The organism is Solibacillus faecavium (assembly GCF_014836905.1).
Taxonomy (GTDB): Bacteria; Bacillota; Bacilli; order Bacillales_A; family Planococcaceae; genus Solibacillus; species Solibacillus faecavium.
The window spans coordinates 461,371-519,041 of record NZ_JACSPZ010000001.1; the positions used below are offsets into that span (position 1 = coordinate 461,371).

The 57,671-nt window shown below is 36.9% G+C and carries 61 protein-coding genes (2 of these 61 only partly in view); 20 read left to right on the forward strand and 41 right to left on the reverse strand.

Features of this window, described 5'->3' with window-relative positions; genetic code table 11:
• The 5 genes from ctaG to coxB form a co-directional block, all read right to left on the reverse strand.
• Nucleotides 1-796, reverse strand: partial view of a cytochrome c oxidase assembly factor CtaG gene (ctaG, locus tag H9635_RS02330; RefSeq protein ID WP_191698527.1) — the 5' portion only. It extends 119 nt beyond the left edge of the window; only the first 796 of its 915 coding nucleotides appear in the window; its start codon is at nucleotides 794-796; the stop codon falls past the left edge of the window.
• A 171-nt stretch (nucleotides 797-967) separates the two neighbouring features.
• Nucleotides 968-1,318, reverse strand: coding sequence for a cytochrome C oxidase subunit IV family protein (locus tag H9635_RS02335; RefSeq protein WP_191698528.1), 351 nt, complete (start codon nucleotides 1,316-1,318; stop codon nucleotides 968-970).
• A gap of 1 nt (nucleotide 1,319) precedes the next feature.
• Complete coding sequence (locus H9635_RS02340) at nucleotides 1,320-1,946, reverse strand: cytochrome (ubi)quinol oxidase subunit III (RefSeq protein WP_191698529.1); 627 nt, start codon at nucleotides 1,944-1,946, stop codon at nucleotides 1,320-1,322.
• Entirely contained in the window at nucleotides 1,946-3,886 is a 1,941-nt protein-coding gene (locus H9635_RS02345; protein ID WP_191698530.1) for a cytochrome c oxidase subunit I, read from the reverse strand. The genes H9635_RS02340 and H9635_RS02345 overlap by 1 nt, the downstream gene beginning before the upstream one ends.
• A 41-nt stretch (nucleotides 3,887-3,927) precedes the next feature.
• Nucleotides 3,928-4,998, reverse strand: a complete 1,071-nt coding sequence (gene coxB, locus H9635_RS02350) for a cytochrome c oxidase subunit II (protein WP_191698531.1) — start codon at nucleotides 4,996-4,998, stop codon at nucleotides 3,928-3,930.
• Between the two features lie 692 nt (nucleotides 4,999-5,690).
• On the opposite strand from coxB, the gene H9635_RS02355 reads away from it, so the two are divergent.
• On the forward strand, nucleotides 5,691-6,602 hold the full coding sequence (locus H9635_RS02355; protein ID WP_191698532.1) for a COX15/CtaA family protein: 912 nt from the start codon (nucleotides 5,691-5,693) through the stop codon (nucleotides 6,600-6,602).
• 77 nt (nucleotides 6,603-6,679) lie between these two features.
• On the opposite strand, the gene pyc is transcribed toward H9635_RS02355, so the two are convergent.
• From pyc to H9635_RS02370, 3 genes are read right to left on the reverse strand one after another with little or no spacing between them, the layout of a single operon-like run.
• The gene (pyc, locus tag H9635_RS02360; protein WP_191698533.1) at nucleotides 6,680-10,114 is read right to left on the reverse strand and encodes a pyruvate carboxylase; all 3,435 of its coding nucleotides are present in this window, start codon (nucleotides 10,112-10,114) and stop codon (nucleotides 6,680-6,682) included.
• 17 nt (nucleotides 10,115-10,131) lie between these two features.
• Nucleotides 10,132-11,304, reverse strand: coding sequence for an FtsW/RodA/SpoVE family cell cycle protein (locus H9635_RS02365; protein ID WP_191698534.1), 1,173 nt, complete (start codon nucleotides 11,302-11,304; stop codon nucleotides 10,132-10,134).
• Nucleotides 11,305-11,364: 60 nt separating this feature from the next.
• Nucleotides 11,365-11,646 carry a YlaN family protein gene (locus tag H9635_RS02370; RefSeq protein ID WP_191698535.1) on the reverse strand — a complete coding sequence of 94 codons (282 nt, stop codon included), beginning with the start codon at nucleotides 11,644-11,646 and terminating at the stop codon, nucleotides 11,365-11,367.
• A gap of 171 nt (nucleotides 11,647-11,817) precedes the next feature.
• Here H9635_RS02370 and H9635_RS02375 point away from each other — a divergent pair, with 171 nt between their 5' ends.
• Both H9635_RS02375 and H9635_RS02380 read left to right on the forward strand, forming a co-directional pair.
• Complete coding sequence (locus H9635_RS02375; RefSeq protein ID WP_191698536.1) at nucleotides 11,818-12,318, forward strand: peptidyl-prolyl cis-trans isomerase; 501 nt, start codon at nucleotides 11,818-11,820, stop codon at nucleotides 12,316-12,318.
• 12 nt (nucleotides 12,319-12,330) lie between these two features.
• On the forward strand, nucleotides 12,331-12,534 hold the full coding sequence (locus H9635_RS02380; RefSeq protein ID WP_191698537.1) for a YlaI family protein: 204 nt from the start codon (nucleotides 12,331-12,333) through the stop codon (nucleotides 12,532-12,534).
• A 72-nt stretch (nucleotides 12,535-12,606) separates the two neighbouring features.
• On the opposite strand, the gene H9635_RS02385 is transcribed toward H9635_RS02380, so the two are convergent.
• The 3 genes from H9635_RS02385 to typA all read right to left on the reverse strand — a co-directional run bounded on the left by H9635_RS02385 (nucleotide 12,607) and on the right by typA (nucleotide 15,633).
• A complete protein-coding gene (locus H9635_RS02385) occupies nucleotides 12,607-13,245 on the reverse strand; it encodes a fucose permease (RefSeq protein WP_191698538.1) in 639 nt (212 codons plus the stop codon).
• A gap of 124 nt (nucleotides 13,246-13,369) precedes the next feature.
• On the reverse strand, nucleotides 13,370-13,756 hold the full coding sequence (locus H9635_RS02390) for a YlaH-like family protein (RefSeq protein WP_404828818.1): 387 nt from the start codon (nucleotides 13,754-13,756) through the stop codon (nucleotides 13,370-13,372).
• A gap of 26 nt (nucleotides 13,757-13,782) precedes the next feature.
• A complete protein-coding gene (typA, locus tag H9635_RS02395; protein ID WP_008403451.1) occupies nucleotides 13,783-15,633 on the reverse strand; it encodes a translational GTPase TypA in 1,851 nt (616 codons plus the stop codon).
• A gap of 129 nt (nucleotides 15,634-15,762) precedes the next feature.
• Here typA and H9635_RS02400 point away from each other — a divergent pair, with 129 nt between their 5' ends.
• Nucleotides 15,763-15,978 carry a DUF5325 family protein gene (locus tag H9635_RS02400; protein ID WP_191698540.1) on the forward strand — a complete coding sequence of 72 codons (216 nt, stop codon included), beginning with the start codon at nucleotides 15,763-15,765 and terminating at the stop codon, nucleotides 15,976-15,978.
• Between the two features lie 37 nt (nucleotides 15,979-16,015).
• On the opposite strand, the gene H9635_RS02405 is transcribed toward H9635_RS02400, so the two are convergent.
• Together H9635_RS02405 and H9635_RS02410 are read right to left on the reverse strand one after the other, a co-directional pair.
• The gene (locus H9635_RS02405; protein WP_191698541.1) at nucleotides 16,016-16,810 is read right to left on the reverse strand and encodes an inositol monophosphatase family protein; all 795 of its coding nucleotides are present in this window, start codon (nucleotides 16,808-16,810) and stop codon (nucleotides 16,016-16,018) included.
• Nucleotides 16,811-16,948: 138 nt separating this feature from the next.
• Nucleotides 16,949-17,146 (reverse strand): hypothetical protein, encoded by a 198-nt coding sequence (locus tag H9635_RS02410; protein WP_191698542.1) that lies wholly within the window; start codon nucleotides 17,144-17,146, stop codon nucleotides 16,949-16,951.
• Between the two features lie 192 nt (nucleotides 17,147-17,338).
• Here H9635_RS02410 and H9635_RS02415 point away from each other — a divergent pair, with 192 nt between their 5' ends.
• Complete coding sequence (locus tag H9635_RS02415; protein ID WP_191698543.1) at nucleotides 17,339-17,968, forward strand: YktB family protein; 630 nt, start codon at nucleotides 17,339-17,341, stop codon at nucleotides 17,966-17,968.
• A 163-nt stretch (nucleotides 17,969-18,131) separates the two neighbouring features.
• On the opposite strand, the gene H9635_RS02420 is transcribed toward H9635_RS02415, so the two are convergent.
• Nucleotides 18,132-18,404, reverse strand: coding sequence for a UPF0223 family protein (locus tag H9635_RS02420; protein WP_191698544.1), 273 nt, complete (start codon nucleotides 18,402-18,404; stop codon nucleotides 18,132-18,134).
• 20 nt (nucleotides 18,405-18,424) lie between these two features.
• Nucleotides 18,425-19,387 carry an NAD(P)H-dependent flavin oxidoreductase gene (locus H9635_RS02425; RefSeq protein ID WP_191698545.1) on the reverse strand — a complete coding sequence of 321 codons (963 nt, stop codon included), beginning with the start codon at nucleotides 19,385-19,387 and terminating at the stop codon, nucleotides 18,425-18,427.
• 124 nt (nucleotides 19,388-19,511) lie between these two features.
• Here H9635_RS02425 and H9635_RS02430 point away from each other — a divergent pair, with 124 nt between their 5' ends.
• Nucleotides 19,512-20,981, forward strand: coding sequence for an aminotransferase class I/II-fold pyridoxal phosphate-dependent enzyme (locus tag H9635_RS02430; RefSeq protein WP_191698546.1), 1,470 nt, complete (start codon nucleotides 19,512-19,514; stop codon nucleotides 20,979-20,981).
• A gap of 34 nt (nucleotides 20,982-21,015) precedes the next feature.
• On the opposite strand, the gene H9635_RS02435 is transcribed toward H9635_RS02430, so the two are convergent.
• From H9635_RS02435 to pdhA, 6 genes are all read right to left on the reverse strand, one after another.
• A complete protein-coding gene (locus H9635_RS02435) occupies nucleotides 21,016-21,708 on the reverse strand; it encodes an LrgB family protein (protein ID WP_191698547.1) in 693 nt (230 codons plus the stop codon).
• Complete coding sequence (locus H9635_RS02440) at nucleotides 21,668-22,081, reverse strand: CidA/LrgA family protein (protein ID WP_191698548.1); 414 nt, start codon at nucleotides 22,079-22,081, stop codon at nucleotides 21,668-21,670. Before H9635_RS02440 ends, H9635_RS02435 begins: the two co-directional genes overlap by 41 nt.
• 169 nt (nucleotides 22,082-22,250) lie before the next feature.
• Nucleotides 22,251-23,663 (reverse strand): dihydrolipoyl dehydrogenase, encoded by a 1,413-nt coding sequence (gene lpdA / locus H9635_RS02445; protein WP_191698549.1) that lies wholly within the window; start codon nucleotides 23,661-23,663, stop codon nucleotides 22,251-22,253.
• Nucleotides 23,664-23,667: 4 nt separating this feature from the next.
• The gene (locus tag H9635_RS02450) at nucleotides 23,668-25,056 is read right to left on the reverse strand and encodes a dihydrolipoamide acetyltransferase family protein (protein WP_191698550.1); all 1,389 of its coding nucleotides are present in this window, start codon (nucleotides 25,054-25,056) and stop codon (nucleotides 23,668-23,670) included.
• 19 nt (nucleotides 25,057-25,075) lie between these two features.
• Nucleotides 25,076-26,053, reverse strand: a complete 978-nt coding sequence (locus tag H9635_RS02455) for an alpha-ketoacid dehydrogenase subunit beta (protein ID WP_191698551.1) — start codon at nucleotides 26,051-26,053, stop codon at nucleotides 25,076-25,078.
• A gap of 3 nt (nucleotides 26,054-26,056) precedes the next feature.
• Entirely contained in the window at nucleotides 26,057-27,172 is a 1,116-nt protein-coding gene (gene pdhA / locus H9635_RS02460; RefSeq protein ID WP_191698552.1) for a pyruvate dehydrogenase (acetyl-transferring) E1 component subunit alpha, read from the reverse strand.
• Between the two features lie 362 nt (nucleotides 27,173-27,534).
• Here pdhA and def point away from each other — a divergent pair, with 362 nt between their 5' ends.
• The gene (gene def / locus H9635_RS02465; protein ID WP_191698553.1) at nucleotides 27,535-28,092 is read left to right on the forward strand and encodes a peptide deformylase; all 558 of its coding nucleotides are present in this window, start codon (nucleotides 27,535-27,537) and stop codon (nucleotides 28,090-28,092) included.
• 157 nt (nucleotides 28,093-28,249) lie between these two features.
• On the opposite strand, the gene H9635_RS02470 is transcribed toward def, so the two are convergent.
• Nucleotides 28,250-29,020 carry a Cof-type HAD-IIB family hydrolase gene (locus H9635_RS02470; protein WP_191698554.1) on the reverse strand — a complete coding sequence of 257 codons (771 nt, stop codon included), beginning with the start codon at nucleotides 29,018-29,020 and terminating at the stop codon, nucleotides 28,250-28,252.
• Between the two features lie 337 nt (nucleotides 29,021-29,357).
• On the opposite strand from H9635_RS02470, the gene H9635_RS02475 reads away from it, so the two are divergent.
• Nucleotides 29,358-29,567 (forward strand): DNA-dependent RNA polymerase subunit epsilon, encoded by a 210-nt coding sequence (locus H9635_RS02475; RefSeq protein ID WP_191698555.1) that lies wholly within the window; start codon nucleotides 29,358-29,360, stop codon nucleotides 29,565-29,567.
• Between the two features lie 5 nt (nucleotides 29,568-29,572).
• Nucleotides 29,573-31,240: a ribonuclease J1 gene (gene rnjA, locus H9635_RS02480; RefSeq protein WP_191698556.1), complete on the forward strand. Its 1,668-nt coding sequence runs from the start codon at nucleotides 29,573-29,575 to the stop codon at nucleotides 31,238-31,240.
• A 97-nt stretch (nucleotides 31,241-31,337) separates the two neighbouring features.
• Here rnjA and H9635_RS02485 read toward each other — a convergent pair whose 3' ends face one another.
• The gene (locus H9635_RS02485) at nucleotides 31,338-32,000 is read right to left on the reverse strand and encodes a potassium channel family protein (protein WP_191698557.1); all 663 of its coding nucleotides are present in this window, start codon (nucleotides 31,998-32,000) and stop codon (nucleotides 31,338-31,340) included.
• A gap of 60 nt (nucleotides 32,001-32,060) precedes the next feature.
• Nucleotides 32,061-32,576, reverse strand: a complete 516-nt coding sequence (locus tag H9635_RS02490; protein WP_191698558.1) for a TlpA family protein disulfide reductase — start codon at nucleotides 32,574-32,576, stop codon at nucleotides 32,061-32,063.
• 142 nt (nucleotides 32,577-32,718) lie between these two features.
• Here H9635_RS02490 and H9635_RS02495 point away from each other — a divergent pair, with 142 nt between their 5' ends.
• From H9635_RS02495 to H9635_RS02515, 5 genes are read left to right on the forward strand one after another with little or no spacing between them, the layout of a single operon-like run.
• Nucleotides 32,719-33,261 (forward strand): helix-turn-helix domain-containing protein, encoded by a 543-nt coding sequence (locus H9635_RS02495; protein ID WP_191698559.1) that lies wholly within the window; start codon nucleotides 32,719-32,721, stop codon nucleotides 33,259-33,261.
• A gap of 17 nt (nucleotides 33,262-33,278) precedes the next feature.
• Nucleotides 33,279-34,379, forward strand: coding sequence for an ABC transporter ATP-binding protein (locus tag H9635_RS02500; protein WP_191698560.1), 1,101 nt, complete (start codon nucleotides 33,279-33,281; stop codon nucleotides 34,377-34,379).
• Nucleotides 34,372-35,175: an ABC transporter permease gene (locus H9635_RS02505; RefSeq protein WP_191698561.1), complete on the forward strand. Its 804-nt coding sequence runs from the start codon at nucleotides 34,372-34,374 to the stop codon at nucleotides 35,173-35,175. The genes H9635_RS02500 and H9635_RS02505 overlap by 8 nt, the downstream gene beginning before the upstream one ends.
• Nucleotides 35,175-35,975, forward strand: a complete 801-nt coding sequence (locus H9635_RS02510; protein WP_191698562.1) for an ABC transporter permease — start codon at nucleotides 35,175-35,177, stop codon at nucleotides 35,973-35,975. The genes H9635_RS02505 and H9635_RS02510 overlap by 1 nt, the downstream gene beginning before the upstream one ends.
• A complete protein-coding gene (locus tag H9635_RS02515; protein WP_191698563.1) occupies nucleotides 35,972-37,045 on the forward strand; it encodes an ABC transporter substrate-binding protein in 1,074 nt (357 codons plus the stop codon). Before H9635_RS02510 ends, H9635_RS02515 begins: the two co-directional genes overlap by 4 nt.
• Nucleotides 37,046-37,104: 59 nt before the next feature.
• On the opposite strand, the gene H9635_RS02520 is transcribed toward H9635_RS02515, so the two are convergent.
• Nucleotides 37,105-37,566, reverse strand: coding sequence for an 8-oxo-dGTP diphosphatase (locus H9635_RS02520; protein WP_191698564.1), 462 nt, complete (start codon nucleotides 37,564-37,566; stop codon nucleotides 37,105-37,107).
• A 174-nt stretch (nucleotides 37,567-37,740) separates the two neighbouring features.
• Here H9635_RS02520 and H9635_RS02525 point away from each other — a divergent pair, with 174 nt between their 5' ends.
• The gene (locus tag H9635_RS02525; protein WP_191698748.1) at nucleotides 37,741-38,928 is read left to right on the forward strand and encodes an MFS transporter; all 1,188 of its coding nucleotides are present in this window, start codon (nucleotides 37,741-37,743) and stop codon (nucleotides 38,926-38,928) included.
• A 56-nt stretch (nucleotides 38,929-38,984) separates the two neighbouring features.
• Here the strand turns inward: H9635_RS02525 and H9635_RS02530 are convergent, their stop codons facing one another.
• From H9635_RS02530 to H9635_RS02585, 12 genes are all read right to left on the reverse strand, one after another.
• Complete coding sequence (locus H9635_RS02530) at nucleotides 38,985-40,103, reverse strand: N-acetyldiaminopimelate deacetylase (protein WP_191698565.1); 1,119 nt, start codon at nucleotides 40,101-40,103, stop codon at nucleotides 38,985-38,987.
• 14 nt (nucleotides 40,104-40,117) lie between these two features.
• Complete coding sequence (gene dapD / locus H9635_RS02535; RefSeq protein ID WP_191698566.1) at nucleotides 40,118-40,831, reverse strand: 2,3,4,5-tetrahydropyridine-2,6-dicarboxylate N-acetyltransferase; 714 nt, start codon at nucleotides 40,829-40,831, stop codon at nucleotides 40,118-40,120.
• 74 nt (nucleotides 40,832-40,905) lie between these two features.
• Entirely contained in the window at nucleotides 40,906-41,811 is a 906-nt protein-coding gene (locus H9635_RS02540; protein ID WP_191698567.1) for a LysR family transcriptional regulator, read from the reverse strand.
• A 71-nt stretch (nucleotides 41,812-41,882) separates the two neighbouring features.
• Nucleotides 41,883-42,326 carry a cyclic-di-AMP-binding protein CbpB gene (cbpB, locus tag H9635_RS02545; RefSeq protein WP_191698568.1) on the reverse strand — a complete coding sequence of 148 codons (444 nt, stop codon included), beginning with the start codon at nucleotides 42,324-42,326 and terminating at the stop codon, nucleotides 41,883-41,885.
• Between the two features lie 212 nt (nucleotides 42,327-42,538).
• On the reverse strand, nucleotides 42,539-42,769 hold the full coding sequence (locus H9635_RS02550; RefSeq protein ID WP_191698569.1) for a short-chain dehydrogenase: 231 nt from the start codon (nucleotides 42,767-42,769) through the stop codon (nucleotides 42,539-42,541).
• A gap of 61 nt (nucleotides 42,770-42,830) precedes the next feature.
• Nucleotides 42,831-43,598, reverse strand: a complete 768-nt coding sequence (gene fadH / locus H9635_RS02555; protein WP_191698570.1) for a 2,4-dienoyl-CoA reductase — start codon at nucleotides 43,596-43,598, stop codon at nucleotides 42,831-42,833.
• A 381-nt stretch (nucleotides 43,599-43,979) separates the two neighbouring features.
• Nucleotides 43,980-46,139 (reverse strand): RNA degradosome polyphosphate kinase, encoded by a 2,160-nt coding sequence (locus H9635_RS02560; protein ID WP_191698571.1) that lies wholly within the window; start codon nucleotides 46,137-46,139, stop codon nucleotides 43,980-43,982.
• 2 nt (nucleotides 46,140-46,141) lie between these two features.
• Entirely contained in the window at nucleotides 46,142-47,683 is a 1,542-nt protein-coding gene (locus H9635_RS02565) for a Ppx/GppA family phosphatase (RefSeq protein WP_191698572.1), read from the reverse strand.
• Between the two features lie 155 nt (nucleotides 47,684-47,838).
• Nucleotides 47,839-48,744: a chemotaxis protein gene (locus H9635_RS02570; RefSeq protein WP_191698573.1), complete on the reverse strand. Its 906-nt coding sequence runs from the start codon at nucleotides 48,742-48,744 to the stop codon at nucleotides 47,839-47,841.
• Nucleotides 48,745-48,835: 91 nt separating this feature from the next.
• Nucleotides 48,836-49,702: an NAD(P)-dependent oxidoreductase gene (locus H9635_RS02575; RefSeq protein WP_191698574.1), complete on the reverse strand. Its 867-nt coding sequence runs from the start codon at nucleotides 49,700-49,702 to the stop codon at nucleotides 48,836-48,838.
• Nucleotides 49,703-49,917: 215 nt separating this feature from the next.
• Nucleotides 49,918-50,121 (reverse strand): aspartyl-phosphate phosphatase Spo0E family protein, encoded by a 204-nt coding sequence (locus tag H9635_RS02580; RefSeq protein WP_191698575.1) that lies wholly within the window; start codon nucleotides 50,119-50,121, stop codon nucleotides 49,918-49,920.
• A gap of 92 nt (nucleotides 50,122-50,213) precedes the next feature.
• Nucleotides 50,214-50,402 carry a hypothetical protein gene (locus tag H9635_RS02585; RefSeq protein WP_191698576.1) on the reverse strand — a complete coding sequence of 63 codons (189 nt, stop codon included), beginning with the start codon at nucleotides 50,400-50,402 and terminating at the stop codon, nucleotides 50,214-50,216.
• A 177-nt stretch (nucleotides 50,403-50,579) separates the two neighbouring features.
• Between H9635_RS02585 and H9635_RS02590 the strand changes: the two genes are divergently transcribed.
• The 3 genes from H9635_RS02590 (at nucleotide 50,580) to H9635_RS02600 (ending at nucleotide 52,216) form a co-directional block, all read left to right on the forward strand.
• Nucleotides 50,580-50,765, forward strand: coding sequence for a YkvS family protein (locus H9635_RS02590; RefSeq protein WP_191698577.1), 186 nt, complete (start codon nucleotides 50,580-50,582; stop codon nucleotides 50,763-50,765).
• Between the two features lie 85 nt (nucleotides 50,766-50,850).
• Nucleotides 50,851-51,462 (forward strand): CPBP family intramembrane glutamic endopeptidase, encoded by a 612-nt coding sequence (locus tag H9635_RS02595; protein WP_225231068.1) that lies wholly within the window; start codon nucleotides 50,851-50,853, stop codon nucleotides 51,460-51,462.
• Nucleotides 51,463-51,523: 61 nt separating this feature from the next.
• Nucleotides 51,524-52,216 (forward strand): chemotaxis protein, encoded by a 693-nt coding sequence (locus tag H9635_RS02600; protein WP_191698578.1) that lies wholly within the window; start codon nucleotides 51,524-51,526, stop codon nucleotides 52,214-52,216.
• Between the two features lie 113 nt (nucleotides 52,217-52,329).
• Here H9635_RS02600 and H9635_RS02605 read toward each other — a convergent pair whose 3' ends face one another.
• On the reverse strand, nucleotides 52,330-52,776 hold the full coding sequence (locus H9635_RS02605; RefSeq protein ID WP_191698579.1) for a MarR family winged helix-turn-helix transcriptional regulator: 447 nt from the start codon (nucleotides 52,774-52,776) through the stop codon (nucleotides 52,330-52,332).
• Between the two features lie 64 nt (nucleotides 52,777-52,840).
• Nucleotides 52,841-54,301, reverse strand: a complete 1,461-nt coding sequence (locus H9635_RS02610) for an ATP-binding protein (RefSeq protein WP_191698580.1) — start codon at nucleotides 54,299-54,301, stop codon at nucleotides 52,841-52,843.
• 166 nt (nucleotides 54,302-54,467) lie between these two features.
• Here H9635_RS02610 and H9635_RS02615 point away from each other — a divergent pair, with 166 nt between their 5' ends.
• Nucleotides 54,468-56,201 carry a B12-binding domain-containing radical SAM protein gene (locus tag H9635_RS02615; RefSeq protein ID WP_191698581.1) on the forward strand — a complete coding sequence of 578 codons (1,734 nt, stop codon included), beginning with the start codon at nucleotides 54,468-54,470 and terminating at the stop codon, nucleotides 56,199-56,201.
• Between the two features lie 59 nt (nucleotides 56,202-56,260).
• Here H9635_RS02615 and H9635_RS02620 read toward each other — a convergent pair whose 3' ends face one another.
• Nucleotides 56,261-56,428: a hypothetical protein gene (locus tag H9635_RS02620; RefSeq protein ID WP_191698582.1), complete on the reverse strand. Its 168-nt coding sequence runs from the start codon at nucleotides 56,426-56,428 to the stop codon at nucleotides 56,261-56,263.
• A gap of 156 nt (nucleotides 56,429-56,584) precedes the next feature.
• Here H9635_RS02620 and H9635_RS02625 point away from each other — a divergent pair, with 156 nt between their 5' ends.
• Nucleotides 56,585-56,857, forward strand: a complete 273-nt coding sequence (locus H9635_RS02625; RefSeq protein ID WP_318245172.1) for a transposase — start codon at nucleotides 56,585-56,587, stop codon at nucleotides 56,855-56,857.
• A gap of 80 nt (nucleotides 56,858-56,937) precedes the next feature.
• Here H9635_RS02625 and H9635_RS02630 read toward each other — a convergent pair whose 3' ends face one another.
• A protein-coding gene (locus H9635_RS02630) for a TrkH family potassium uptake protein (RefSeq protein ID WP_225231070.1) crosses the window boundary here: on the reverse strand, nucleotides 56,938-57,671 show its 3' portion. It continues 616 nt past the right edge of the window; only the last 734 of its 1,350 coding nucleotides appear in the window; its start codon lies beyond the right edge, outside the window — the gene reads right to left on this strand; the stop codon is at nucleotides 56,938-56,940.

The following is a 57,671-nucleotide window of genomic DNA, read 5'->3' on the forward strand; positions in this document are numbered from 1 at the left end:
TAATTTCCTGAATTATTTTCATTAATACACCGCCAACTTGCTGGTCACTTATTAAATCCATATTTGAGAATAACTCCGGACCTGATAATGTAAGCCCTGACAATGTTGTTGAAGGTACACATAATTCCATCGCCTTCAGCCACATATCACTATCGCTATATGTACCATACATTGGACTTGTAGCAAAAATAATAAGAGCACATGCAGGTGTAATTAAAACTGCATTCGATGCAATGTAAGCTAATTTATTCATATTTTTCATTTCATGCTGACCTTCTACATTATTTAATAGTGGCCAATACATAAAAATAGCGGAAATAAATAAAATCGACGTATAAGCTAAATGATAAAATTCATTTAGTTTTATTGTGTCAAAAACAGATGGCAGGTGATAAACCGAAAATAGACCAATAAATACTACTATCGAAACTAATGGTTTAGTAAAAATACGGAAAATTGACCGGAAAACTGGCGCCTCCACGACTACCTTCCAAACCCACCATGGAATTCCTTTTATAAATAAGATCGGCACTAATAATAATAAAAATGCCATTTGCACCATATGCATCGTAAACATGATATGGCCAAGCAAATCAATCGGAGATCCTTTAATAATATAAAAAGAAATAATTCCTAGAACGAAATATATTGCCTCGTTTTTCTTTAATGGTTCACTTTCTTTAAATTTACTTTGCCATTTGACTGTTAGTAAAAAATAAAAAATTGTTATGACTAGTAAGCCCATAATTAAATAGGGACTCCATAATGCTTGAAAACCAAATATACTTATCGGCATATGACCGCTCCTTTAACCTCAGTAATTTCATTATAGATGGCAATTTCTCCAACTTCAATGAAAGAACTATGACAATTGTTTGAATCAAACATATATTTTTAATACTGTTTATAATATAAAATTGCTAAAAATGAGAAAAACGTCCTTAGCTTTCGCTAAGGACGCCTTAAATTAGTAGTTCCCCCACCAAATAATTGTTGTAAACGCTACGAAGAACGTAAACGCGATGAAGGCTGCACTCCAAATAAAGAATTCAATTACGCCAACCATATGAGTTGAGCGATCTTCCAAGTGCATAAAAGCGTACAGTTGCAACACCACTTGTATTCCAGCTAATAATAAAATAATTGGAATAATGAAAGTTGGTGAAAAATCTGCTAGTACAGCAGCAAATGCGATAAATGTTAAGAAAATCATGATCGCAAAGTTTACTACTTGTTTACGCATATGAGCTTTTGAATGAGCTTTATCATATTCATATTGTGCTTGAGTACGTACTTCTACATGAGTTTCGTGTCCCATATTATCCCAACACTCCCATCAGATATACTACTGTAAAGATGAATACCCATACAACGTCAATGAAGTGCCAGTATAAAGAAGCGGCAAAGAACTTCGGTGCATTGTATAAGTTTAATCCGCGACTACTGTTACGGATAATTAATCCTGTAATCCATACTAAACCAATAACTACGTGAAGCCCGTGCATTCCTACAAGTGTAAAGAATGCAGAAGAGAATGCAGATTGTGTATAACCAAATCCAATATGCACATAGTGGTAGAACTCGTAAATTTCTAGGCAAAGGAACGCTAAACCTAAAAGCACTGTAATTCCCATCCAAGTACGAACACCCGAATAGTTATAATTTTTCATATGGTACATTGCATATACCGATGTCAATGAAGATGTAAGAAGTAGCATCGTCATAATAAACGCTAATGGTAATTCATAAAGATCTTTTGCAAAGTATGTCATACCTGCTGGACCGCTGTCTTTAAGTGCGATATATGTAGCAAATACACTCGCAAATAATACTGTATCCGATGCTAGGAAAATCCAAAGTCCAACTAACTTGTTTTTCCCTTCCAATGTAGCTTGTTCAGGGTGTTTTGGCCAAGTTTGTGGAGTAAATTTTTGATTAATATCCATTACTTGTTACCCCCTTTTATACCTGTTGCACGGTAATTAGCTAAATCTGCTTCAATACTTTCGATTTCAGCAACCGTTACATGGAATCCTAAATCATCTTTGAATGAACGAATAATCATACATGCAATCGTTAAACCTAATCCACCAATAATTAATGCTAATGAAACTATTGCTGGAGCCCCAGTAGCTGTACCTGCCTGAACTTGATCACCCCATGGGCTATATAACGCACCGAATGCAGCAATCATCGTACCAATTGACATAATAAACGGTAAAATTGAATTGTTTGGCATATGAATTTCACCTAGTGGCTCTGCATAGACCATACCTTCTTTGTTACCTTCTTCTTTTTCAATCCAATAAGGATCGAATCCACGAACAAGTGGAGTTTGTTTAAAGTTATAGAATGGTAGCGGAGTTTCGATTGCCCACTCAAGAGAACGACCATCGCCCCAGTAATCACGACGGTTAACAGGCTCTGATTTGATCGATAATAATACATCGATTACTAATATTATTACCCCGATACCCATCATAATAGCACCAATTGATGAAATAAAGTTGAATAAATCCCAACCTTGACCACCCATGTACGTGAATACACGACGTGGCATACCCATTAATCCTAAGAAGTGCTGTACGAAGAACGTTAAATGGAAACCAATAAAGAATATCCAGAAAGTAAGTACGCCCAGTTTCGGATTCAATGCACGGTTAAACATAATCGGCCAGTAGAAGTGTGCCGAACCGAATAGTGCTGTTACGATACCACCTACAATTACGTAATGGAAGTGGGCTACGATAAAGTAAGAATCGTGTAATTGGTAGTCAAGCGGTGCAGTTGCCTGCATTACCCCTGTTACCCCACCCGCAACGAATGAAGGGATGAAACCAAGTGCATATAGCATTGGTACTGTAACTTTAATTGAACCGCCCCAAATAGTAAGAATCCAGTTGAATACTTTCATCCCCGTCGGAACAGCGATCGCCATTGTTGCAACAGCGAAGATTGCGTTCGCAGTAGCACCTAAACCAACTGTGAACATGTGGTGGGCCCATACCATGAACCCTAAGAAACCGATTAAGATTGTTGCGAATACCATTGAAGAGTATCCGAATAAACGTTTACGAGCAAACACTGGAATAATTTCAGAGAATAAACCGAATGCTGGTAATACTAAAATGTATACTTCCGGGTGACCGAAAATCCAGAATAAATGCTCCCAAATAATTGTGTTACCACCCATTGTATGATCGAAGAAATTTGCTCCGAACATACGGTCAACTAACATTAAGAATAATCCACCTGTAAGTGGAGGGAAAGCGAATAAGATTAATGAACTTGAAACTAAAGTAGTCCAAGTAAATAGTGGCATACGCATGAACGTCATACCAGGTGCACGCATCGTAATAATCGTTACGATAAAGTTAATACCTGAGATTAACGTACCCGCACCAGAAATTTGTAGACCTAAAATATAGAAATCAATACCATGGCCCGGTGAGTATAAAGATAATGATGCATACGAAGTCCAACCTGCATCAGGTGCTCCACCTAAAAAGAATGACAGGTGAAGGAATACCGCACCAATAAAGAATAACCAAAATCCTAATGAGTTTAAAAACGGGAATGCAACGTCACGCGCACCAATTTGAAGTGGAACAATCGCGTTCATAAATGCAAATATAATAGGTGTTGCTGCTAAAAACAGCATCGTTGTGCCGTGCATTGTTAATAATTCGTTAAATAGGCCTGCAGAAATGAATGTACTTTCTGGGAACATTAATTGAATACGCATAAGTAACGCTTCAAATCCTGCAATTGCGAAGAACAGTGTACCGGCTGCTAAATACATAATCGCGATCTTTTTATGATCGACCGTTGTTAAATAGTCCCATACATGTGCCCCGAAGCCCTTTTTCTGTGTAACAGAGCTCACAACATTAACCTCCTTCAAAGTTTCTCTCTAATTGTGTATAACTACTTTTCTACTGATAGTGTCATTAAATAATCAGCAATTGCTTCTGCTTCTTCAGGGCTAACATTATAAGTTCCAGTCATTGTGTTTCCTGGCTTATAAGGTTCAGGATCTTTAATCCAGTTTGCTGTATTTTCTGCAGTATGCTCTAAGAAACCAGCAACACGGTTACGATCACCGAATGTTGTTAAGTTAGGGCCAAGACCATTACCGGCAACTGCCGATACTGCGTGACATCCTAAACAAGAGTTAGCAAATGTTGCTTCACCAATATCAGATGATTCTCTATCTGCTGTTTGACCTTCTGTTGCTTGCATTGCTGTTACCCAAGCATTAAATGCTTCTGGCTCAAGCGCTTTAACTTTGAAGTCCATTAATGCATGTGAAGGACCACATAATTCAGCACATTTACCGTAGAATACGCCTTCTCCATCATTTAAGCCTGCAGATTCTTTATCAAACTGTAAATAGAATTTGTTAATGCCATCTACGTTTGTATCCATCTTACCGCCTACTGCAGGAATCCAGAACGAGTGCTTTACGTCAGATGCGATTAGGTTGAAGTATACTTTTTCTCCAGTTGGAACTACTAATTCTTGAGCTGTAATAATTCCTTGGTTTGGATACTCAAACTCCCACCAATATAACTTTGCCGTTACATTTACTGTAAGTGCAGTTTTATTACCTTCTTCGTCTACCTCATCCATTGCAGCTACATCTGCAAATTTATAAGTATAGGTTAATGTCGGTACAGCTAAGATTATTAATAGAATAATTGGAATAACTGTCCAGATAACTTCCAATGTGTGGCTACCTTCCACTTGCTTTGGCATATGGTTTTCGCCAACTTTTGTACGGCGGAATTTGAAGAATGCTACTAAATAGATAGCCGATACTACAACTACTACTAATGTCATAATCCAAATAGCTAATATTAAAATATCTAATTGCTCTTTACCGACCGCACCTGCTGGGCGAAGAGTTGAAATATATTCTTCACCACATGCTGAAAGGAATACTGTCATTACTGTTAATAACGAAAATAATCGCCATTTTTTAAGCCCTTTCATCATAGCTTATTAAACCCCTCTTTCTTCATTATATTTTCATGTGTAACTGGGACTGTTTATTATAAGAGTCCCCACATGTCGGCAGCGAATCATGCCATCTTTTACAAAATTTCGCCTACGTATGAGGAAGGTTTTTGTAATTTTGGTTGCACCTTTACCTGCTGTCTTCTTCAATAAGTGAATCTTTCTCACGTCCTATTGGCATGGCGAGAAGCGATTTAGACTATTTAACTTTTAATCTTCTTTTAAGTCTTCACTGGTTTTGATTACCAATTTCAATCTATAAGTGCAAGAAAACTTATTAGAAGCATTATCGTTAAAGCTATAGTGTTACATGCACTATGGTAAATGTGTCCAATATATTACTACTCCTTTCAAATTTGTAAGCATATTCCGCTACCATAACTATATCTAAATTTGTATCGGATTTCTACACGTTTCGAGAAATTTCAAATTTCATCATGTCAAACAGGTCGAAGCGTACAGAAATCTAAAACAACATCTTTATAGTAATGCATTTTCTGCCAATATTTGTGAAGGATAGGAGACGAATTTATGAACAATTTGTGAAAAACTGGATGCGTTTACATTACAATCCTTGATTGAAGTTGTATTTTTAACATTTTTTCGCTATCATCTTAAACTAGAGACGCTCTTTGTAGCGACCTGAAAATTAAAGTAGGTGGGCTCACTATATGCATCATAAATATTATAAGTTTTTAAAATGGTTTGCTGTATTGTCTACACTCGGTATGCTACTCATCCTCCAAGGTGGAGCACTTGTTACAAAGACTGACAGCGGTCTTGGCTGTGGAAGAAACTGGCCTGACTGTAATGGTTCGTTGATTCCTAAAGAAATCACAACAGAAGTATTAATTGAATTTTCACATCGCCTCGTCACTGGATCTGTATCAATTTTCATTTTAATTTTAGTTATTTGGACTTGGCGTGCTCTCGGTCATATTCGTGAAGTAAAATTATTAGGCTTTTTAGCAATGTTCTTCTTAATTCTCCAAGCGTTAATTGGCGCTGCACAAGTTTTGTGGGGACAAGGCGACTTTATATTAGCATTGCATTTTGGTATTTCATTAATCTCTTTTGCTGCTGTTCTACTTCTTACTTTAATAGTATTTGAGGTCGACAAAAAATTTGATGCTGACCGCTTACACATGAGCAAGAAATTAAAAATACATACAATATGCGTTACTTTATATTCTTATATCGTTGTATATACTGGGGCTCTAGTGCGCCATACTGATGCAAGCCTTGTATGTCCGGATTGGCCATTCTGCCGTAATGATCAGCCACTTGCATTGCCTTACAATATGTACGAATGGGTACAAATGGGTCACCGTTTTGCGGTTTTACTATTTGTTATTTGGATAGCCTACATTGCCATCCATGTCATTAGAAACTATAAACAGCAACGCGTTATTTACTGGGGCTGGATTATTGCCCTTTCAATTGTTATTTTGCAAGTGATCGCCGGGATGCTAGTAGTACTTTTAAAACTGCAATTGTTTGTATCTTTAATGCATTCTTTATTGATTACCCTATTATTCGGATTATTATGTTATTTAATAATGATAGTTTCAAGGTCAAAATAAAAACCAAAAATAGAATAGTAGAACAAATCAATTTAAAAACAAAAAGCGCAGCAAATTTGCTGCGCTTTTTATTATTATTACTCCAATTCTATTAGTAAATCACCTGTTGAAATAGCATCGCCTGCTTTAGCGTATACTTCTTTTACGATACCATCTTTTGGTGCTTGTACTGTCGTCTCCATTTTCATAGCTTCTGTAATCAATAAATGCTCGCCACGTTTAACCGAGCTTCCTTTATTCACTACAACTTTTAATACTGTTCCCGGCATTGTTGCACCTATTTGATTAGGATTAGAAGAATCAGCCTTCAAAGCAATGCTGCCATCCACTTCAACTGTTAAATCCTGTATAACTAGTTCACGGGATTGACCGTTCATTTCAAAATAAAGAACGCGTGTACCATCATGTTGCGGCTCTCCGATCGAAACAAGTTTAATAATCAGTGTTTTTCCTTTTTCGATTTCTACTTCGATTTCCTCACCCAACCTTAAACCATATAGGAAAGTTGCTGTATCGAGTACAGAAATATCACCGAATGATTCTACCGCCTGCATATATTGCTCGAACACTTTCGGATACAATGCATATGCAAGTACATCTTGTTTGGATGGTGTACGTTCGAACTTTTCTGTTAACTCCTCCGACAATTTATCAAAATCAACCGGTGGCAATAGCTCTCCTGGTCTTACTGTTATTGGTGTACGATCCTTTAATACAACTTGCTGAATTTCCTTTGGGAATCCTCCATGTGGCTGACCTAAATACCCTTGGAAAAATTCAATTACTGATTCAGGGAAGTCAATCGTTTGCCCACGCTCAACAATATTGTCTTCTGTTAAATCGTTTTGCACCATGAATAAGGCCATATCGCCCACAACTTTTGAAGAAGGCGTTACTTTCACAATATCTCCAAACATTAAATTTACGCGTGAATACATCGATTTCACTTCATCCCAACGGTCACCCAGTCCTACAGCTTTCGCTTGCTGCTGCAAGTTACTATATTGACCACCCGGCATTTCATGGACATAAATTTCAGAATGTGGTGCATTCATGCCACTTTCGAAATCAACGTAGTATTTGCGTACATCTTCCCAATAATATGATAGCTTTTCCAAGCTTTCAATATCGGCTCTTACATTTCGTTCTGAGCCTTTCATCGCATAGTATAAAGAATTGGCACTTGGCTGTGATGTTAAACCAGCCATTGAGCCTAATGCTGTATCTATAATATCTACGCCCGCTTCGATTGCTTTTGCATATAAATAAATTCCGTTCCCGCTCGTATCATGAGTATGCAAATGAATCGGCAGACTTGTAGCCTCTTTAAGCTCTGAAATTAGGCGATATGCCGCTTGTGGTTTAAGTAAGCCTGCCATATCTTTAATTGCTAAAATATGGGCTCCTGTTGCTTCGAGCTCTTTTGCCATATCTTTATAATATTGAACTGTGTATTTTGCACGTGAGTCATCTAAAATGTCTCCAGTATAGCAAATTGCCGCTTCTGCAACTTTTCCGCTATTACGCACTTCATCAATTGCTACTTCCATTCCTTTAATCCAGTTAAGTGAATCGAAAATACGGAAAACATCCACTCCAGAAGTTGCTGACTCCTGAATAAATTCACGGATTAAGTTATCCGGGTAATTCGTATATCCTACCGCATTAGCTCCACGCAATAACATTTGGAATAAAACGTTCGGTACCTTTTTGCGTAACTTTTCCAAGCGGTCCCATGGATTTTCGCTTAAGAAGCGATATGCTACATCAAATGTCGCTCCACCCCACATTTCAAGTGAGAAATAGTTATGCATTAAATGTGATGTTTCATCCGCAATTTCAAGCATATCCTGTGAACGTACTCGTGTAGCAAGTAGTGACTGATGTGCATCACGGAATGTTGTGTCTGTTAAAAGTACATCTTCCTGCTCTTTAATCCATTTTACAAGTCCATCGGCGCCATGCGCATCTAAAATTTGTTTTGTTCCTGATGGTGAAGGAATTAAAATATCCACTTTCGGCTTTTCTGGCTGTACAAATATTGGCTTCGTACGTTTCTCAACACCCGGGAAACCATTTAAAGTAACATTACCAATATAGTTTAATAGTTTTGTTCCACGGTCTTTGCGTTCCGGGAACTCAAACAATTCAGGCGTTGTATCTATAAAGCTCGTATCAAATTCTCCTGATAGGAATTTATTGTGCAATACTACATTGCCTAAAAACGGAATATTTGTCTTAACCCCACGAATACGGAATTCGCGCAAGTTACGGTCCATTTTTGCTGCCGCTTCTTCAAACGTCATTCCCCACGTTGAAATTTTGACCAACAATGAATCGTAGTAAGGTGTTACTACGGCACCTTGGAAACCATTTCCTGCATCTAAACGTACACCAAAACCACCGCTTGAACGATATACCATCAACTTACCTGTATCTGGCATAAAGTTGTTTGCCGGATCTTCTGTTGTTACACGAGATTGTATCGCATATCCGAATAGTGGAATTTTATTTTGAGCAGGTACACCAACCTCCTTCGAGTGAAGGTCACGGCCCTCTGCTACTTTAATTTGAGCATGGACAATATCAATTCCTGTAATCATTTCTGTAATTGTATGTTCGACTTGAATTCTCGGATTTACTTCAATGAAATAAAATTTATCATCCGCCACTAAAAATTCTACAGTACCTGCATTAATATAATTTACATTTTTCATTAATTTAACGGCTGCTTCGCAAATCTCATTGCGCAAATGTTCAGAAATTGAATTAGACGGTGCGATTTCAACAACCTTTTGATGACGTCGTTGAATCGAGCAATCCCGCTCATATAAATGTACAATATTACCGTGTGTATCACCGATAATTTGCACTTCAATATGTTTCGGCTTAATAATAGCCTTTTCTACATATACTTCATCCGAGCCGAACGCTGCTTTTGCTTCTGATTTTGCTCGTTCATATGACGATTGAAGCTCTTCTTTCGAGCTTACTAAACGCATACCACGTCCGCCACCGCCAAGAGCTGCTTTAATCATGATAGGGAAGCCATAATTTTCACTGAATTTCTCCACTTCCTGTAAACTATCTACGGGTCCATCAGTACCTGGGATAACAGGAATATCAGCCAAAATTGCTTGTTCACGTGCTTTTACTTTATCCCCAAACATATCAAGATGTGCAGAAGTAGGACCAATAAATTGAATACCCTCTTCTTCACAACGTCGTGCAAATAAAACATTTTCCGACAAGAAGCCGTACCCCGGATGAATTGCATCGACATTTGCATCTTTAGCAATTTTCAAGATGCTTTCGATATCCAAATATGCATCAATCGGCTTTTTCCCCATACCGACAAGATAAGCTTCATCCGCTTTATAACGGTGATATGAACCACTATCTTCACGTGAATAAATCGCTACCGTTTTAATATGTAATTCATTACATGCTCGTAAAATACGAATGGCTATTTCGCCTCGGTTTGCAACTAGAATCTTTTTAATCGACTTCATTTCTCCTCGTCCCCCAATTACTTTCTTTTTTCCAATTTGTGATGTGTGGAAACATTTATAAGTATCCCCATTGCTATTGAAAGCAATAATATTGAAGTACCGCCATAGCTAATAAAAGGAAGCGTTACTCCGGTTAACGGGATAAGTCCCGATAATCCACCTAAATTAATAAAAGTTTGAAATCCTATCCATGTAGAAATGCCCGCCGCTAACATTCTTGCAAGCGGATCCTTTGTTGACATCGCGATATAGTAACCACGCAAAACGATAAAGCCTAATCCAATTATAACAATTGAAACACCAAAAATCCCTAATTCCTCAGCAATAATCGCCATTATAAAATCTGTTTGAGGTTCCGGTACATACCCTAGCTTTTGAATCGATTGCCCGAGCCCACGTCCTTCCAACCCACCTGCACCGATTGCATAATAACCGTTCACAACATGATACCCCGAGTTGAGCGGATCGCTGAAAGGATCTAAAAAGGAAGTAATACGACCTCTACGACTCGCATTGAAAACCGTATCCCATTTAAATATTAAAATTCCGATTATTCCGACAACACCCAATGCCGATAATAATCCAAAAATTCTGCCGAGCGTTTTTCCCTTAAGACCGCTTGTAATAACAACAACAAGTGCAATGGCGACAATGATGACCAGTGCGCCTAAATCGGTTTCAAAACCAACAACAAGTACGATAAATAGCCACATGCCCAATGGATACGACACATCATCAAATGTTAATAGCTGCATCGAACCACGATTCACACTTTTACGGTAAAATGTCCCCGCAAAGAAAATAATAATAAAGAGTTTGGCAAATTCGGATGGTTGGAAATTCATAAGGCCGAACATGTTAATCCAACTTCTTGAACCGTTAACACTATTGCCGGCAATTATAAGCCATAACTCTAGTATAAACATAACTGCCAGCAAAAATCCTAATATAGATTTATCGGATAACCTTTTATAGGGCATAATGACAGCGACCGTAAATAAAATTAACGATAAAACTATATTAACGAGCTGGCGATTATAATAATGATTAGGGTTTGCTTCATAATGAATAATAGAAACCCAAATACTTGAACTATAAATCATAACCAGTCCAAATAACATTAACAAAATATAAACGAACAACAACCCATAATCAAAATTGCGAAAATAATTTTTAAAATAATGCTTCATGTTATAAACCTCTTCTTTGAAAAAAAAACTCAAACCGCAATGTAGCGTTTGAGTTTTCTTTTATTTGTCTGTATACGCATCATGTAATAAAGAAAGCTCTTTCTCTAAAGAATCGAGAATTCTCTTTCCCTGTTCACGCTCAATTAGCCCGAGCCTTGCAGCAAATTCTATTTCACGCGATAAACCAAACATTTGTGTATCTAATACTTCTTCATATAACGGACAAGACGGCATAGTTAAATTATCCATTTGTACGCGAATTAATCGAGCAATTTTATCTGCATCCGCAGTTAACAACTCTAATGCTTTTTCCTGAAAGGAAGCTTGTGCTTTCGTATCCATGAGGACGCCCCCATCTATGATATTTCTTCGATTCTATCTTAGTAAAGTGTATCTTTTTACATTCAAAAATGCAAGTGTCTTTGTATGTTTTGCATTCAATTCAATTATATTTCTTTCTACCTGGAATAGCGTTATAATAATGAAGGAAAATAGTTTAGGGGGGACTTACAAATGGTCGAAACAATCATTCCTATAAAAGGTGCGGTCAAATTTCAATTGACGTTAGATCCTACCGTATGGATTTTTGATGATCGTAAACTGAATCTGAAAACATATTTTGCTTCGGAAAAAGTTGAAGAAGATAATGAAAAATACTTACGTGACATGGGTGCACACTGGTCACGCGAAATTATGGAAGGTGCTGTATTTCCGCCGACTTTAAAAACAGAGCGTAAATTTGATCGAAAAGGTATGCTTACTGGAACGTTCGGAATGGAAATTAAGCCATTTTTAAATAATGCACAAATTACAGATGGTGCAAACGAAGTCGTTTTCGAATGTACGACAGATGAAGAGTTTGTTTTCCCATTGCAACAGGCTGAAAACTTTATTTTTAAATTTAGCCAGGACGGTAAACCACTCAACGAGGACGGTCCTGTACATGTAATTTTTGCAGATGGTTCGAATGTTGAAAATCCAATAAAAAATGTGCGTGCGATTCGTATTCAATAGGAGGAATTCGTGATGCGTGTAAAATGTGTCATTTGTGATACACTACATGATTTGCCAAACGATCTACCTTTAGCTAAAAAATTGCGAAATCGCCCTATTCATACGTTTATGTGTCCACCATGCTCAGAACGCATAACGGATAATACACAGAAACGGATTGAAACAGGAAATTTCCGTTTCTTCAGAACATCTTCTAAATTTGATGAAGAATTTTAAAGAGTCGGGAACAAAACAAAAAATATCAATTTTCTCTTCATGAGAAAATTGATATTTTTTTATCTTATATAATTAAAATTCAAATGACTGATTGTGGAACTTGAAATCGATAAAGCTTTGCGCATTAATTTTGCTTAACTGGAAGAAATTAGTTACCTCTGTTTTTACTCCTTCAAATACACGTTCTTCATCAACAACATATGCCTCTATCGAAACAGCAATTTCACCAAATTGAGCTTTTAATGCATCTGCAATCTGCTTAGCTGTATCTTCTGAAATATCTTCATCCACCACTAAATGGACTGTCGCTTTTTCGACATTTACTTCTTCCAAAGTCGCTTCTTCTTTCAAGCCATCCTGGAATACATTGGACATAACTAAAATATCTTCTCCCACAATCGGTTGAATCAGTTCGTTAACCTGAATGTTAACATTTTCAGCAAAGTATTCGCCAAAATATTCACCGTCTTTTGCTTCAAAATCATATACTGTTTTTGTCGTTTCTGATTGGACGGTAATTTCAAAATCATCACCAATAGCAGGTGCTGTCGATTTGGTTACGACAAATTGATCATTGTAAAGTTCGCTTAGTTCCGCTGCCGCATTATCCTCGTTTTTTGCTGTGAGTACTGCAGGTACGAATATAATGCATGATATAATAACTAGCGCTATAGCGACTGTGATAATCACTTGTTTTTTAGTAAAATTCATTTTTCACTACTCCATTTAATTTATTATCCCCATTAGTAAATTATAGCGTTTTCATTATAGATGATTCAAATAAACGCACTTATAAATAAAGAGGTGTGTTAAATTAACACACCTCAATAAAATATTAGTTAGCCTGCTTTGCTTCTTCTCGTTTTTCGCGCCATAAGCGTGATTTATAAACAATTAAAATCAATGCAGCGACAATTAAACCTTCAATCATTGGTAGGAATAACGCTAGAAAAGTTAATACTATACATCCGAAAAATAGGAACGTATAAATAACGATATTTCTTCCTAATGTTAGTTTTTTTGCAAAGCCTAGTTTATAAACTATTGCCGACATAAGGAACACGAGAATAAATGTTACATAACCAGCCATGTCGTAGTTTGGTAAATTTTGATATAAATAACTTGTAATCCCTGACATACGATTAAAGACATATTCATTTTCACTACTAGATACAGATGCTAGTAATACTAAATTTAAATAGCTACTTAACACAGCCAACATCATTCAACCTTCCTTATTGACGCCAATTAAGCTTCTAACTCAGCGTTCTTTTTCTTTTTAGCAACACGTTCACGTTCACCTTTATCAAGGATCTGTTTACGTAAACGGATTGATTCTGGAGTTACTTCTAAATACTCATCATCACCTAAGTATTCTAATGCTTCTTCAAGTGATAAAATACGAGGCTTTTTAATAACATTCGTTTGGTCTTTGTTCGCCGAACGGATATTTGTTTTTTGTTTTTGTTTTGTAATGTTTACAGTAATATCAGCATCACGTGTATTTTCACCAACGATCATACCTTCGTATACTTCAGTACCTGGCTCAATGAATAATGTACCGCGATCTTCTACACCCATCATACCGTAAGTTGTTGCTTTACCGTTTTCCATAGATACTAATACACCTTGGTGACGGCCGCCAACTTTACCTGCTACTACTGGAGCGTAGTGATCGAATGTATGGTTCATCATACCGAAACCTTTTGTGATAGACATGAACTCAGTTGTATAACCGATTAAACCACGTGCTGGAACGTTAAAGATTAAACGAACTTGTCCTGATCCGTTGTTTATCATATCTAACATTTCACCTTTACGAGTACCGATTGATTCAATGATAGAACCTACAGAATCTTCTGGTACGTCGATTTGTACGCGTTCGATTGGCTCAGATTTTACGCCATCGATGTTACGGATGATTACTTGTGGTTTAGATACTTGTAATTCATAACCTTCACGACGCATGTTTTCGATTAAGATCGATAAGTGAAGCTCACCACGACCCGAAACTGTCCATGCATCTGGAGAATCTGTATCTTCTACACGTAAAGATACATCTGTTTGTAATTGTGCAAGTAAACGCTCTTCAATTTTACGAGAAGTTACCCATTTCCCTTCGCGACCTGCGAATGGTGAGTTGTTTACTAAGAATGTCATTTGTAATGTTGGCTCATCAATACGTAATGGTGTTAACGCTTCTTGATGATCAATTGGACAAACTGTTTCACCAACGTTAATATCTTCCATTCCTGATACTGCGATTAAATCACCAGCAATTGCTGTTTCGATTTCTTCACGTTTAAGACCGAAGAAACCAAAGATTTTTGTAACACGGAAGTTTTTCACTGTGCCATCTAATTTCATAAGAGAAACTTGTTGACCTACAGAAATTTTACCGCGGAATACGCGACCGATACCGATACGGCCAACGAAGTCATTATAGTCAAGTAATGCTACTTGGAATTGTAAAGGCTCGTCCGAGTTATCAATTGGTGCTGGAATTGATTCAATGATTTTCTCGAATAGGCAAGTCATGTTTTCTTCTTGATTTGCTGGGTCTGGATCTAAAGATGCTGTACCATTTACACCAGAAGCATAAACAACTGGGAAATCTAATTGATCTTCATCTGCACCTAGCTCGATTAATAACTCTAATACTTCATCTACTACTTCTAGTGGACGAGCTGAGTCTTTATCTACTTTGTTTACTACAACGATTGGTGTTAAGCGTTGTTCTAACGCTTTCTTTAATACAAAACGTGTTTGAGGCATACAACCCTCATACGCATCGACAACTAAACAAACGCCATCTACCATTTTTAAGATACGTTCTACTTCTCCACCGAAGTCTGCGTGTCCAGGCGTATCAAGGATGTTGATACGAGTACCGTTATAATCTACTGCTGTATTTTTAGCTAAAATTGTAATTCCACGTTCACGCTCTATATCACCAGAGTCCATTGCACGTTCTTCTACACGTTCATTTGAACGGAAAGTACCTGATTGCTTTAATAATTGGTCTACTAACGTTGTTTTACCATGGTCAACGTGAGCAATAATTGCGATATTACGAATATCTTGACGTAAATTTGTCATTATTCCACTCCATATTCTTTTTTCAATTGTTTAACTGTGATATTATAGCACATGAAAGATTAAATGTCTTTTCACAATAATTAATATCATTTTTTAGTCACATATTATAGATGTCCGGAGGCAGGAAATATGAATAAAGCAAAATTTGTAATGTTTATTTATGCATTGGCAGCAATCCTATCAATGATTAGTATCGGATTTGCCTTTTCACTAGTATTTATGACTGGCGATGAGTATGAAACAATTGGTTGGATCGGCGTTGTTGTAGGTATTGTCGTTATGTGCGCAATCTTTGGAATGGCATTTAAAACAAAACGTAAATTTAGAGACCAAGGCTTACTCTAAATGTATAAAACTTCGGTGCGTATACGCACCGAAGTTTTTATTTTTTTTCCTCGATATACTTGTCTAAAATTAATTGATGGATGGTAGGGTTTGCAATTATAAATGTATCCATTGATAAAAAATCGAAATCTTTCCCATTAAAGTTTGTTGCAATAGCTCCTACTTCTTTGGCAATAATGACCCCACCACCAATATCCCACGGCGCCAAACGCATTGAGATATAGGCATCCAGCTTACCGCTCACGACAAAAGCTATTTCCATCGCCGCAGAACCATAAGAACGGGTGCCACGTACTGTTCGGACTAATTCCATTATTTTCTCATGGTTAATGCGATCATTCGGTGTAACCCAACTTGCATTGATACCAATAACAGCTTGTTCAATTTTTACCGGTTGAAGTTTACGGAGAGGAGAATCGTTATACCATGCACCTACCCCTGAAATAGCATTAAATAAATCTTCGCGCATTACATCAAATATGTAACCTAAAACTCCAACACCATCCACATAAATGCCAATTGTAATCATGAAATGGCGATGTTGCTTAACAAAATTCATCGTGCCGTCAATTGGATCAATAATCCATACGACCCCTTCCAGACTTTCTACTTTTTCGCCCATTCCTTCTTCACCTAAAATACGATGGTCCGGATTAAATGCCTTTATTTTTTCGATAAAAAATAACTCTGTTTCCCGGTCAATATTCGTCACTAAATCATTGGGACTAGATTTTGTTTCGATTTCAATATCGTATGAAAATGCTGCACGGATATTTCGCCCCGCTTCAAAAATAATTTTTTTCGCAAATTCATCTAGCTGTTTTACATCCATCGTTCATCCACCTTCCGACAACCATTGCTATTTTTAATATGTAATATATGGAACTTTTTTTAATAACTTCATTATAACAAAAAATCACTTGCTATCTAACTTTGGCAAGTGATTTTTTATTTTGGAAACATTTTTTTGTTACGCATATACATGTAGACCTTTTAATTCCTCTTGAATTTCTGTTAAACGTTTTTTGGATTTTTCGATTTCAGATTGATTTTTATCATTCATAGCTGCATAAAGTGTTGCTAGCTCATAATCCATTTCCAACATTAAAATCTCTTCATATTGCTTTTCAATATCGACTTTGCGTATAATTTTAATCATCTGTTTCATAAAAATCACTTCCTCATCATATTATTTAAACTTTTCCCTAACTTTTTATAAAAAGGATTTTGGATACCATGACTAATTGCTTATAATAATATCCTCACCATTTGTAAAATATAACGGTGTAAAGTTTCTATTAACAGATTTTTTCCCAAAAAGTTAATAAAATAAACATTAAATCGAAAGGATTTGAAAAATTTGAGTAATGTAAAATGGACTACAGAAGACTTCCAAGTATTTGAAATTGACGGCTTAGATGATCGAATGGAAGCTTTAACAAATATAATCCGCCCAAAATTCCATGAGCTTTCGGAAATTTTCACCGGTTATTTCAGTACACAGACAGGAGAAGAATTCTTTGGTCATGTTGCAAAACATGCACGCCGTACTGTTAACCCACCAAAAGATTCATGGGTAGCATTCGCGCCTTATAAGCGTGGCTATAAATCTTTGCCACATTTCCAGATTGGACTGTGGGGTACACATCTTTTCATCGTAGTTGCGGTTATTTATGAAGCACCGCAAAAGCACGAAATGGCACAGCGTTTATTAGCTAATATTAATGTAATTAAAAGCTTATCAAATGACTACGTAATTTCCGGAGACCATATGCAGCCGGATGTCTTCCCTTTAAAAGAAGCACGTGATGAAAAGCTTGAGCAGTTCCTTGTACGTCTTCGGGATGTAAAAAAGGGTGAATTCCTAGTTGGTCGACATATTCCTGCCAATGAGGCTATTCAAATGTCTGCAGAGCATTTTTTACAACTAGCTGAAAAGACATTTGATGAACTTCTCCCAATTTATGAAATCATCAAAGGTAACAATTAACCATTTATTATTAATATGTACAAAAGACTGCTAAACATTCCAATAATCTAAAATAAATTTCAAAAAAAATTCCCAACCTAAAAAAGAGAAATAGCACGATTAAAGTGCCATTTCTCTTTTTTCGTAAGTTAAAACAAACAAACTATGCTCCACCTTAACTTTCTTATTTCATTTTTACAATTTGTCCATCAGCCAGTTCTTTAGCCAGCTTTACAACACGGAATGGTACGTAGGTGCTCGCTTGTTCAAAATCTCGGCAAATTGTCTTTTCTTCCGCTTGTGATGGGACAACTTCTTTAAAGCGTTTATAACGTGCCATTACGATTTCGCGCTTTACGCCTTTTTCGTATGCCATTTCCACTACCTCAAAAAAGCGTACGACATCGACCATTTCCTCTGTAGTCCAATCTGTTGACAATGGGTATGAATATTCCATAAATTATTACCTGCCTTTAATTATTGCTGCCCCCATTTTAAACGGATTTCTTCTGCTTGTACAACCATACGCTGAATTAATTCCTCAACTGTTGGAATATCATTTATTAAACCTGTTACTTGACCTGCCCATCCATATCCATTTGCTGAATCACCATCGTATATAAACTTTTTGTTCGCTTCTCCACTAATATAATTTTTTAAAGCTTCGTAAGTAGGAGAATGCTGTTCGATTCCCAAAATTTGATCTGTAAATTCATTTCGGATTACTCTGGCCGGTGCACCAATCGAACGTTTTATAATTGCCGTATCCGTTTCTTCACTTTCAATTAATGCCTGCTTGTATGCCATGGAAGCATGAACACATTCCTTAGTAGCTATAAAACGTGTTCCCATTTCAATTCCCTCTGCACCGAGTGCATGAGCTGCTATCCACCCTCGACCATCTCCTATGCCTCCAGAAGCTATGACAGGAATCGATACACTATCTACTACCTGAGGCACCAATACCATCGTTCCTACGTCGTCTCTCCCTAAATGACCGCCACCTTCTTGTCCAACAACCATGACAGCATCCGCTCCGAGCTGCTCTGCTTTTTGTGCTTGACGTTTTGCCGCTACCAATACTAGTTTTTTACAAGATGCATCTTTTAATATATCAAAAATAGGCGCTGGATTGCCTCCTGTAATCGTCACTACAGGTACGTCCATTTCCGCAGCGACTTCTACCATTCTTTCATACCCTTTTCCATGCATACCTATCGCAAAATTTACTCCGAATGGTTTATTTGTCATTTCTTTTACTTTTTTTATTTCTTCCTTTAAAGCATCCGGCGACGATAAACTCATCGCTGTAATTTGCCCTAATGCACCTGCATTAGAAACAGCTGCAGCAAGCTCTGAGTAAGCTAAATATGCCAGTCCACCTTGAATAATCGGATATTGAACCTGTAATAATTCTGTTACCTTTGTATGCCAATTCATAGCCATTCCTCCTAAAATAAGTGTCTTCATTACAAGTATTCGAAATATTTATATAGTCAGCATCTTTAATAGGTGCTATAATTCACTTGTTTTAAAATTACAATATAGTGAGGTGGTACCTGCGTTGTCACAGTTAGAGACTCCTTTGTTTGATGCATTACTCAAGCATCGCAACAGACATCCTATTCAGTTCCATATTCCAGGTCATAAAAAAGGACAGGGAATGGATCCAGCTTACAGAGAATTTGTAGGCGACAACGTTTTATCAATTGATTTAATTAATATTGCTCCACTAGATGATTTACACGCTCCTAAAGGTGTGATTATGCAAGCACAAAACCTTGCTGCCCAAGCCTTTGGGGCTGACCATACATTCTTTTCCGTACAAGGTACTAGTGGCGCCATAATGACGATGATTTTAACCGTCGTCGGTCCAGGCGATAAAATAATAGTACCGCGGAATGTACATAAATCAATTATGTCAGCGATTGTTTTCGCGGGTGCTATCCCAATTTTTATCCATCCTGAAGTAGATAGTGAGCTTGGCATCTCCCATGGTATTTCACCTGAGTCAGTTGAGCGTGCACTATTGAAATATCCGGATGCTAAAGCAGTACTTGTTATTAACCCTACTTATTTTGGTTTTGTAGCAGATTTAAAACGTATTGTTGACATTGTTCACGCGAGAAACATTCCTGTAATTGTAGATGAAGCTCACGGCGTTCATATTAAGTTCCATGATGATTTACCCTTATCGGCAATGCAAGCAGGCGCAGATATGGCTGCAACGAGCACACATAAGTTAGGTGGTTCAATGACAGGTAGTTCAGTATTAAACGTTAGAGAGGGCCTTGTGTCCGCTAAACGTGTACAATCTGTATTTTCAATGTTAACAACTACATCCACTTCCTACCCTATGCTTGCTTCAATTGATACAGCACGTCGTCAATTAGCAGTTAACGGGCAGAATTTGTTGGACGATGCGATTCGTTTGGCACAAGATGCGCGTAAACGCATCAATTCTATCCCGCATCTTCATTGCGTGGGGCGTGAGAAGCTCGGTACATCTGCAACTTACGATATGGATCCATTGAAACTATTAATAAGTGTAAAAGATTTAGGGATTACAGGTCATGTAGCTGAAGAATGGCTTCGAGTAAATGCCAATTTAGAAATCGAACTATCAGATCTATACAATATTCTATGTTTAGTTACGATTGGAGATTCTAAAAAAGAAATAAATTTACTTATCAATGCTCTAACACGTATGTCAAAAGCATTTGAATCAGAAGCTTCTATTACAGAGACAAATGTTCAAATTCCCGAAATCCCTGCGCTTGCCATGTCACCACGGGATGCTTTTTATGCACAAACAGAAAGCATACCGCTTGCACTTTCTGAAGGTTACATTTGTGCTGAGTTTATAATGGTATACCCACCAGGGATTCCTATTTTTATTCCCGGGGAAATCATTACGCAAAGTAATATTGATTTCATTAAGATGAATGTTGAAGCGGGTCTTCCTGTGCAAGGTCCTGAAGATAGTACGTTACAGAATATACGAGTTATAAAAGAGAGAAAAGCAATATATTAATATCATTACAGACGACTAATATGTCGTCTGTTTTTTAAATGAAGTAGATTGAAATGAGCGGTATTATAAATGCCCCTACAACCGCACTGAGCCCCATTGATAATGATCCTATAGATAAATCCTCTTCACTATATTCCTTTAGCTTTGTTAAGCCTACACCATGCGAAGCGCTTCCCATAGCAACTCCTCGGCTAATAGCTGTGTCAATATTAAATACTTTAAATAATATAGGTCCCAAAATAGCACCCGTAAAACCCGCTACCATAACCAACACTGCAGTTAGAGGTGGAATCCCTCCTACAAGTTCGCTTACTTGCATCGCAACTGGTGTCGTCAATGACTTAGGTAAAGAAGTATAGATAAAGGCTTTACTCGATCCAAATAATAAAAGAAACGCTACAACACTTATAAGACCAGCTAACATTGCCACAATAATGCTAATTATGATTGAGTATTTATATTTGAAAATAATATCCCGTTGATTATAAAGCGGAAAGGCTAAAGCTACAACTGCAGGACCGAGCATTTTTGATAGCCATTGACCGCCTTCCATATAAGTTTCGTACGGTATGTTAAAGATCAACAAAACCGCTACCGTAATGCAAGTAACAGTTAGAATAGGTAACAAAAAAGGATTGCCAATTTTCAAGTACAGTTTATTTAGTAAAATGAAAAGTAACACTGTACTACTTATGATAAATAGACTTAGCAGAACTTGTGGTAACATGTTCCTCCTCCTTTTTTCGCTTTTCTTTTTCCTCAATAATTCTACTAACTTTCCCTGTAATGACTAACGCTAATATTGTACTTATAATTACCGCCAATATGAGGAGCCCACCAGACACCGTAAGTAATTCCGGATAGTTAATTACTGCTACAGTGGAAGGAATAAAAAATAAGGTTAAAAATGCTAACATAAAACTAGCACCCTTTTGAATGAATTTCACATTCAATATTTTGAAATAAAGTGATAACCATAATAATACAAGTCCAATGATACTTCCCGGTATGATAATTCCAGTTAACGAAACTATGTATTCTCCTATTAAATAAAATAAAATGATGATACCTATTTGAGCGATTGTACGTATAACATCCACTTAAAAACCCCCTTGCACACACTTTCATTGTACGACTATTAGAAATTTCTGTCTATTTCATTCTCTTACTATAATATAAAATATACCATTATTACTTTTGAATATATCCATCCATATAGATAACAAAAAGGCTATGCAGTATTTTCAACTGCATAGCCTTTAATCATTATTATTTAGATACGATGTGGATTGGGTTGCCTAATAATACTTCAGCAGCTTCCATCGTAATTTCACCTAAAGTTGGGTGAGCGTGAATTGTTAATGCTACGTCTTCAGCTGTCATACCAGCTTCGATAGCAAGACCCATTTCAGCGATCATATCAGATGCTCCAGCACCGATGATTTGAGCGCCTACAAGTAAGCCATCTTCTTTACGAGCAACTAATTTCACAAAGCCTTCTGTTTGGTTAAGTGCTAATGCACGACCGTTTGCAGCGAATGGGAATTTAGCAGCTTTCACTTCAAGACCTTCAGCTTTAGCTGTTTCTTCAGAGTATCCTACAGTTGCCATTTCTGGATCTGTGAAGCATACTGCTGGAATTGCTAAGTAGTCAACTACTGATGGTTCACCAGCAATTGCTTCTGCAGCAACTTTACCTTCATAAGAAGCTTTATGAGCAAGTTGTGGACCTGCAACGATATCACCGATTGCAAAGATGTTAGAAACTGAAGTACGACCTTGTTTGTCAACTTCCAATAAACCGCGCTCTGCGAATTTAACTCCTACTTCTTCTAAGCCCATTTCATCAGTATTCGGACGACGACCTACAGTTACTAAAACGTAATCCGCTTCAACTGTTTTCTCTTCGCCACCTGCTTCATAAGTAACTACAACGCCGTTTTCGTTTTCTTCAACGCCTTTAGCAGATGCGTTTACTACAACTTCAACGCCCTTTTTCTTAAGACCTTTTTTAACGATTTGCGTCATTTGTTTTTCGAAACCAGCTAAAATATCTTTTCCGCCTTCGATAATTGTTACTTGAGAACCTAAGTTAGCATAAGCTGAACCAAGCTCAGTTCCGATGTAACCGCCACCGATTACTACTAATTTACCTGGTACTTCAGGGAAAGATAATGCACCAGTTGAGCTTACTACGCGCTTTGTAAATTTGAATGTTGGGATTTCGATTGGACGAGATCCTGTTGCTAAGATTGCATTTTTGAATGTATATGTTTGGGCTTTATCGCCATCGATAACACGTACAGTGTTTGCATCTACGAAATACGCTTCACCTTTTACGATGTCTACTTTATTCCCTTTTAATAAACCTTCAACGCCGCCTACTAATTTTTTAACAACGCTGTCTTTAAATGCTTGTGCTTTAGACCAGTCAAGCTTTACTTCTGATGCAGTAACACCCATATCATCTGAATGTTGTGCATGCTCAAAGCGGTGACCTACTGAAATTAATGCTTTAGATGGGATACAGCCTACGTTTAAACAAACTCCACCTAATGCTCCACGTTCAACGATTGTAACTTTTTGACCTGTTTGTGCTGCACGAATTGCTGCAACATATCCACCAGGGCCAGAACCTACTACAAGAGTATCTAGTTCGATTGGAAAATCTCCTACTACCATTTTTTTACGCCTCCATTAATAATAGTTGCGGCTCACTTAATAAACGTTTTAAATGATTTAAAGCGTTTTGTGCAGTCGCACCATCGATCATACGATGATCAAAGCTCAATGATAATGCTAACACATGTGCTGCTACAATTTCACCATTTTTTATTACTGGTTTCTCTGAAATTCGACCAATTCCTAAAATCGCAACTTCAGGGTGATTGATTACTGGTGTAAACCATTGACCACCTGCAGAACCGATATTTGTAATGGATATTGAAGCACCTTTCATTTCATGAGATGCTAGCTTACCATCACGTGCCTTTACAGCCAGTTCATTAATTTCCTGTGACAGGCCAAAAACTGACTTACGATCAGCATGTTTAATAACCGGAACTAATAAACCTTTTTCTGTATCAGCAGCAATACCAATATTATAGTAATGTTTTTGAATAATTTCCTGTGTTGCGTCATCCAGTGATCGGTTGAATTCAGGATATTTACGCAAAGTCGAGATTAAAGCCTTCACAACGTACGGTAAATACGTCAATTTAACACCTTGCTCTGCTGCAATATCCTTGAATTGCTTACGGTGTGCAACAAGTTCTGTTACATCCACTTCATCCATTAACGTTACGTGCGGAGCCGTATGTTTTGAATGAACCATCGCTTTTGCAATCGCTTTGCGCATACCGCTCATTTTTTCACGTGTTTCAGGGAACTCGCCTTCAAGTGTAACAGGAGCAGCTTGTTTTGTTTCGGCTTGTTTCTCTTCTCCTTGTGGCTGTTGAGTCTCTTTTACTTCTTCTGTTTCAGAAGCCGACTCTTGACCTCCGTTTAGGAAGCTCTCAATGTCTTCTTTTAATACACGGCCATTTTTGCCTGTACCTGAAACTTGCTGAATTTCGACACCTTTTTCACGAGCATACTTGCGAATAGAAGGCATAGCGATAATGCGTTTGCCTGAAGTTTCTGTTTCAGACGGCGATGCAGCTTTTTCTGTTTCAGCAGGGGCTTCTGGCTGAGCAGAATCTGCACTTTTATCTGTTTTAGTTTCTTCTTTTTTCACATCTTGACCAGCCTCAGCAGTGGATTGCACTTGTGCTTCTGTTTTATTCGATTCATTTGATTCGTGGTGGTCATCACCTTTTAATTTTAAATCTTCATAACCTGGTGCATCAAAGCGAATTAGGGCATCTCCAACAATTGCCACTGTACCTTCTTCCACCAAAATTTCTTCAACTGTACCTTCTACGGGTGATGGAATTTCCACGACCGCTTTATCATTTTGAACTTCAGCTAAAATATCATCTTCTTTGACTTGATCGCCAGCTTTAACGAACCACTTGACGATTTCACCTTCATGAATACCTTCTCCGATATCTGGTAATCGAAATGTAAATGCCATAATTTCTCACCCTCAATTCTTAGAATGTTAAAACTTTCTTCGCAGTTTCCATTACGTCTTTATATGTTGGTAACCATACACCCTCTGCTTGAGGGAATGAATAAATCGTATCTGGTGCAGCAACACGTAATACTGGAGCTTCTAATGAAAGAATTGCACGCTCTGTAATTTCTGCTACAACATTTGCTGCAATACCTGCTTGCTTTTGCGCCTCTTGAACGACGATTGCACGACCTGTTTTTTCAACAGAAGCGATAATTGTATCGATATCTAAAGGCTGAATCGTACGTAAATCGATTACTTCTACCGAGTAACCTTCTTTTTCAAGCTCCTCTGCCGCTTTTAAACTTTCGTGAACCATTAAGCCATAAGAAATAATTGAAAGGTCTTTCCCTTCGCGTTTTACATCTGCTTTACCAAGTTCAATTGTGTATGACTCTTCAGGAACTTCTTCACGGAACGAACGGTAAAGTTTTAAATGCTCTAAGAAAATAACTGGGTTATTATCACGAATTGATGCAATTAGTAAACCTTTTGCATCATACGGTGTTGATGGAATCACCACTTTTAAACCTGGTGATTGAGCCATTAAACCTTCTAAAGAATCCGAATGCATTTCCGGTGTATGAACACCACCGCCAAATGGGGAACGAATCGTTACAGGTGCATTATACGTACCACCTGAACGGTATTTCATACGAGCTAATTGACCACTAATTGAGTCCATTACTTCAAAAACGAAGCCGAAAAATTGAATTTCAGGCACTGGACGGTATCCAGTTAACGCTAAACCAATTGCTAAACCACCGATTCCTGATTCTGCAAGTGGCGTATCAAATACACGATCAACGCCAAATTCTTTTTGAAGACCTTCTGTAGCACGGAAAACCCCGCCGTTTACACCAACGTCTTCACCGAATACTAAAACGTTTTCGTCATTTTTTAATTCGCAACGTAATGCATCTGTAATTGCTTGAATCATTGTCATTTGTGCCATGGCTTATTTCGACTCCTTCTCTTTATAAATCGCATACTGTTCTTTTAAGTTTGCTGGCATTTCACCATCATACATATTATCCATTAACTCTGTTACCTTTTGTTTTGGAGCTTTATCGGCTTCTTTAATTGCTTCTTTAATTTCCTCTTTTGCACGCTCTATTACTTCTTCTTCTTTCTTCTCATCCCATAAACCTTTAGCTTCAAGGAATTTACGGAAGCGTACTAATGGATCTTTTGCTGCCCATTCATTATCAGTATCAGTAGTACGATAACGTGTTGGGTCATCTCCTGCCATTGTATGTGGACCATATCGGTAACACATTGTTTCAATAAGTGTTGGACCTTCACCGCGAATTGCACGATCACGAGCGTCCTTAGTCGCTGCATAAACAGCTAACGGATCCATTCCGTCCACTAATATAGATGGAATGCCGGCTGCTATACCTTTTTGCGCGATTGTTTTTGCTGCAGTCTGTAATTCACGTGGTGTTGAAATTGCGAATTGGTTGTTTTGCACGATGAAGATAGCCGGTGATTTGAATGCACCTGCAAAGTTAATCCCTTCATAGAAGTCACCTTGTGAAGAACCACCATCTCCTGTATATGTGATTGCAACTGTTTTTGAACCGCGCTTTTGTAAACCAAGTGCCACACCTGCCGTCTGAATATATTGTGCACCAATAATAATTTGCGGTGCCAATATATTTACCCCTTCCGGAACTTGGTTTCCGATAAAGTGACCGCGACTGAATAGGAATGCTTTCCACAATGGTAAACCATGCATAACAATTTGAGGTACATCACGATAACCAGGCAAAATCCAGTCTTCTTTTTCCAATGCATATTGGGAAGCAAGCTGTGATGCTTCTTGACCAGCAGTAGGTGCGTAGAAGCCTAAGCGCCCTTGTCGGTTTAATGAAATTGAACGTTGATCTAAAATACGGACATAAACCATACGACTCATTAACTCAACTAATTGCTCATCCTTTAAATCCGGCATCGCTGCTTCGTTTACAACTTCACCTTGCTCATTCAATACTTGGAACATTTCGAACTTGCTTTCAATTTCCTGTAACGTTCCAGCTGGATCCAATTGATTCATCATTTTATCTGCCATTGTTTACATCCCCTTTAAACTGTATTAAAAAATTCATTATTTTTACTAGTACAATATAACTCTACCCCGAGTATAATGAATAAAAATCTATCGGTCAATCATTGTTTACCATCTTTATTAAAGATTTTTCATATTTAACTTCAAATTGATACAGTTACATCACCTGTATCACAAAATCTCTTTCGCTGTACTATAATAGAAAACTTTAAAACATTCTATTATTATTCTGTTAATAGTTCTTCAACAATATTTATTCCCTTAATTCGAATTCTTAAATCGGAAATCCCGAAGTTTTTTCTACTTCCCTTATCAAGAGTCGTGTATACTTATTCCAATAAGTTTTTACTGAAAGGAAGTTTCACATGATTTTAATGGAACACATTATTCGTGAGGGCCATCCCACATTACGAACACGCGCAGAGGAGGTTTCCTTTCCGTTGTCTGCGGAAGACCGCAAACTTGCAGAGGATTTGTTGCAGTATTTAATTAATAGCCAAGATCCTGAGATTGCCGAAAAGTATAATCTACGAGGGGGCATTGGCTTGGCTGCTAACCAAGTAAACAGCTTAAAGCGGATGTTTGCCCTACATTTGGAAAACGAAGATGGTGAGTTATTAAGCTTCGTTGCCGTCAACCCTAGAATTGTCAGTCATTCTGTTGAGCAGACTTATATAACGAGCGGCGAAGGATGCCTATCTGTAGATCGCGCTGTTCCAGGCTATGTTCCTCGTTATGCTCGGATCACAGTTAAATTTATGACTGTGGACGGAGAAGAAAAGAAAATGCGTTTATCAGGACTTCCTGCTATCGCCTTTCAACATGAGCTTGACCATTTAAACGGTATCATGTTTTACGATCGAATAAACGAAAAAGACCCATTTGAGGTAATTGAAAATAGCATTCCATTTGGTAGAGATTAATACTAAAAACGCGTGTGAATTAAATATTCACACGCGTCAGACTGTAGACAAACTTGAAGAAATTCAAGTTTGTCTACAGTTTTTTGTTTTAAAATAAAGTTTACCAGTGAATACCATTGATTTCTTCAAATGAATGAACGAAATCAATTTCTTTATTTTATATTAGTTTAAGTTTTTCCATCGCCAGAGCCAGCCCGTCTTCATCTACATGCGCTGTTATCATTGACGCTGCTTCCTTCGCTTTTTTATGACCATTCCCCATTGCGACACTTTGAGGGAATTCCGAAAGCATTTCGATATCATTTAGCCCATCCCCAAAGGTAACGATCTGTTCATCTGAGTAACCGGTATACTCCAGCAATTTTTTTATACCGTTCGCTTTCGATCCCCCTTTTGGCAACATATCGCATGATTGGGGATGCCAACGGACGAATTGCACTTCAGGAAACTGTTGTTCATAAATTGGCTGTTCCTGTTCATTTATAAAAATTAATGTTTGATAGACTGGCGTATGCAAATAATAGTTTGCATCGATTTGCGGGTACGGAAAATAAAGTGTAGCCAGGCTTTGTTCGATACTCTCATAATCACCTGCCGAGGCAATCATTTCTTTTTCATTAAGAAAAACAAATGGATGATTTCTTTGTGAACCGAAGCTTAAAATTTCCGTTAGCGTTTCATTTGCAATTTGATCGGTATAAATAACTTTTCCTTTATAAACAACATATTGTCCATTGAACGTCACATATGTATCAATCTGCAATTCTTCCAATATATCTTTTATCATGAACGGAGCTCGACCTGTTGCAATCGCAATTTCATGACCCTTTTCACGCGCTTTGAAAATCGCTTCTTTTGCAGAATTCGGCAATTTTTTATTAGAATCGTACAGTGTTCCATCTACATCAAAAAATAATAATCTTTTCAACTTAAATTCTCCTTTATTTTCAAAGACCCTTTACAGAAATCTGAATATTTAGTATAATGAGAGCGAGGAGTGATGACCTATGTTAAAACGTCTCAAACAGAAATGGCGGAAACGATTAAAAGGCATCCTCGGTAAAAAATTAATTGCCTAAACACTTCATTGATTGGTGCGCCCTATTTAAGGACGTACCATTTTTTAGTTTTTATTCAATCGTTATGTTCATGTATTTGATGGGCTTTTCTTTATTTTAAAGGACTCCCATGATAATATAAAGGAAATGCATTTTTCTACTTATTAGAAATGCAGTAATAATGTTCGTAATTAAAGGAGAGTAACTATGATTTACAAAGTTTATTATCAAGAAAACATCACTGAGATTCCAGTTCGCGAAAACACAAAAACTCTTTATTTAGAGGCGTCATCTGAACGTGAAGTACGTCACTATTTAAAAGACCGAAATTATAATATCGAGCTTGTTCAACTTCTAGAAGGCAACTATTTAGAATACGAACAAAACAGCCCTAATTTCCGTCTGGAGAACGCTTAATTGTTATGAAATTCGTTAAGAATGATCAAGCGGCTGTATTCGCACTCGGCGGACTGGGCGAAATCGGCAAAAACACATATGCAGTACAATTCCAAGATGAAATCATTTTAATTGACGCAGGTATTAAATTCCCTGAGGACGACTTACTTGGAATTGACTACGTAATTCCAGACTATACGTACTTAGTTCGAAACGTAGACAAAATTAAAGGCTTATTTATCACACATGGCCACGAAGATCATATTGGCGGTATTCCTTATTTACTTCGTCAAGTTAATATCCCTGTTTATGGCGGAAAGCTTGCATTGGGACTGCTTCGCAACAAATTGGAAGAACACGGTTTATTACGTTCTACGAAATTAATCGAATTTAAAGAAGACGATGTTATTAAATTCCGTAAAACAGCCGTAAGCTTCTTCCGTACGACCCATAGTATACCCGATGCATATGGTGTAGTAGTTAAAACACCACCAGGCAATATCGTGCATACAGGGGACTTTAAGTTTGACTTTACTCCAGTTGGAGAGCCTGCAAACTTAACAAAAATGGCCGAAATTGGCCGCGATGGTGTACTTTGTTTACTATCAGATAGTACAAATGCAGAAAAAACTGATTTTACAATGTCTGAACGTACAGTCGGGAAAAGCATTGATGAAATTTTCCGTAAAGTTGATGGTCGTATTATTTTTGCGACATTCGCTTCGAATATTCATCGCCTGCAGCAAGCGACAGATGCAGCTGTAAAATATGGCCGTAAAATTGCCGTTTTCGGACGTTCAATGGATAACGCTATTACTATCGGTCGTGAATTAGGATATATCACTGCACCTAAAGAAACCTTTATTGATGTGCAAAGCTTAAATCGTTTACCTGCAAATGAAGTAATGATTTTATGTACAGGTTCTCAAGGTGAGCCAATGGCAGCTTTATCGCGTATTGCCAACGGAACACATCGTCAAATTCAAATTCAGCCTGGTGATACAGTTGTATTCTCTTCTTCACCAGTACCAGGAAATACGATGAGCGTAAACAAAATTATTAACTTATTATTCCGTGCCGGTGCAGAAGTTATCCACGGTGCATTAAATAATATTCACACTTCTGGTCACGGCTCACAGCAAGAACAAAAACTAATGCTACGTTTAATGAAACCGAAATTCTTTATGCCGATTCATGGTGAATACCGTATGTTAAAAATCCATACTGAATTGGCGGAAGCCTGTGAAGTACCACTGGAAAACTCATTCCTTATGGAAAATGGCGATGTATTGGCATTAAGTGCAAATGAAGCACATGTTGCCGGCCGCATTCCTTCAGGTGATGTGTATATTGACGGCAATGGTATTGGAGATATCGGAAATATTGTACTGCGAGATCGTCGTATCCTTTCTGAGGAAGGTTTAGTTATCGTTGTTGTAAGTGTTGATATGGCGAAAAACAAAATCGTTTCAGGTCCGGATATTATTTCTCGAGGATTTGTTTATATGCGTGAATCAGGCATGATGATTAATGAAGCACAAAAAATGTTGAATTATCATTTAAACAGCACAATTCAGGAAAAAGATACACAATGGAACGATTTGAAAAACGAAATAACGGACGTATTAGGTCCATATTTATACGAAAAAACGAAACGTCGTCCTATGATTTTACCAATTATAATGGAAGTATAATTAAAATTGGTAAAGCCATTTAGGTGATTTTCCATAAAAATACCCGCTTACTTATTGTAGGCGGGTATTTTTATTTTAATTTTTTGTTAAGTATCGGCTACTTTTGAACAACTTTTTTCACAAAACGATTAATGTCTACGTCAGCACCAATCATCAGCAAAACATCCCCTAACTGAATACGCTCTGTCGCTGCTGGAGAAATCATAATTTCATCTCCGCGTGTAATGCCAACAATATTGACACCGTATTTTGCACGAACGTCCAGTTCAATCAATGAATGACCTGCAATCTTTTCATTCGCTTTGATTTCCATAATTGAGTGCTCACTGGAGATTTCCAAATAATCAAGTACACTATTAGACATCATATTATTAGCAATACGAATGCCCATATCCCGTTCTGGATGCACAACAAAATCTGCTCCGATTTTAAGCAATACTTTTTCATGGTAATCATTTTGTGCTTTTACTGTAATTTGTGGAACACCAAGTTCTTTTAAAATAAGGGTTGTTAAAATACTCGATTGGATATCTTCCCCAATTGCGACAATTACATGTTCGAAGTTCCAGAGCCCTAGTGATTTAATTGTTTCTTCCTCTGTCGTATCAGCTACTACTGCTTGAGTGGCAATACGGGCAAATTCATCGACACGTTCACTATCTGTATCAATTGCCATTACATTCGCTCCTTGCTTAACCAACTCGCGTACGATACTTCCTCCAAAGCGCCCTAGCCCTATTACTACAAATTCTTTTTTCATTGTATCTCCTCCGAACATCCAGTTGCCATTCATTTTAACTTATAAAAATGTATATTGTCATTAAATAATACGCTCAATTTTTCCTTGCAGGGATTTAGTCGCTAAAGCTCCAGCATGATAGAAGCGCAATTTCTGTTGTTGATCGAATAAATAGTAAGCTGGTACAATTTTATTTCCAAACCTATCGCTAATGATAAGTTCATTATCTAGGTGAATAGGGTGATTTATACCTAATTCCTTTACTTTTCGCCTTACTAATTCTGAAGAAAAGTCAAGCTCTTCCCTTGGCATATGAATCGCTTGAATATTTAATCGATCATTGAAAATATTACCAATATTATTCAATTTCTCTATGGATTGTTCACATTGCGAACAACTCATCGCCCAAAAATAAATTAATGTCGGCATATCTGATAACTCTTTCATATGTTTTTTATTAATAACTTTTGTAGCCCCGCTTAGCGAAGGCATTATTGTCCGAATTCTCAATCGCATCCTCCTCGCTGTAACATATGTAAAGGAGTTTTTTTCTGTACCGAACAAATGTCCAGTAACTAAACAAATAATATCTTTCATTTCACAAATATACTTGAAAATCCCCGTATATTATGTATAATTATTATTATTTTCGTAAACTAAAAGTTTTGTAATAGTAAACTTCCTTACTGGATGTTTATCATATGTAAACAAATTGGTTATGTATAAGGAGCGTGACTTGATGCAAATCGGGACGAAGATTAAAGCGTTACGCATAAAAAAAGGGCTGACCCAGGAAGAACTTGGAGAGCGCACTGATTTAACGAAAGGCTATATATCTCAATTAGAGCGAGATTTAAACTCACCTTCAATTGAAACATTATTCAACTTATTGGAAGTTCTCGGGTGTTCACCACGGGACTTTTTTGATGATGAACAAAAAAATGAAAAAATTGTATTTACAAAAGATGATCAAACCAGTTTTACTGATCATGATAAAAAGTATGAAATTGAATGGCTCATTCCTACTTCGAATGAAAAAGAGATGGAGCCGGTATTTATTACTCTCCATAAGGATGCAGAATTTAAAGCATTCGAACCATCATTAGCGGAAACTTTCATTTATGTAGTTAAAGGGCGAATCCGTGTTGTTCTCGGAAACGAGGAATATATCGCAAGTGAAGGAAATGCTGTTTATTATGAAGCATCTTCCAACCATCAAATTTTTAATGCGCATAATGGAATAACAAAGTTACTCCTTGTCGCAACTCAATCTTACTTATAAATCAGGAGGCTACTTAAATGAATAACACGATTATTCGCTTTGAAAATGTTACAAAATCATATGATGACGGTACAGTTGTCTTAAAAAATATTAACTTCGAACTAGAACGTGGTAAGTTCTACACATTACTCGGTCCATCCGGATGTGGTAAAACAACTATTTTACGTATTATTGCTGGTTTTACTGACGCATCAACAGGTGATGTATTTTTTAATGGAAAACGTATGAACGATGTTCCGGCAAATGAACGCCAAGTAAATACCGTATTCCAGGATTATGCGCTGTTCCCTCACTTAAATGTGTTTGAAAATGTAGCATTTGGCTTACGTATTAAAAAAGTGAAAGAAGCAGAAATAAATGACCGCGTGCAAGAGGCATTAAAGTTCGTCAATTTAGCAGGCTATGGCAACCGTGAAATTTCAGAAATGTCCGGTGGTCAACGTCAACGTGTCGCTATCGCACGTGCTATCGTTAATGATCCGGAAGTTATTTTATTGGATGAGCCATTATCAGCACTTGATTTAAAATTACGTACAGAAATGCAGTATGAGTTACGTGAATTACAGCAGCGATTGGGGAAAACGTTCATTTTTGTTACACATGACCAGGAAGAAGCTTTGGCAATGAGTGATGAAATTTTTGTTCTTTCTAATGGGGAAATTAAACAATCCGGAACTCCAGTGGATATTTATGATGAGCCAATTAACCGTTTTGTAGCAGACTTTATCGGAGAGTCCAACATTGTAGATGGATTAATGATTGAAGATTACAAAGTGCGATTTGCTGGAAAAGAGTTTGAATGTGTTGACGGTGGGATGAAGCCAAACGAAAAGATTGACGTTGTCATTCGTCCGGAAGATTTGGAAATCACAACACCGGAAAACGGCAAGTTAATTGTTACTGTTGATACTCAATTATTCCGCGGTGTTCATTACGAATTATCAACGTATGATCAGGACGGAAATGAATGGTTAGTCCACTCATTGAAAAAAGCAGATGTTGGAGCTGAAATTGGATTGGACTTTGATCCTGAAGCTATTCACGTTATGAGATTAAATGAGACAGAAGCGGACTTCGACAAACGTTTGGAAGCTTATGGGGACGAAGACTATGAATAAGACAGCAAAAGGCCCGTTAATTCCCTATATTTTTTGGATTTTATTATTCGTTATTGCACCAATTGCGTTAATCGTTTATTATTCTGTTCTTGATTTGAATGGTAACTTCACTTTAACCAACTATGCAAAATTCTTTACACCAGTTTATTTAAAAATGACATTGAGCAGCTTCTGGTATGCATTTCTGATTACGCTATTTACGTTGTTATTTGCCTACCCTACTGCCTACTTATTAACAAAAACGAAACATAAGCAATTATGGCTTATGCTCATTATCATTCCATCTTGGATTAACCTACTCTTAAAAACTTATGCATTCATCGGTATTTTTGGTTTATACGGCCCAATTAATGCAATGATTGAAGTGTTTGGTTTTAATCCAAAGCAAATTTTATTTACAGACTTTAGTTTTGTTTTCGTATCGGTATATATTTTCATTCCATTTATGATAATTCCGATTTTCAATTCTTTAGACAAAATGAATCCATCTTTAATCTATGCCGCACGTGATTTAGGTGCATCCAGCTGGACAACCTTCCGCCGAGTTATTTTCCCATTAACAATTGATGGCGTAAAATCAGGTATTCAGGTTACCTTTATCCCAGCTTTATCTTTATTCATGATCACACGTTTAATTGCCGGAAACCAAGTCATTACTTTAGGTACTGCCATTGAACAACAATTCCTTGTATCTCAAAACTGGGGAATGGGTTCGACAATTGCCGTATTCTTAATTCTATTTATGGTTCTTACAATGTTATTTACTAGACAAAAATCTAAAGGAGGACGCGTTTAATGAAAAAATTATTATCTATGTCGAAAATTTATTTAATTTTCGTATTCGCGGTCCTTTATGCTCCGATATTTTATTTAATTTTTTACTCATTCAATAGTGGTGGCAGTATGAATAATTTCGAATCGTTCACACTGGAGCATTACGCAGCAGTATTTGAGGATTCAAGATTAATCATTATTCTACTTAATACAGTGCTCGTTGCCCTTTTATCAGGCCTGATCGCAACAATAATCGGGACATTGGGCGCTATTGGCATTATTTCAATAAAGGATAAAAAAATGCGTAATACATTGCTTTCATTAAATAATGTCCTTATCGTTTCACCCGATGTTGTAATCGGTGCAAGCTTCCTTATTTTATTTACGATGATTGGTGTAAAGTTAGGGTTTGCCTCTGTACTAGTATCGCATGTTGCATTTAGTGTACCGATTGTAGTGCTCATGGTTTTACCAAAATTGCTTGAAATGAATACTTCATTAATTGATGCCGCAAGAGATTTAGGTGCGACAAAACGTGATGTATTAATGCGTGTTATTTTGCCGTATATATCTCCTGGTATTTTCGCAGGATTTTTTATGGCCTTAACATATTCACTTGATGATTTTGCAGTCACTTTCTTCGTTACAGGTAACGGGTTTAGTACATTGTCGGTGGAAATCTACTCAATGGCCCGCGCCGGAATTTCTTTAACAATCAATGCTATTTCAGGATTGGTATTTGCCGTAACAGTGTTAATCGTTATCGGGTATTACTTCATTAATAAACGTTCAAAATCAATAGCAACGGGGGGACATCAATGAGAGACTTAATTCAAGCAACAGTTGCTATTGTCATTGCCTGTGCCCTTCTGTTTGTAGCAGTGGACCGGATGCAGTCTGCTGGATCTGCTGGAAGCAAGGACACATTAACAGTCTTTAACTGGGGCGAATATATCGCTCCAGAGTTAATCGATAAATTTGAAGAAGAAACAGGTATTAAAGTAACATACGAAACATTTGATTCAAATGAAGCGATGTTAACAAAAGTACAGCAAGGAGGCTCTGCATATGATATTGCAGTTCCTTCCGAGTATACAATTGAATCGATGAAGGAAGATGGATTACTCATCCCAATCGACCATAGTTTAGTACCGAATTTACAAAATATCAACGAAGACTTTTTAGATTTACCGTTTGATCCAGCTAATGAGTATTCGATCCCTTATTTCTGGGGAACGGTTGGAGTTGTATATAACCCTAATTTAATTGAAGACCATTTAACATTCGAATCTTGGGATGACCTATGGGATCCTTCACTGGAAAGAAAAATTTTCCTAGTGGATGGATCAAGGGAAGTAATCGGTATGGGGCTTAACTCAATCGGTCACTCCCTTAATGTAAAAGATGATGCATTGCTGCGTGAAGCAACAGACAATTTAATTAAGCTTTCACCAAACATTAAAGCAATCATTGGTGATGAAATTACACCACTTATGATTAATAACGAAGCCGCAGTCGCACTTACCTTCTCAGGCCAAGCTGCTGATATGATGTGGGAAAATGAAGAATTGGAATTCGCTGTTCCACAGGAAGGTTCCAACTTATGGTTTGATAATATGGTTATCCCTAAAACTTCAAGAAATATTGAAGGGGCACATAAATTCATTAACTTTATGCTAGATGCAGAAAATGCTGCCCAAAATGCTGACTATGTTGGCTATTCAACACCAAATGAAGCAGCTTGGGAGTTATTGGATGAAGAAGTGGTTAGTGATGAGCGCTTCTACCCTTCACATGATCAACGTGAAAAGTTAGAAGTATATGAAAACCTAGGCCTTGAATGGCTCGGAAAATATAATGAATACTTCTTGGAATTTAAGATGAGTTTTTAATAAAAATTAAGGGCAGCCTTAAAAGTCGATTTTTCTCTGACTTTTCGGCTGTCCTATTTTTATAACTTATGTATAATCCTTCTATCCAGACAATCATTTTCTTCATCCCAAATCATATGAATCTCAAAAGTTCCTGGTTCGAAAAAGTAATCGAAACGAACCTGAATATCTTCCTGCATAGGGTAGTTTTTTGCTTCACTAATTTTCACCCATTCCAATGTTCCTTCATCACAATTTGTGAGCAGTTCCCCTATAAAGTCATCCGTCCAATAATTATAAATAATAAAATGATCTTTTTTTACTTCATTTGTATAATGGGAAATTCCTTTAAATGTTAAGGAAAGTACATCTAGACCTGTCTCCTCTTTTACTTCACGGATTGCTCCTTGTGCAAATCCTTCTGGAAAGTCTACTTTGCCCCCCGGTGGTATGTAGCCTTTAAAATGATCATGCTGACGATTGAGCAATAATACTTTATCGTCTTTTTGTACCATCACTACTGTCCAAAATTTATAATTCATATAAACAACCCCTCTTTAATATAGCTTTATTTTGGCAATATTCTTTTTAACTTTCAATATATAAATTCCTTCAAAGGAATGATGTAATCTATCGTGAAAGTTTGTACAATATGGTATGCTATTGGAAATATATATTTCTACAATCGAAATATTTTAATGGAAGGCTGGCATTATATGACGCAACAATCTAATAAATTGGCACTTTATTTATTAATGTTTAATATGTTTATTACAATGGGTGGGATTGGCATTATTGTCCCTGTTATGCCGGCTTATTTGCAATTATTCGGTGTTGGCGGACAAGTTCTTGGATTTTTAATTGCAGGGTTTGCACTTGCCCAGTTTCTCCTCTCCCCGATTGCAGGGGATTTATCAGATCGACATGGTCGAAAAATGTTTATCATAGGCGGCTTAATTGTCTATGGCTGTGCCCAAATCCTATTTGGACTAGCCACTGAAGTATGGGTACTATTTTTATCACGCTTTTTAAGTGGTGCCGGCGCGGCGTTTATTATGCCTCCTATTATGGCCTTTGTAGCTGATATCACAACCCATGAAGAACGCGGAAAAGGAATGGGCATGATTGGAGCAGCCATGTCTTTAGGCTTTATGATTGGACCAGGTATTGGCGGGTTTTTATCCAATGTAAATTTAACGTTTCCATTTTTCTTAGCTGGGGGTGTTGCATTTATTGCAGCCATTTTATCTGCTATATATTTGCCTAATATAAAAAATACTCAGTCAGTTATAGCGCCAAGGGAAAATTTATCAAAACAGTTAGTTAAATCTGTAAAGACCTCCTATTTCATCTTTTTAATAGTCGTCTTTACATTTAGCTTTGGTATATCAAATTTCCAAGCGACTTTAACGCTATATTTAGATAATAAATTTGGCTACACACCTGGAGAAATAGCGATAATATTAACTGTTGGCGGCTTTGCAGGTGTTGTATTGCAAATGTATGTTGTCAATAAATTATTTAAGCGTTTCGGGGAAGTAAAAGTTATTTTAGTAAACTTGCTGCTGGCTGCAGTGACTATGCTGCTATTTATTTATATTAGTGGTTTCTTCATTATTTTAGTTGTTGCTACCTTATTCTCAATCGCTACAACCTTTATTCGCCCAGCTGTAAATACGCTCATATCCAAGCTTGCTGGCAATGAACAAGGGTTTGCAGCTGGTATGAATAACGCGTACATGAGTCTAGGCAATATGTTTGGACCTGCACTTGCGGGCGTTCTTTTCGATTGGAACCGTGATTCTCCTTATATTTTAGGGGCGATCGTTTTAATTGGCTGCTTCATGCTTGCCTATTTTTGGACAGCAAAAAAAGCTCCGCATTTGCTAAAAGCCTCCTCATAAATTGAAAAAGGGATGACCAGGAAAAGTCCTGGCATCCCTTTTACTTTATTAAACTATTAACGTTGTCGCAAAAATTGCTCTACAAATTGACAATTAAGCGGAATTAATAATTCATCTGGTACCATCTTCGCATGATGAAGACCATATGATGAAGCTGCTCCTGTCCAAAACATTGCACCAGGTATATCCTTTATAAAATAACCAAAGTCCTCACCTGTCATTGCTGCAGGACATTCATATGCAATAGCGCCATCAAATTGTTCGGCAAACTGTAACAGTGCGTTCGCACACTCTGCATCATTGTTTACTTCATAATACATCGAGCCGTAATCAATCGAAACAGTACATTCGAATGCTGCTTCAATACCTGCACAAATCGCCTCAATACGTCTTTTCACTTCTGCCATAGCATCTGCATTCAACGTTCTGATCGTACCTTCCAACCGCGCATTCTCAGCTATTACATTCTGTACTGTGCCAGCTGTCATTTTTCCTACAGTAATAACTGCACTATCCATCGGGTCGACATTACGGCTAATAACTGTTTGAAGCTGCAAAAGTAAATTTGCCGCTGCAATGGTCATATCCCTTGTCTTATGTGGATAGGCTGCATGCCCGCCAATACCTTTTAGATCGATAAATAGCTCTGACGTATTCGCAAACAATAGTCCAGGCTTAGTCGCAATTGTTCCAACAGGATATTCAGGAGCAATATGCAGTGCATATATCTCATCGGCAACAAGCAGTGGTTGTTCTGCTTTTAACCACTCAAGCATCGGTTCTGCTCCCCCTGGTCCTTCCTCAGCCGGCTGAAAATAAATTACGACATTCTGAATTGGAGGCTGTTTGGAAAAGGCTTCAACTAAACCAAGCGCAATTGCCATATGACAATCATGTCCACAAGCATGCATATACCCTTCAAACTCAGACGAAAATGATAAGCCCGTTTCTTCCTGTACTGGGAGCCCATCAATATCTGTTCGCCAACCGATTAGTTTTGTTGGATTCGTCCCTTTTATATAAACGACTATACCAGTCTTCCAAGTTGTGATTTGCAAATATTGTTGATCCAAGTTTGAAATGAACTGCAATAAATAGCTTTGTGTTTTGAATTCTTTAAACCCTATTTCCGGAATTTTATGTAGGTCCCGTCTTATATCAATGAGATGGCTCATAATAACCTACCTTCTTATAACTGTCTTAAAGAATCAATAATTTCTGTTTTTGATTTAGTTTTTTCATCTAATTTCTTGATTTCACGAGCAGGAACACCTGCCACGACTGTATATGGTTCTACATCTTTAATGACGATTGCACCGGCTGCTACAACTGCACCTTTACCAATACGCACACCTTCTAACACTACGGCGTTTGCACCAATTACTACATCATCTTCCACTACAACCGGTAAAGCACTAGGTGGCTCCACAACACCGGCTAGTACTGATCCAGCACCAATATGGCAGTTATCTCCGACTGTTGCGCGACCACCTAATACAACACCCATATCTATCATTGTTTTCGCACCGATTTCAGCACCAATATTAATAATCGCACCCATCATAATAACTGCATTATCCCCAATTGTTACTTGATCACGAATAATAGCACCTGGTTCAATACGTGCGTTTACATGTTTTAAATCTAAAAGTGGTACACCTGAATGACGGCGATCATTTTCTATAACATAATCTTCAATGTTTTGAGCATGCTCTTTTAATGAAGCCTCTATTTCTGACCATTCACCAAATACTACTGCATGATTTCCTTCTCCGAAAACTTTACTTTGTTCACCATATGATAAATCTGCAACACCATTACCCTTCACATATACCTTCACTGGTGTAACCTTTTTTGATTGTGAAATAAAATCAATAATTTGTTGTGCATTTAACTTTTCCATTTGGACACCTCACTGCATGTTAGTATTTTTAACATGACTAATTGTACTAAATTTTCAGCCAAATTAAAACTTTTTTAATTGGTTTCTTTTGAATAATCATAAAGACAACGTGCATGATCTTGTACGACGTCGACAAATGCCTGCACTTGACGGAGTTCAAATGTTGATTCGTAGCCTATAAGCCATGTATCCCGCGTTAAACCTAATCCATCATCCTTCTCATTATTCGTTAAGGAAATTTTATGGACATTCTCCTCCCCGTTTAACGTAATAGAAGGTAAAATCGCATATCCAATTCCGTTCAATGCCATTTGCTTACATGTTTCGATTTGATCCACGATAATTTGATGCTTTGGATTATAGTTAAAATGACGCTGCCACCATTGCTGAATTTCCTGATAATAGTTTGAATCACTTTTAAACTGAATAAAAGGTCTGTCTGATGTAATAATATCTTCCATATCTTTAATTTCTTTATCTACTAAATACATTGTATCCCGAAATAAGTGAATCTTTTTTCCTTTCCATTCTGATTGACCGCGGACAATACCGATATGCGCTTCTCCATCATAAAGTGCTTTTACAATTTCAGAGCTCCAGCCAGTCATGAGCGAGATTTTCGTATCAGGATATTTTGTTACATAGTCCTTCAACACTTTTGGTAACCAATTTTGCCCTACAATTGAGGCACAGGCAATCTTTAATGTACCATGAACCTTTGAATTCAATGCTTGAATTGTTTCAAAAATATCTTCCCGCTTTATAATCATTTCACTCGAATATTGAATTACAAGCTCTCCTGCAGGCGTCGGTGTCAGCCCTTTTTGGGAACGTATAAAAAGTTGGGCACCCCATTCTTTTTCAATTGACTGTAACCTTTGCGATAAAGCAGGTTGTGTTAAAAAAAGCCGCTCTGCCGCTTTTCGCATGTTTCTCTCTTCTGCCAGTACTTTAATTATTTCGGCTTCCGTAGCTGTCATTGCTATTCTCCCTTTCCGTCTATTCGATTAAAAAATCGACAAAATCCATTTGGACTTTGCCGATTTCCTAATTAAGCGTTATGTTGATAAATATATTTTTTTAATTGTTTTAAAATAATTCTGCGTGTCATTATACCGACAAACGTACCTTCGTCATCGACAACACATAAAAAGGCATGGTTAATGACTAAATCAAGGGCACGTTGGAACGTATCGGAAACTTTTAAATACACTACTTCTTGATTCATTACTTCATCGACACGAATATCGGCCAATTTATCATATTCAATTCGCTCTAGCCCTAAAATCGACTCTGTAATCATTTTTGTACTTAATAATCCTTTTAAGCGATACTTTACGTCCAATACTGGAATGGAAGAATATCCGGTTTTCGTTAATACTAATAATGCATGTTCAGCGCTATTGCCACTTTGTACATGTGCTACCTTCTCAGATGAAATAATAAAGTCTTTAATAGGCATTTCTAGTAAAGCTCTGTTGTTCGTTGAAATCATGACATTCTACTCCTTTTTCCCGCTAATAACAAGTAGCCCATAGTCAATAACCTAAAACCACTACCGTCATTCAAATGTTTTGCCCTATGACAAAACAACTTCTCTCATACTTATAATACCATACCAATCAACTTTATTACTAAGAAAGGTGCCTATTCAAAAAAAGAAAAAGCATAATAAGACGAGTAAAAACGTCTCATTATGCATAAAAGTCAGTATCCTCTTGCCCAGTAATAAAAAATAATGATTCCGGTAAATGCTCCAAAAACAACATAGGATAAAATAATCGGATTAAGCAAAAAAGGATGCTCCTGAATTTCTTCAGGCACTTCTGAATCCCGTTCCTCCCCGCTATCTTCTATATTATGACCAACACGAACCGTCAAATAGTAGCCAATAAAGCTAAGAAGAAACACAACGAAAATCGTTGGATATAGCCACATACCTATCGCCTCCTTCTACGATTAGCAATAGTATGTAGCAATTAATGGCAGACTATACTTTTTAGAATGGATGTTGATTCAGCCATTGACCACCGTCCAATGTAATACATTCACCGTTTAAATAACTTGCTTTATCAGATAACATAAATGTCGCTAAATCCGCAATTTCTTCTGGCGTACCAAGTCGTTTTAATGGTACAGAATTAATTGTACGCTTTGCCTGTTCCTCTGATTCCCATAATTTATCTGCTCCACCTGTACGCTCAATTGGGCCTGGAGCAATTGCATTCACTCGAATACCATATTGCCCTCCCCATTCAACAGCCAGTGTACGCGTCATTGATAATACACCCGCTTTGGCAGCTGCAGAGTGGACAACTCCTGCGCCTGCACCCCAAGCATATGTTGCAACCATATTTAGAATGGAACCTTTAATACCGTTTTCAATCCAGTAACGTCCTACTGCTGATGAACAATAAAATGTACCATTTAAAACAATATCAATAACCGCTTTCCAACCATTTGGCGATAATTTTTCAGCGTGCACAATAAAGTTCCCCGCAGCATTATTGACTAAGCCGTCTACTTGTCCAAATTTTTCAACAGTAAAAGCGACCATTGCCTGGGCATGCTCTGGTTCACGAACATCCATTTGAAATACTTCAACATTGGAACCTAACGCTAATATTTCTTTCTTTGCATTTTCAAGGCGTTCTATATCGCGCCCGGTAATCACAATGTTGGCACCTTCTTTCACGAATTGCTTCGCCATACCAAGCCCCATCCCGCTAGATCCACCTGTAATAATAATTGTCTTATTTTGTAGCATTCCATACATCCCCTTTGCATATAAAATGAACAATCATTCATATTTATATTTTACTACAGCGGAGTGTAAATACCTATTAAAATATTAATATTTCTGTTTTATGCGCCTTTTTTTCTATTTTTAATATATAAAAAAGAATGGTATATAACCCCAAAATGCCATTATCCTAAGTGGGGAAAATGGCATTATTGCTAGTATAAAAATTGACTTCCATTCCGGGACGCTTTCCGCGGGCACTGCCTGAGCCTGTAGTCTCAGGCGTCGTGCTATTCCCGCTGGAGTCGCCCTCCATTCCAATCAATTTTTAAAGTATCCGTTTTTAATAAGGGTCTTTTCTTTATCCAATAAAATTTCTACTTCTGTCCCACCCCTTCACTTTGTTTATTCCTCAACAATCGTACCAAGCGATTCGATTAAAAAGATTTCCTGACTATTAATACGAAGCTCACTATTATGATCTTCTTTATAATGGTAATTACCATTCGAGTCTTGGATTCTTGCCTTTTGGTTATCCTCTATTTGTGTAAGCATAATGCGTTGGATACGTTCTTTAATGTCCTCAGAATAAATCGGGAATAGTATTTCTACACGTTTAATCATATTTCTAGTCATCATATCAGCAGAAGATAAATAAATATTATTCTCTCCGTTGTGATGGAACCAGAAAATTCGTGAATGCTCAAGGAATCGCCCTACAATACTCAACACGGTTATATTTTCCGAAATACCGGGAATTCCTGGTCGAATACAGCAAATCCCTCGGATAATAAGTTCGATTTTCACCCCTGCAATTGATGCTTCATACAATTTCATCATTAAATCCTTATCCGTTAATGAATTCATTTTTGCTCGGATAAAGCCATTGCCATGGTGTTTATGTAATGCAATTTCCTTTTCGATTAAATTAAGGAACTCATCGCGGATATCAAAAGGAGCAACGACAATATGATTAAATTTTGGCTTACTCGTATAACCACTTAAATAGTTAAAGAAGTTAGTCGCATCAATGCCGAATTCTTTATTTGATGTGATGATGCCCATATCTGTATAGATTTTCGCTGTTGCATCATTATAATTTCCCGTCCCTAAATGGACGAAACGCTCAATCTTTCCTTGTCGACGACGCACAACAAGTGTGATTTTGGAATGTGTTTTCAAGTTATTCATACCGTAAATAACGAGACAGCCAGCCTGCTCTAGCTGCTTTGCCCAATGTACATTGTTTTCTTCATCAAAGCGGGCCTTAAGTTCCACCAGCACGGTCACTTGCTTACCATTTTCTGCTGCTTGTTTTAACGCTTGTATAATTGGCGAATTTCCGCTAACTCGGTATAACGTTTGCTTAATCGCTAACACACTCGGATCTTCAGCCGCTTCTGAGATAAAGTCGACAATAGGTGCAAACGATTCGAATGGGTGATGGAAAAATAAATCTTGCGTTAATGCTTTTTCATAAATATTTTCATCTGATTGTAGATCTTGGGGTGGCTGTGGAATAAAGCTTTCATATTCTAAATGCTCCCTGCCTACTGATATTACTTTTACAAAGGCAAACATAGCTGTTAGATCAAGAGGTCCATCAATTTTAAAAACATCAGTTTCCTCAATTTCAAACTCATCCAATAAATACTCTAGAACATCGTCATTCATTTCACCATCACGCACTTCCAGCCGTGAGCCAACACCCCATTTACGCTTTTTCAGCTCTTTTTCAATTTCTACTAAAAGATCCTGTGCGCCTTCCTCATGAATCGTTAAATCAGCATTTCTTGTTAAACGAAAAGCTTGAGTCGATTTTACTTTATAACCGAAAAATAAACGGTTTATATTGTTGGATATTACATCCTCCAATAATACGAATACCGTTTCATCCCCCGAAGAAGGTACTTTAATAAAACGATCTAAAACAGATGGAACCTGTACTATTGCCACTCTATCCATATTTTCAGGATCTGGAATGTTATTTTCCAACCGGACAAGTAAGTTGAGCGTACGTCCTAACAAAGTCGGAAATGGACGATAGGCATCGACCGCTACCGGAGTCAAAACCGGGAAAATCGTCTCTTCGAATAATTCATTCACAAAGTTTTTCTGTTCAGGATTCAATAACTTCAAATCGCGAATATGAACATTTTCTTTCGGCAATAATTCATATACTAAATGGCGATAAACTTCAGTTTGACGTCGCACTAATGCTTGTGTACGTTCAGCAATTTTTGCGAGTTGCTCTTTCGGTGTCAATCCTGATTTATTTTCAGGTTTGTGGAATCCTGCACGAATTTGATCTTGCAGTCCAGCTACACGAACCATAAAAAACTCATCCAGATTCGAACTAAATATTGCCAAAAATTTCAATCGCTCTAATAACGGATTGTTCTTATCTTCTGCTTCCTCCAGAACACGCTCATTAAATGCCAGCCAACTCAATTCACGGTTATTATAATATTGTGGTTTCGCAATCTCCTCAAGAATATGAATTCGAGCATTCAGTTCCTCATTATTCTCTTCGAAAAAGGAATCCGCTTCAATATTTCTTGTCATTCCTAATTCCACCCTTCTTCTTTGAATAAAAGTTTCACTTCACTTTTGAAAACACGTTCTAGATGCTTTTTTTGTTTTTCTGCCTGTGCCAATTCGGCAATAGCCCGTTCTGTTGTAATCACCTCTATTTGAAGGTAATCATTTACTTTTTGTATTGAAAGTTTCTTTACAACATTGCGCTTCGTCATATTCAAGGCATAGATGAATTTCAGGATAGCACCAAAATCTCGAAGCTTTTTCAATTCTTCCTTTGAAATCCACGTTTCATATGGTTTGGCGAATCTTGCAAAGTAATCACGGTTTTTATAAGATGCGAGTAACGCAAGCTTCACTCGATCTAAATGGGATAAACCAGCTATAGATTGATTTGAAATTAAATAAAATGTATGCTGACTGGAAGAATCCAGTTCAATATATTCTCCTATCGCATAAACTTTAGCTGATTTTTTCAAGAGCTGTAAATCAGCATCATTGAATTCAAATAATTTTCCTTTACAACATTGTTCATAAAAGTTCTCGGTCAGTTTTTCTAATGTCGCAGCTTCTTCCTCAGAACGCCCATACGCTAAAGCAAGCTGCCTGCCGCTCTCTTCAAAAACATTATACTTATTATACGCTTTGGGATTTCCTTGCAAAACGCGGCTAATAATAAGCCCTTCCCGCAAACCTTTCTTACTGATCTGAAAACTGTCTGTATTTACAACTGACATAAGCGCTATAAATACTTCAAGAGCTGGTACAATCGTATCTGCACGATCTGAAGAGAGTCCATCTAGCTGCATTAACTCATCGTATGATAATGCCGTCAAATAACCACCAAGCTTCTTTAACTCGTTAAGCTTTATTTCGTACTGATGAACACCTGATAATGGGTAGCCTATTTTCTGTTGATGAACTTGCGCAATATTACGGGCACTACCACCAATTGCTATAACCGGCAATTTAGCATCGACAATCCATTTTAAAGAGGAAAATTGTTCCTGCAAAAAAGTACAAAGTTTCTCGCGTTCCTTTTCACTTATGATAGTATTACCTACAAATTTCTGTTTCAATGTAACGGTTCCAAATGGAAAGCTAAATGTTTTTTGAAGCTTTTTATTCGTAAACAAAGTAATTTCTGTAGAACCCCCACCAATATCTATTGTTACAGCAGAAGGGGTATCCATCGAATGTGCTACTGCAACAAAACCATAATAAGCTTCCTCTTCTTCTGATAATATATCTACATTAATGCCCGTCTCTTCTTTCATGCGGTGAATGATTGCCTCATTATTTAACGCTTGGCGTACCGCAGCAGTCGCCGCAGCCTTAACATCTGTCACCTCATAATCTGCCAATATTAATCGAAATGACTTTAACGTTTCTGCCAGTAAATTTATCCCCTCTTCGGACATTTCTTCATTCGGCATAAGATACGTGCGAAGTCGTGCTACTGTCTTTATATTTCCAAACTCTTTTAAGCCTTCATTTTTACTATAGGAATAGAGTACAAGTCGAATTGTATTTGAACCTATATCAATAATTGCTGTTTTTAAATTTTTCATAGGTGCATATCGCCTCCTTTTTCATGTTTCTAATTCATAAGTGGATATAATAATCGAATCACTATACAAAAATAGCCGGAATTACTTTTACAAGTACCCGGCTTTTTCATTATTCTATACATTTTAAAAGGAAGTATCAATTCATTGTATGGTTTTTACAAAATCAGCTTATCCATACGTAAAATTAACTCTGTAATTTCCGGCTTGGAAATTTGGTCTTCTGCTCCTACTTTTTCTCCTTTATGACGTAAATCGTCGGTAATTAGGCTAGAGAAAATAATTACAGGGAGCTTTTGTAAATCCGGATGGGTTTTAATTTTCTTCGTTAAATGATGACCATCCATTTGGGGCATTTCAATATCTGTAACAACCATTTGGACATGCTTTTCAATTTCTTTATCCGCTTTGACTAGTGCTTCCAAATAATCGTATGCATCACGACCATTTTCAAAAAACTCAGTATTAACATAACCTGCTTCATTCATCGTATCGAACAATAGCTTACGCAGCAACGGTGAATCCTCAGCAATTATGACTTTCTTTTCAGTTCGTTCACGCTTACCAAGCTTTTTCACTGCTTCTACGCTGATACTCGATTCAGGATTAATATCCACCATTATTTTTTCAAAGTCTAAAAGTAATATCATTTCATCGTTATGCTTAATAACACCTATTACTTGTGATGTCCCGCCCTGATACATATCAGAAGGCTTTTCGATTTGATCCCACGAAATACGGTGAATTTGCGTAACATTATCTACATGAAATACTACACGTTGTTTATTAAATTCTGCCACAATATACTTTTGCTGTGGATTTCGGTTTTCTGTTGGTATTCCCAACACTTTCAGCATATCAACTACCGGCAACACTTCTCCGCGTAATTGTATAATTCCCTCTACATGTGGATGTGCATGTGGAATAAATGTGACTGGAATTGGTTGAATAATTTCCTTCACTTTAATTACATTAATACCAAATTTATTATTTGCTACTTCAAATTCAACAATTTCAAGTTCATTCGTTCCACTTTCCAGTAAAATCCCTTTTTGATTCTCCAATACATGCCTCTCCTTCCAAACTCCCAGGTTAACAATAACTCTATTGTATCATGCGGCATTTATATCTACTATAAATATTATGTCAAATTACTTACTTATAATATTCAACTAATGCTTGAGTACCGTTATCTCCATATCCTTCATCAAGCAATTGATCATACATTGATTTGGCTAAGGCCAAACCTGGGAGTTGGAGATTCATGCGCTCTGCTTCATCAAGAGCAATCTTCATATCTTTAATTATGTGTTTAATATAAAAACCTGGCTCCAAATCACCCTTAAGTATACGAGGAGCGAGGTTTGATAAGGACCATGAGCCTGCAGCTCCGGCTGTAATCGAGCGAAGAACATCATCCATCGAAAGACCCGCCTTAAGTCCGTAAGCCATCGATTCACATACGCCAATCATTCCTGAGGCAATTGCTATTTGATTGCACATTTTCGTATGTTGCCCATTTCCGGCTTCACCCTGATAAATTATATTTTGACCAAATACTTCGAAAATCGGCTTCATCTTTTCAAATATATTAAAGTCTCCTCCAACCATAAGGGATAGGGTTCCATTTTTTGCGCCAATATCGCCACCCGAAACAGGCGCATCTAAACTATGTAGTCCTTTACTTTTTGCCTCATTATAAATTTTTTTCGCAAACGTTGGTTCAGAAGTAGTCATATCAACAAGAATCGTATCTTCTTTTACAACAGAGAAAATTCCGCCGGTACCAAAATACACTTCTTCAACATCTTTTGGATATCCAACCATCGTAAATATAATATGTTGATCTTTACTAGCCTCTGCGGGTGAAGAGGCCCACGATGCGCCTAATGTAATTAACTCTTCCGCTTTACTTTTTGTTCTTGTATATATCGTAACTTCGTGACCTGCATTGAGTAAATGCTTGACAATGCTTGCTCCCATTACCCCTGTGCCAATGAAGCCAATTTTCTGTGATTTCATATCTATTCCCCTTTAGTATTTTCTTTTATTTTAACAAAACTAGACTAAACTTCAATGTCAGTAATTTCTAAAAATTTAGAATACCATTGAGTATTTTGCAGAAAAACAAAAAAAGAGAGCAGTAGCGTTTGTTCGCTTCTACTCTAAAGGGGGAAATGAGAATGTTGCTGTGTTCAAAGTTATTATTCCCCCATGTTAAAAATTTAAACATAAATTTATAAATTATTTTCATTCGCCGAGTGTATTATTATTTTTGCATTTTGCGATTGATCAAAAGCATTCATTAAGCGATCAACTTGCTTGCTTAACTGAAGGGTAATATCACTTTGTAATCCATTTTCCAAGCCTGATTGAATCATTTGTTTCCGTTTCAATTCAATTTCGATTAGTAGCGCCCTATCCCGCATTGCTCTACCCAATCCTACACCCTCCTCATCATAGTGATTTACCATTATTATACTCGCTTTGTAAGGATCTTACAAAAAAATCATTAGGCATAATTCGACAATAATTATGATCTTGGATTTTCTAAAAATGTGTATTCAACGTCTCCGCCTTGCTTTGCTACCCCGCGGAAATGTTTAAATTGTGGATCTTTTACTAGATGTTCACGGAAATGTAAAAAATCACTCTTCTTAATTAATATAGACTTGACTTCTCCATTTCGTAATTGATCTAGTATTGCTTGATAGTCAGCCATTTAAACACCCTTCCTTCTTCTAATTTTCTTATTATTATCCCATATATTAACCTCCTAATCTAAAAGAAAAAATAAATAAATAATATTAAAATGACAAAATTATTCAAACTAACAGAACTTTATAGTATAATTTCAAACAAACTGTTATTTATTAGTCGATGAAGGGGCTGACTGTGTATGAAAATTGCTGAAGTTGGAAATATAATCGAGTTTAAAGACGGCATAAAAGGTGTCGTTGAAAAGGTGAATGAGAATTCAGTCATTGTAGATATTACAATTACGGATAATTTTCATGATTTAGAAATGGAAGAAAAAACAGTTGTTAATCACAAACGGTATAAAATATTAGCTAATAACGAATAATTTAATGCAAAATACCCTTTTTAACATTGAGATGATGATAAAAGGGGTATTTTTTGTTAACATACGTTAAAGGAGGCTGAATTCATTGAAAAACAAGAAACAAACCATTACTCTCCTTGTGGCATTAGTTTTTATTTTTAGTATGATGTACTTTACATTTTATGAGAGATCCGTTTTTTGGTATTTATACGCGTTTACATTGTTAGTAGGAATTGCGATAAGTTTAGTAGCGGGAAAATTTGAAGATCGTATTCCGACCTGGCAGTATTTGATTTTTGGTATAGGTTATGGAACGATTACATATGGTCTCGTAAAACTCGGCTATATGCTAATGCCTTATATCGATAAAAATGCTGTAAATGAAATTACGAAATTCCTGGATGTATACGGTCCACAAAATATTTTCCATTACCTGCTGTTAATTTTTATAGTTGCAGTTGGAGAAGAAATGTTTTGGCGTGGCTATGTACAACAACAATTAAAACAGTTCACATCACCTTTTTGGGCCGTTATTGTTACTTCTATTTTATTTTCACTTTCACTAGCGCTTAGCGGTTTTATGCCAGGTGCGTTAGCAGCAATTGTTGCAGGTATTTTATGGGGTACACTATACGAATGGAAGAAAAGCTTACCGCTAATTATCGTTTCACATATCGTGTTTGTTTTACTATTATTTTTAGTTTTACCTTTATTCTGATACAATAAAAGCAGAAACTTATCTTTCCAAATTCCGTCTATACATTAAAAGGGGGAGCATTATGAAAAAATCATTAACAGCAATCAGTACAGCACTTATACTTTCTACTGTATTAGCAGCATGTAATACCGACACAGAGGAACCTATTACGAAAGCAGCAAATGAAGAACAGTTAGAAAATGAGCAAGTTCAAAGTGATGAACAGCAAGAAGAACAACAAGAGGAAAATACGGAGTCTGCAGAACCAGCTGAAGAACCGAAAAATGAGCAAGATGTAAAAAAAGAAGAGATTACTACATTAACTTATTCTTCTAATAATCAGCCTTTTACTGAGGAAGTAGTTGAAGCGAAAAGTGAAGAAATGAATTATTCAATTCAACATTTTGAAGATTATACTTTAGTAGCCGAGGAACCTGGTGTTGATCATCTAATTTTTAATAAGGATGACAAACTTTCAATGCAAATTGAAGTTATCAATAAAGAAGAAGCTACTTTTGAGCAAATAAAAGCAACAGCAAAAGAAACAATTTCTGCAATTGCACCGGATAATTTAAAGGAACTAGATTTTTCGACTATTTTAACAGAACGTCCGGAAATTCTGAATATTACGGGATATGAAGGCGTAGTGGACGGAGAAAAAGTGGTAAAAGTAGTACTTGAGCGTTCTAATTTAATTGCCGCTTTAACTATTTACGATACACCACAAGCAGACTTAATGGATGCCTTTATCCAAATGGGTTTAACTATTCACTAAAAGATAAGGGAAGTACACTTAACAAATGTTAAAGGGGGCTGTATCAAAAGTCGATTCGACTTTTGGTACAGCCCCCTTTCTGCTACATCACCAATAATTAATATATTCTATAACTAATAGGATAGATCTTTTATAGACAAACCGAGTTTTTTTAGCAATTCTATTGCTGTTTGTTTTTCTTCTCCTGATAAAGCATCCAGTAACCCATGTAAATTTTGCTCATGCTCAGGAAATAACTTGTCCATGAATTCAGAACCTAAATCGGTAATTTCCGCATATGTTACACGTCGATCGTTTGGACACGAAATCCGAGCCAAAAACTCGCGTTTCTCCAATTTATCAACCACATACGTAATCGAACCACTTGCCAATAAGATTTTTGTCCCTATTTGCTGCAATGGCTGACGTCCTTTATGGTATAAAAGTTCGAGAACTGCGAATTCTGTTGGGTTTAATCCATTTTTTTGTATAAATTGATTCGTCGCTTCATTTATCGCTTTATGTGCTCTTGATAATACAATAAATAATTTCAACGATTGTTTTACTTCCTCTGAAGCCATAAATACCATCCTCTATTTTGAGTAATATGCTTATTATAGCGATGGATTGAAAGTTTTGTCAAAATCACTTTATATTCGCTGAAATTCTACTCTCACCTATTTTGTAGGCATGTATCGGATTCATAAATTCCCTATTACTTTGTGGATTAAATTCAACAATAAAGTTAGTACCTACACCAACCTCACTCTCAATATGAAGGATCGCATTATGCTCTTTTATAACAGACTGAACGAGCAAAAGCCCTAATCCCGAACCATACTCTTTCGTAGTATAGAATGGGTTCAACGCATTTTCCAAGTCCAACGAGTTCATGCCTTTCCCGCTATCTTTAATAGAGAGCTTAATAGAGGAGTCTTTAGAATAGAGTAATTTAACAACAATGTAATTATTGTATTCCACTGATTCAATAGCATTTTTAAGTATATTTATAACCATTTGTTTTAAACGGCTATAATCCCCCATCATTGTATATTCGATTTCTTCATCAAACTCAAATACAATCATCGCATCGGTCGTCAGTGCTGTCGGTTGCATCAGTTGAATAGCTTCATCGACAAGTACTTTCATATCCAGGCTCTTAAACACTTGCTTCTTAGGTTTTGCAATACTTAATAAGTCTACAAGTAAGTCATCCATTCGCTTTAGTTCTGATTCTACAATTTGAAAATAAGGATTTTGCTCCTCATTTAAACTGCTTTTAATCATTTGAATAAATCCTTGGATAGAAGTCATTGGATTGCGGATTTCATGCGCAATTGATGCAATATTTTGACCAATGAAAGATAACGACTGCTGATGCTCAATCTTTTTAAGCAGCATCATTTCTTCTGTCTGATCAATGATTGTTGTTACTAAAAGCCCCAAATTTTCATCTACTTTACTTATGAAATTCAAATAAACCGTTTTCCCGTCAGCGGTTTCCTTTTTTACAAAAAGGCTGGCCATTTCACGATTTGAAATCTTTTTATAGTATTGGACAATAACCGACGATTCATAGTGGCAATCTTCAAATAGATAATCATAACTGCGGTTTTCTATTTGCGCAGGCTTTCTATCCAATAAATGTAAAGCCATTTCGTTCACCGATAATATCTTTCCATCTAACATCGTTAATATTACACCCTGAGCCATTCCATTAATCAAATTCTGGAAAACGATCATATCGTTTTTTTCTTCGAATGAAATAACATTTGAAGGATTTATTTGAATTCGTGTAAAAATCAGCTGCTTCTGCTGAAGATAGTATCCCCAAATCTTGATTGGCATTTTTTGATGATATTTATTTACTAAAAATAAAGTTGTACTAGAAGTTGAATTTTCTATTACGGTGCGTATAAATCGTTCCCATTCGCTATTATTTTTATCAGTGTTACTCCAAAAGTTTGACAGAAGATGCACAGACTTTAAAGTTTCTTCCGCCTTTTTATTGATAAATTCCAAGTTTCCAAGGCGATTAAAGATAATAATTTGCTCACTCGATTCATTAAAAAGCGCTTCTACCATCATAGGCGATTTTCCTTCCAATACATTATTTCCTCCATTTTTTAGAAGTTATAGAATTTTCTGATATATACTTATTATTATTATATTATTCCATATTTGTAATTGTAATAAAATGGGTATATTCTCCCATATTGTTTGAAGCTGTTTACACTGCTACAATAGAGTGTATGAAGAGGAGAATAAAATAATGAAAATCATATTAAGTACACTTAACGCAAAATATATTCATACAAATTTAGCGATTCGCTATTTAAAAGCAGCAGCACTGCCTGAGTTCGATTGTGAGCTTGCTGAATATACAATTAAAGACCCAGCTTTCAACATCGTATCCGACCTTTTCCAAAAGAAACCGGATGTTGTCGGATTCAGCTGTTATATTTGGAATATTAATGAGACGATTGCAGTAATTCGTATGCTAAAAACGGTTTTGCCCAATGTCAAAATTGTATTAGGTGGTCCGGAAGTTTCTTACGATGTCCATGAATGGGTTCGCAAACATGAAGAAATTGACTTCATTATTATGGGTGAAGGTGAAGTTTCATTTAAAGAAATGCTTCGCCACTTCAATGGTGAGATTCCTCTCGACAAAGTACCGGGCATTTGCTATTTAGAAGAAGGCAAATTAAAAATCCATGCACAGCCACCTAAAATCGATTTACGGGAAATTGCTTCCCCTTTCCGATTTGAAGAAGATTTACCTCACCTAGGTAAACGGATTCAATATATTGAAACGAGCCGTGGCTGTCCATTTAGCTGTCAATTTTGCTTATCTTCTATTGAAGTTGGAGTTCGTTATTTCAACCGTGAGAAGATTAAAGAAGATATTCGCTACTTAATGAATAACGGGGCAAAAACGATTAAATTCGTAGACCGTACCTTTAATATTAGTCGTAGCTACGCGATGGAAATGTTTCAGTTTTTAATTGATGAACATCAGCCAGGTGTCGTATTCCAATTCGAAATTACAGCGGACATTATGCGTCCTGAAGTCATCCAATTTTTAAATGACAATGCACCTAAAGGGCTGTTCCGTTTTGAAATCGGTGTCCAGTCAACTAATGATTTGACGAATGACTTGGTAAAACGTCGTCAAAACTTCGAGAAGCTTACTCGTACTGTAACAATGGTAAAGGAAGGCGGCAAAATCGATCAGCATTTGGATTTAATTGCCGGTCTGCCTGAAGAAGACTATGCGTCATTCCGTAAAACATTCAATGATGTATTTGCAATGCGTCCTGAAGAATTACAGCTCGGTTTCCTAAAACTGCTACGTGGAACAGGCTTACGATTGGAAGCAGAAAAATATGGCTACACATATGTTGATATTTCGCCATATGAAATTTTCTCAAATAATGTATTAACTTTTGATGATATTGTCCGTATTAAACATGCGGAAGACGTACTGGAGAAATATTGGAATGCACATCGTATGGACAATACGATTGAATATTTAGTAACAAAAGTATTTGAAACACCATTCGATTTCTTCCAAAGCTTCGGCACATACTGGGAAACAAAAGGCTGGTCACGAATTGGACATCAGCTAGAGGATCTATTCCGCCGCTTACTTGAGTTTCTGCAAACGGTCAATCACGCCGATTTAGAAGTAATTACAAGCCTGATGAAATACGATTTCCTTCAAGGCCAGCAGTTCCAGCCGCGTAAACTATGGTGGGACGACCGCCTTTCAGAGGATGAGATGAAAGATGTCTATGCACGTATTAAAGAAAATCCTTCTCTTGTAGGCGAGGAATTTGAAGCAATGCAAATTACTGAACGCGAATTATTTAAACACTCATTAATTATTCCGTTCCACATCGATTTAGGAAATTACGAAGTCGGTGTACCGCAAAAGAAGACGGGCTATTTATTCACTTACTTCCGCAATGGACAACAGCCTTACTTCAGCACATTCAATTAATCCAAAAACGCTGCAAACTCTTACTATGGAGTGTGCAGCGTTTTTTATAAAGCGAAAACTTATTGCTTATTCGATTTAGAATCATCCGTTTGCTTTTCATGATGTGTATTTTTATATTGTTCTTCTGTTAAATCATTATCTTCACGGAGATCCAAATCATCCGGGTTTAATTCCGGTCCTACCTCTTCTCGCATATTTTGCCGGTCATTCCCTTTCTTTTTTTCCATGCTTATCACCTCCGTTCAACAAATTAACAATTGAGCTATCATCTATTCCACCAAAGTGGTTGAACATAGCTTCAGACAGCCTATTCGTTTTATACCCTAAAAAAGAGGGCATAATTCAAATAAAAGAAAGGAGTGAATTTTTTGAAAATAATTTTGGTGGTTTCAAGTATTATTGTTCCGCTTATTATGGTTTATATAAGAAATAAAATTAGTAAGTCAGCAATTTTATTTAATATATTGGCAGTTATTTTGGTCATCATTTTCGGAAGCATTGCGTCCACTTCCATTTATCAAATCATTATTGACAATGCTGTATTTATGACAAAAATTCATGGTCTATTTTTAAATAAACTTTTTTTAATTTCCGGTGCGTACATTGGTATATTCGTTATTTATCGATTAATGGTTCTTACAATGAAGGAGCGGTAAATTTATTACTGTAATATAAAACATCCATTTTCCAATAGAGGAAAATGGATGTTTTGCTTAAAATTATAATTAGATTGATCTTAGCCAATAATAATTCGCTCTTTAGGGTAATGGTATTTCTTCTTACTGGATGAACCACCAATTGTATAGAGGAATGAAATTAAACCAACCCGGCCTACAAACATGAGTGCCATAATTACCATTTTTCCAAAGGCGGTCAGATCTTCTGTTATGCCAAGAGACATCCCACACGTTCCGAAAGCCGAGGTTATTTCAAAAATGACTTCCATCATTGTCGCACGTGTTTCTGTAATAAATAATACCATCGCCGCCCCCAATACCATTATTATGGCAAAAATTAATACGGCAAAAGAGCGGGAAACATCAATAAGGTGAATTTCACGATTAAATACTTGAATTTCGGACTGTCCACGGGCAAATGCAATTAAAAATAAAATAACTATCGCAAATGTTGTCGTACGAATCCCCCCACCAACAGAACTCGGTGATGCCCCGATAAACATGAGCACACTCATAAAGAGCTGAGTCGCTTCATTAAATGTGGTGACATCATATGTTGTTAAACCTGCAGATCTTGTAGAAATCGAATGGAACATTGCAGAAAATACGGCTTCATGCCACCGCATTCCTTTAAATGACTGAAAGATTTCTATTATAAAAATAACGATAGAACCTAATGCAAATAACGCTACATATGTTACCGTTGTCAGCTTTGTAAATAAACTAAAACGGAATGCAGGATCTTTTTTCAATAAATACGTCTTCACTTCAATTAAAACAGGGAAACCAATTG

Coding starts and splice junctions, on each gene's coding strand:
- H9635_RS02335 (WP_191698528.1), bottom strand. CDS start 1,318: ATGGGACACGAAACTCATGTAGAAGTACGTACTCAAGCACAATATGAA.
- H9635_RS02340 (WP_191698529.1), bottom strand. CDS start 1,946: ATGGATATTAATCAAAAATTTACTCCACAAACTTGGCCAAAACACCCT.
- coxB (WP_191698531.1), bottom strand. CDS start 4,998: ATGATGAAAGGGCTTAAAAAATGGCGATTATTTTCGTTATTAACAGTA.
- H9635_RS02355 (WP_191698532.1), top strand. CDS start 5,691: ATGCATCATAAATATTATAAGTTTTTAAAATGGTTTGCTGTATTGTCT.
- pyc (WP_191698533.1), bottom strand. CDS start 10,114: ATGAAGTCGATTAAAAAGATTCTAGTTGCAAACCGAGGCGAAATAGCC.
- H9635_RS02365 (WP_191698534.1), bottom strand. CDS start 11,304: ATGAAGCATTATTTTAAAAATTATTTTCGCAATTTTGATTATGGGTTG.
- H9635_RS02370 (WP_191698535.1), bottom strand. CDS start 11,646: ATGGATACGAAAGCACAAGCTTCCTTTCAGGAAAAAGCATTAGAGTTG.
- H9635_RS02375 (WP_191698536.1), top strand. CDS start 11,818: ATGGTCGAAACAATCATTCCTATAAAAGGTGCGGTCAAATTTCAATTG.
- H9635_RS02380 (WP_191698537.1), top strand. CDS start 12,331: ATGCGTGTAAAATGTGTCATTTGTGATACACTACATGATTTGCCAAAC.
- H9635_RS02385 (WP_191698538.1), bottom strand. CDS start 13,245: ATGAATTTTACTAAAAAACAAGTGATTATCACAGTCGCTATAGCGCTA.
- H9635_RS02390 (WP_404828818.1), bottom strand. CDS start 13,756: ATGTTGGCTGTGTTAAGTAGCTATTTAAATTTAGTATTACTAGCATCT.
- typA (WP_008403451.1), bottom strand. CDS start 15,633: ATGACAAATTTACGTCAAGATATTCGTAATATCGCAATTATTGCTCAC.
- H9635_RS02400 (WP_191698540.1), top strand. CDS start 15,763: ATGAATAAAGCAAAATTTGTAATGTTTATTTATGCATTGGCAGCAATC.
- H9635_RS02405 (WP_191698541.1), bottom strand. CDS start 16,810: ATGGATGTAAAACAGCTAGATGAATTTGCGAAAAAAATTATTTTTGAA.
- H9635_RS02410 (WP_191698542.1), bottom strand. CDS start 17,146: ATGAAACAGATGATTAAAATTATACGCAAAGTCGATATTGAAAAGCAA.
- H9635_RS02420 (WP_191698544.1), bottom strand. CDS start 18,404: ATGGAATATTCATACCCATTGTCAACAGATTGGACTACAGAGGAAATG.
- H9635_RS02425 (WP_191698545.1), bottom strand. CDS start 19,387: ATGAATTGGCATACAAAGGTAACAGAATTATTACAGGTTCAATATCCG.
- H9635_RS02435 (WP_191698547.1), bottom strand. CDS start 21,708: ATGTTACCACAAGTTCTGCTAAGTCTATTTATCATAAGTAGTACAGTG.
- lpdA (WP_191698549.1), bottom strand. CDS start 23,663: ATGGTAGTAGGAGATTTTCCAATCGAACTAGATACTCTTGTAGTAGGT.
- H9635_RS02450 (WP_191698550.1), bottom strand. CDS start 25,056: ATGGCATTTACATTTCGATTACCAGATATCGGAGAAGGTATTCATGAA.
- H9635_RS02455 (WP_191698551.1), bottom strand. CDS start 26,053: ATGGCACAAATGACAATGATTCAAGCAATTACAGATGCATTACGTTGC.
- pdhA (WP_191698552.1), bottom strand. CDS start 27,172: ATGGCAGATAAAATGATGAATCAATTGGATCCAGCTGGAACGTTACAG.
- def (WP_191698553.1), top strand. CDS start 27,535: ATGATTTTAATGGAACACATTATTCGTGAGGGCCATCCCACATTACGA.
- H9635_RS02475 (WP_191698555.1), top strand. CDS start 29,358: ATGATTTACAAAGTTTATTATCAAGAAAACATCACTGAGATTCCAGTT.
- rnjA (WP_191698556.1), top strand. CDS start 29,573: ATGAAATTCGTTAAGAATGATCAAGCGGCTGTATTCGCACTCGGCGGA.
- H9635_RS02485 (WP_191698557.1), bottom strand. CDS start 32,000: ATGAAAAAAGAATTTGTAGTAATAGGGCTAGGGCGCTTTGGAGGAAGT.
- H9635_RS02490 (WP_191698558.1), bottom strand. CDS start 32,576: ATGAAAGATATTATTTGTTTAGTTACTGGACATTTGTTCGGTACAGAA.
- H9635_RS02495 (WP_191698559.1), top strand. CDS start 32,719: ATGCAAATCGGGACGAAGATTAAAGCGTTACGCATAAAAAAAGGGCTG.
- H9635_RS02500 (WP_191698560.1), top strand. CDS start 33,279: ATGAATAACACGATTATTCGCTTTGAAAATGTTACAAAATCATATGAT.
- H9635_RS02505 (WP_191698561.1), top strand. CDS start 34,372: ATGAATAAGACAGCAAAAGGCCCGTTAATTCCCTATATTTTTTGGATT.
- H9635_RS02510 (WP_191698562.1), top strand. CDS start 35,175: ATGAAAAAATTATTATCTATGTCGAAAATTTATTTAATTTTCGTATTC.
- H9635_RS02515 (WP_191698563.1), top strand. CDS start 35,972: ATGAGAGACTTAATTCAAGCAACAGTTGCTATTGTCATTGCCTGTGCC.
- H9635_RS02520 (WP_191698564.1), bottom strand. CDS start 37,566: ATGAATTATAAATTTTGGACAGTAGTGATGGTACAAAAAGACGATAAA.
- H9635_RS02525 (WP_191698748.1), top strand. CDS start 37,741: ATGACGCAACAATCTAATAAATTGGCACTTTATTTATTAATGTTTAAT.
- H9635_RS02530 (WP_191698565.1), bottom strand. CDS start 40,103: ATGAGCCATCTCATTGATATAAGACGGGACCTACATAAAATTCCGGAA.
- dapD (WP_191698566.1), bottom strand. CDS start 40,831: ATGGAAAAGTTAAATGCACAACAAATTATTGATTTTATTTCACAATCA.
- H9635_RS02540 (WP_191698567.1), bottom strand. CDS start 41,811: ATGACAGCTACGGAAGCCGAAATAATTAAAGTACTGGCAGAAGAGAGA.
- cbpB (WP_191698568.1), bottom strand. CDS start 42,326: ATGATTTCAACGAACAACAGAGCTTTACTAGAAATGCCTATTAAAGAC.
- H9635_RS02550 (WP_191698569.1), bottom strand. CDS start 42,769: ATGTGGCTATATCCAACGATTTTCGTTGTGTTTCTTCTTAGCTTTATT.
- fadH (WP_191698570.1), bottom strand. CDS start 43,598: ATGCTACAAAATAAGACAATTATTATTACAGGTGGATCTAGCGGGATG.
- H9635_RS02560 (WP_191698571.1), bottom strand. CDS start 46,139: ATGACAAGAAATATTGAAGCGGATTCCTTTTTCGAAGAGAATAATGAG.
- H9635_RS02565 (WP_191698572.1), bottom strand. CDS start 47,683: ATGAAAAATTTAAAAACAGCAATTATTGATATAGGTTCAAATACAATT.
- H9635_RS02575 (WP_191698574.1), bottom strand. CDS start 49,702: ATGAAATCACAGAAAATTGGCTTCATTGGCACAGGGGTAATGGGAGCA.
- H9635_RS02585 (WP_191698576.1), bottom strand. CDS start 50,402: ATGGCTGACTATCAAGCAATACTAGATCAATTACGAAATGGAGAAGTC.
- H9635_RS02590 (WP_191698577.1), top strand. CDS start 50,580: ATGAAAATTGCTGAAGTTGGAAATATAATCGAGTTTAAAGACGGCATA.
- H9635_RS02600 (WP_191698578.1), top strand. CDS start 51,524: ATGAAAAAATCATTAACAGCAATCAGTACAGCACTTATACTTTCTACT.
- H9635_RS02605 (WP_191698579.1), bottom strand. CDS start 52,776: ATGGCTTCAGAGGAAGTAAAACAATCGTTGAAATTATTTATTGTATTA.
- H9635_RS02615 (WP_191698581.1), top strand. CDS start 54,468: ATGAAAATCATATTAAGTACACTTAACGCAAAATATATTCATACAAAT.
- H9635_RS02620 (WP_191698582.1), bottom strand. CDS start 56,428: ATGGAAAAAAAGAAAGGGAATGACCGGCAAAATATGCGAGAAGAGGTA.